General features: G+C 39.4%; 44 protein-coding genes and 1 tRNA gene (1 of these 45 running past the window's edge). 20 read left to right on the top strand and 25 right to left on the bottom strand.

The window, feature by feature from the left end; all coding sequences use genetic code 11:
* Together prfA and ACYVFA_RS22430 are read right to left on the bottom strand one after the other, a co-directional pair.
* Positions 1–846: the 5' portion of a peptide chain release factor 1 gene (gene prfA, locus ACYVFA_RS22435; protein ID WP_460474108.1), read on the bottom strand. 231 nt of this gene lie to the left of the window's left edge; the window shows 846 of its 1,077 coding nt (coding positions 1–846); the start codon lies at positions 844–846; its stop codon lies beyond the left edge, outside the window.
* Positions 847–918: 72 nt separating this feature from the next.
* Positions 919–1,764 carry a DUF2911 domain-containing protein gene (locus ACYVFA_RS22430; RefSeq protein ID WP_460474107.1) on the bottom strand — a complete coding sequence of 282 codons (846 nt, stop codon included), beginning with the start codon at positions 1,762–1,764 and terminating at the stop codon, positions 919–921.
* 226 nt (positions 1,765–1,990) lie between these two features.
* On the opposite strand from ACYVFA_RS22430, the gene ACYVFA_RS22425 reads away from it, so the two are divergent.
* Positions 1,991–3,541, top strand: coding sequence for a long-chain-fatty-acid--CoA ligase (locus ACYVFA_RS22425; RefSeq protein ID WP_460474106.1), 1,551 nt, complete (start codon positions 1,991–1,993; stop codon positions 3,539–3,541).
* A 348-nt stretch (positions 3,542–3,889) separates the two neighbouring features.
* Here ACYVFA_RS22425 and ACYVFA_RS22420 read toward each other — a convergent pair whose 3' ends face one another.
* From ACYVFA_RS22420 to ACYVFA_RS22400, 5 genes are all read right to left on the bottom strand, one after another.
* On the bottom strand, positions 3,890–5,224 hold the full coding sequence (locus ACYVFA_RS22420) for a Gfo/Idh/MocA family protein (protein WP_460474105.1): 1,335 nt from the start codon (positions 5,222–5,224) through the stop codon (positions 3,890–3,892).
* Between the two features lie 48 nt (positions 5,225–5,272).
* The gene (locus ACYVFA_RS22415; RefSeq protein WP_460474104.1) at positions 5,273–6,622 is read right to left on the bottom strand and encodes a 3-keto-disaccharide hydrolase; all 1,350 of its coding nucleotides are present in this window, start codon (positions 6,620–6,622) and stop codon (positions 5,273–5,275) included.
* A 114-nt stretch (positions 6,623–6,736) separates the two neighbouring features.
* Positions 6,737–7,630: a sugar phosphate isomerase/epimerase family protein gene (locus ACYVFA_RS22410; protein WP_460474103.1), complete on the bottom strand. Its 894-nt coding sequence runs from the start codon at positions 7,628–7,630 to the stop codon at positions 6,737–6,739.
* 285 nt (positions 7,631–7,915) lie between these two features.
* Positions 7,916–9,598, bottom strand: a complete 1,683-nt coding sequence (locus ACYVFA_RS22405) for a RagB/SusD family nutrient uptake outer membrane protein (protein WP_460474102.1) — start codon at positions 9,596–9,598, stop codon at positions 7,916–7,918.
* Between the two features lie 38 nt (positions 9,599–9,636).
* Positions 9,637–12,675 carry a SusC/RagA family TonB-linked outer membrane protein gene (locus tag ACYVFA_RS22400; protein WP_460474257.1) on the bottom strand — a complete coding sequence of 1,013 codons (3,039 nt, stop codon included), beginning with the start codon at positions 12,673–12,675 and terminating at the stop codon, positions 9,637–9,639.
* A 286-nt stretch (positions 12,676–12,961) separates the two neighbouring features.
* On the opposite strand from ACYVFA_RS22400, the gene ACYVFA_RS22395 reads away from it, so the two are divergent.
* A complete protein-coding gene (locus ACYVFA_RS22395) occupies positions 12,962–13,825 on the top strand; it encodes a helix-turn-helix domain-containing protein (protein ID WP_460474101.1) in 864 nt (287 codons plus the stop codon).
* Between the two features lies 1 nt (position 13,826).
* Here the strand turns inward: ACYVFA_RS22395 and ACYVFA_RS22390 are convergent, their stop codons facing one another.
* Together ACYVFA_RS22390 and ACYVFA_RS22385 are read right to left on the bottom strand one after the other, a co-directional pair.
* Positions 13,827–14,039, bottom strand: coding sequence for a hypothetical protein (locus ACYVFA_RS22390; RefSeq protein ID WP_460474100.1), 213 nt, complete (start codon positions 14,037–14,039; stop codon positions 13,827–13,829).
* 45 nt (positions 14,040–14,084) lie between these two features.
* Positions 14,085–14,378: a putative quinol monooxygenase gene (locus tag ACYVFA_RS22385; RefSeq protein WP_460474099.1), complete on the bottom strand. Its 294-nt coding sequence runs from the start codon at positions 14,376–14,378 to the stop codon at positions 14,085–14,087.
* Between the two features lie 418 nt (positions 14,379–14,796).
* On the opposite strand from ACYVFA_RS22385, the gene ACYVFA_RS22380 reads away from it, so the two are divergent.
* The 3 genes from ACYVFA_RS22380 to nagB all read left to right on the top strand — a co-directional run bounded on the left by ACYVFA_RS22380 (position 14,797) and on the right by nagB (position 18,396).
* Complete coding sequence (locus tag ACYVFA_RS22380; RefSeq protein WP_460474098.1) at positions 14,797–15,018, top strand: hypothetical protein; 222 nt, start codon at positions 14,797–14,799, stop codon at positions 15,016–15,018.
* A gap of 388 nt (positions 15,019–15,406) precedes the next feature.
* Positions 15,407–16,300: a PIG-L family deacetylase gene (locus tag ACYVFA_RS22375; RefSeq protein WP_460474097.1), complete on the top strand. Its 894-nt coding sequence runs from the start codon at positions 15,407–15,409 to the stop codon at positions 16,298–16,300.
* A gap of 173 nt (positions 16,301–16,473) precedes the next feature.
* Positions 16,474–18,396 carry a glucosamine-6-phosphate deaminase gene (nagB, locus tag ACYVFA_RS22370; RefSeq protein ID WP_460474096.1) on the top strand — a complete coding sequence of 641 codons (1,923 nt, stop codon included), beginning with the start codon at positions 16,474–16,476 and terminating at the stop codon, positions 18,394–18,396.
* Positions 18,397–18,473: 77 nt separating this feature from the next.
* On the opposite strand, the gene ACYVFA_RS22365 is transcribed toward nagB, so the two are convergent.
* From ACYVFA_RS22365 to ACYVFA_RS22355, 3 genes are read right to left on the bottom strand one after another with little or no spacing between them, the layout of a single operon-like run.
* On the bottom strand, positions 18,474–18,935 hold the full coding sequence (locus tag ACYVFA_RS22365) for a protein-disulfide reductase DsbD domain-containing protein (RefSeq protein WP_460474095.1): 462 nt from the start codon (positions 18,933–18,935) through the stop codon (positions 18,474–18,476).
* A gap of 20 nt (positions 18,936–18,955) precedes the next feature.
* The gene (locus ACYVFA_RS22360) at positions 18,956–19,690 is read right to left on the bottom strand and encodes a 3'-5' exonuclease family protein (protein ID WP_460474094.1); all 735 of its coding nucleotides are present in this window, start codon (positions 19,688–19,690) and stop codon (positions 18,956–18,958) included.
* Between the two features lie 35 nt (positions 19,691–19,725).
* Complete coding sequence (locus ACYVFA_RS22355) at positions 19,726–20,559, bottom strand: 1-acyl-sn-glycerol-3-phosphate acyltransferase (protein WP_460474093.1); 834 nt, start codon at positions 20,557–20,559, stop codon at positions 19,726–19,728.
* A gap of 459 nt (positions 20,560–21,018) precedes the next feature.
* Between ACYVFA_RS22355 and ACYVFA_RS22350 the strand changes: the two genes are divergently transcribed.
* The 3 genes from ACYVFA_RS22350 to fabD all read left to right on the top strand — a co-directional run bounded on the left by ACYVFA_RS22350 (position 21,019) and on the right by fabD (position 24,326).
* On the top strand, positions 21,019–22,647 hold the full coding sequence (locus ACYVFA_RS22350; RefSeq protein ID WP_460474092.1) for an NADP-dependent glyceraldehyde-3-phosphate dehydrogenase: 1,629 nt from the start codon (positions 21,019–21,021) through the stop codon (positions 22,645–22,647).
* 209 nt (positions 22,648–22,856) lie between these two features.
* Positions 22,857–23,402, top strand: coding sequence for an SPOR domain-containing protein (locus tag ACYVFA_RS22345; RefSeq protein ID WP_460474091.1), 546 nt, complete (start codon positions 22,857–22,859; stop codon positions 23,400–23,402).
* A gap of 30 nt (positions 23,403–23,432) precedes the next feature.
* Positions 23,433–24,326 carry an ACP S-malonyltransferase gene (gene fabD / locus ACYVFA_RS22340; protein ID WP_460474090.1) on the top strand — a complete coding sequence of 298 codons (894 nt, stop codon included), beginning with the start codon at positions 23,433–23,435 and terminating at the stop codon, positions 24,324–24,326.
* A gap of 223 nt (positions 24,327–24,549) precedes the next feature.
* Here the strand turns inward: fabD and ACYVFA_RS22335 are convergent, their stop codons facing one another.
* Positions 24,550–25,296 (bottom strand): lysophospholipid acyltransferase family protein, encoded by a 747-nt coding sequence (locus tag ACYVFA_RS22335; protein WP_460474089.1) that lies wholly within the window; start codon positions 25,294–25,296, stop codon positions 24,550–24,552.
* Between the two features lie 135 nt (positions 25,297–25,431).
* Here ACYVFA_RS22335 and ACYVFA_RS22330 point away from each other — a divergent pair, with 135 nt between their 5' ends.
* Positions 25,432–26,412 carry an acyl-ACP desaturase gene (locus tag ACYVFA_RS22330; RefSeq protein WP_460474088.1) on the top strand — a complete coding sequence of 327 codons (981 nt, stop codon included), beginning with the start codon at positions 25,432–25,434 and terminating at the stop codon, positions 26,410–26,412.
* A 92-nt stretch (positions 26,413–26,504) separates the two neighbouring features.
* Here ACYVFA_RS22330 and ACYVFA_RS22325 read toward each other — a convergent pair whose 3' ends face one another.
* The 5 genes from ACYVFA_RS22325 to ACYVFA_RS22305 all read right to left on the bottom strand — a co-directional run bounded on the left by ACYVFA_RS22325 (position 26,505) and on the right by ACYVFA_RS22305 (position 30,855).
* Positions 26,505–27,521 carry an energy transducer TonB gene (locus ACYVFA_RS22325; protein WP_460474087.1) on the bottom strand — a complete coding sequence of 339 codons (1,017 nt, stop codon included), beginning with the start codon at positions 27,519–27,521 and terminating at the stop codon, positions 26,505–26,507.
* Positions 27,522–27,604: 83 nt separating this feature from the next.
* On the bottom strand, positions 27,605–28,348 hold the full coding sequence (locus ACYVFA_RS22320) for a hypothetical protein (protein ID WP_460474086.1): 744 nt from the start codon (positions 28,346–28,348) through the stop codon (positions 27,605–27,607).
* 23 nt (positions 28,349–28,371) lie between these two features.
* Entirely contained in the window at positions 28,372–29,142 is a 771-nt protein-coding gene (locus ACYVFA_RS22315; protein WP_460474085.1) for a GNAT family N-acetyltransferase, read from the bottom strand.
* A gap of 167 nt (positions 29,143–29,309) precedes the next feature.
* Positions 29,310–30,542, bottom strand: a complete 1,233-nt coding sequence (locus tag ACYVFA_RS22310) for a tail fiber domain-containing protein (RefSeq protein WP_460474084.1) — start codon at positions 30,540–30,542, stop codon at positions 29,310–29,312.
* Between the two features lie 237 nt (positions 30,543–30,779).
* A tRNA-His gene (locus ACYVFA_RS22305) sits at positions 30,780–30,855 on the bottom strand.
* Positions 30,856–30,946: 91 nt separating this feature from the next.
* On the opposite strand from ACYVFA_RS22305, the gene recG reads away from it, so the two are divergent.
* From recG to ACYVFA_RS22255, 10 genes are all read left to right on the top strand, one after another.
* Entirely contained in the window at positions 30,947–33,052 is a 2,106-nt protein-coding gene (gene recG / locus ACYVFA_RS22300; RefSeq protein ID WP_460474083.1) for an ATP-dependent DNA helicase RecG, read from the top strand.
* Between the two features lie 175 nt (positions 33,053–33,227).
* Complete coding sequence (locus ACYVFA_RS22295) at positions 33,228–33,941, top strand: SprT-like domain-containing protein (RefSeq protein ID WP_460474082.1); 714 nt, start codon at positions 33,228–33,230, stop codon at positions 33,939–33,941.
* Positions 33,942–33,948: 7 nt separating this feature from the next.
* Complete coding sequence (porU, locus tag ACYVFA_RS22290; RefSeq protein WP_460474081.1) at positions 33,949–37,386, top strand: type IX secretion system sortase PorU; 3,438 nt, start codon at positions 33,949–33,951, stop codon at positions 37,384–37,386.
* 100 nt (positions 37,387–37,486) lie between these two features.
* Positions 37,487–38,680: a type IX secretion system outer membrane channel protein PorV gene (gene porV, locus ACYVFA_RS22285; protein WP_460474080.1), complete on the top strand. Its 1,194-nt coding sequence runs from the start codon at positions 37,487–37,489 to the stop codon at positions 38,678–38,680.
* Positions 38,681–38,797: 117 nt separating this feature from the next.
* Entirely contained in the window at positions 38,798–41,029 is a 2,232-nt protein-coding gene (locus ACYVFA_RS22280; RefSeq protein ID WP_460474079.1) for a DUF5916 domain-containing protein, read from the top strand.
* 226 nt (positions 41,030–41,255) lie between these two features.
* Positions 41,256–42,137 carry a PI-PLC domain-containing protein gene (locus ACYVFA_RS22275; RefSeq protein ID WP_460474078.1) on the top strand — a complete coding sequence of 294 codons (882 nt, stop codon included), beginning with the start codon at positions 41,256–41,258 and terminating at the stop codon, positions 42,135–42,137.
* A gap of 126 nt (positions 42,138–42,263) precedes the next feature.
* Positions 42,264–43,784 carry a GH3 auxin-responsive promoter family protein gene (locus ACYVFA_RS22270; protein ID WP_460474077.1) on the top strand — a complete coding sequence of 507 codons (1,521 nt, stop codon included), beginning with the start codon at positions 42,264–42,266 and terminating at the stop codon, positions 43,782–43,784.
* Positions 43,785–43,920: 136 nt separating this feature from the next.
* Positions 43,921–45,144, top strand: a complete 1,224-nt coding sequence (locus tag ACYVFA_RS22265) for a metallophosphoesterase family protein (RefSeq protein WP_460474076.1) — start codon at positions 43,921–43,923, stop codon at positions 45,142–45,144.
* Between the two features lie 21 nt (positions 45,145–45,165).
* Positions 45,166–47,811 carry a sbcc family protein gene (locus ACYVFA_RS22260; RefSeq protein WP_460474075.1) on the top strand — a complete coding sequence of 882 codons (2,646 nt, stop codon included), beginning with the start codon at positions 45,166–45,168 and terminating at the stop codon, positions 47,809–47,811.
* A 91-nt stretch (positions 47,812–47,902) separates the two neighbouring features.
* The gene (locus tag ACYVFA_RS22255) at positions 47,903–49,363 is read left to right on the top strand and encodes a S41 family peptidase (RefSeq protein WP_460474074.1); all 1,461 of its coding nucleotides are present in this window, start codon (positions 47,903–47,905) and stop codon (positions 49,361–49,363) included.
* 102 nt (positions 49,364–49,465) lie between these two features.
* Here the strand turns inward: ACYVFA_RS22255 and hemC are convergent, their stop codons facing one another.
* Genes hemC through ACYVFA_RS22240 form a run of 3 tightly spaced genes read right to left on the bottom strand, consistent with a single transcriptional unit; the run spans position 49,466 to position 52,808 of the window.
* Complete coding sequence (hemC, locus tag ACYVFA_RS22250; RefSeq protein WP_460474073.1) at positions 49,466–50,410, bottom strand: hydroxymethylbilane synthase; 945 nt, start codon at positions 50,408–50,410, stop codon at positions 49,466–49,468.
* Between the two features lie 7 nt (positions 50,411–50,417).
* Positions 50,418–51,524 (bottom strand): DNA polymerase III subunit, encoded by a 1,107-nt coding sequence (locus ACYVFA_RS22245; RefSeq protein WP_460474072.1) that lies wholly within the window; start codon positions 51,522–51,524, stop codon positions 50,418–50,420.
* Positions 51,525–51,548: 24 nt separating this feature from the next.
* On the bottom strand, positions 51,549–52,808 hold the full coding sequence (locus ACYVFA_RS22240) for a putative sugar nucleotidyl transferase (protein ID WP_460474071.1): 1,260 nt from the start codon (positions 52,806–52,808) through the stop codon (positions 51,549–51,551).
* Positions 52,809–52,863: 55 nt separating this feature from the next.
* On the opposite strand from ACYVFA_RS22240, the gene ACYVFA_RS22235 reads away from it, so the two are divergent.
* Positions 52,864–53,736, top strand: coding sequence for an SDR family oxidoreductase (locus ACYVFA_RS22235; RefSeq protein WP_460474070.1), 873 nt, complete (start codon positions 52,864–52,866; stop codon positions 53,734–53,736).
* Positions 53,737–53,853: 117 nt separating this feature from the next.
* On the opposite strand, the gene ACYVFA_RS22230 is transcribed toward ACYVFA_RS22235, so the two are convergent.
* From ACYVFA_RS22230 to ACYVFA_RS22215, 4 genes are all read right to left on the bottom strand, one after another.
* Entirely contained in the window at positions 53,854–55,047 is a 1,194-nt protein-coding gene (locus ACYVFA_RS22230) for a PQQ-dependent sugar dehydrogenase (protein ID WP_460474069.1), read from the bottom strand.
* 114 nt (positions 55,048–55,161) lie between these two features.
* Positions 55,162–55,866 (bottom strand): LytR/AlgR family response regulator transcription factor, encoded by a 705-nt coding sequence (locus ACYVFA_RS22225; RefSeq protein WP_460474068.1) that lies wholly within the window; start codon positions 55,864–55,866, stop codon positions 55,162–55,164.
* Positions 55,866–56,897 carry a sensor histidine kinase gene (locus tag ACYVFA_RS22220; RefSeq protein WP_460474067.1) on the bottom strand — a complete coding sequence of 344 codons (1,032 nt, stop codon included), beginning with the start codon at positions 56,895–56,897 and terminating at the stop codon, positions 55,866–55,868. The genes ACYVFA_RS22225 and ACYVFA_RS22220 overlap by 1 nt, the downstream gene beginning before the upstream one ends.
* Positions 56,898–57,058: 161 nt before the next feature.
* On the bottom strand, positions 57,059–57,671 hold a 613-nt coding region (locus tag ACYVFA_RS22215), incomplete at its 5' end, for a hypothetical protein (RefSeq protein WP_460474066.1).

The following is a 57,671-nucleotide window of genomic DNA, read 5'->3' as shown; positions in this document are numbered from 1 at the left end:
CATTTCCATATCATACAATCTTGAACGCAATACAGAAAGCGCTTTCTCCTTGTTTTTAATCTGTGAACGCTCATCCTGACAGGAAACTACCAACCCCGACGGCATATGTGTTAAACGAACGGCTGAATAAGTTGTATTAACCGACTGTCCACCCGCACCTGACGAGTTGAATGTATCTACTCTTATATCGTTCATATTTATTTGCACATCCACTTCATCGGCCTCGGGCATAGCGGCGACAGATGCCGCAGAAGTATGTACACGTCCTTGAGATTCGGTAGCTGGTACACGTTGTACACGATGCACGCCCGATTCAAACTTTAGTTTGCCATATACATCTTCCCCCTCAACCTGCACAATGATTTCCTTATATCCACCAGAGGTTCCTTCATTATGGTCTAAAAGCGTCATTGTCCAACCCTCTTGTCTTTCAATATAGCGCTGATACATTCTGAATAAGTCTCCGGCAAAGATAGAGGCTTCATCGCCACCTGTTCCCGCACGTATCTCCAGAATCACGTTTTTACTGTCGTTCGGGTCTTTTGGTATCAGCATCTCTTTCAATACAGCCTCAGCTTCTTCTTTCTGAGGTGTCAGAATATCCAATTCTTCTTTTGCCATCTCACGCATCTCCTCGTCTTTTTCATTGGCAATAATATCTTTGGCTCCTTCTAAATTAGACAGGATATTTTTGTAGGCATTGAGTTGGTTGACTATCTTTTCCAGGTCTTTATACTCTTTGCTTAATCGCTTAAATTTCGCCATGTCTGATACCACTTCGGGCATCGTAATTTGTTGAGAGACCTCTTCAAATCTTTCTCTGATGGCTTCTAACTGCTCTAACATACGTTTAACAAATTAAAAAAACTCCCAAGTTATTTACGTAATAAACTTGGGAGAATTGCCGGATAGGCTTGTTTATTTCTTACATTGTGCAAAAACAATCTGATTCAGCTTGATATAAGCGTCATCTCCTGCTTTCTTCGCCAATTCCATTGATTTCTCAGCATTTGGTAAAGCTACGGCGCAATTTCCTTGTTTAGCTGCTACACGGGCTACCAACTGATACGCCCAGTATTCTTTGTTTTGCTCAATTACTTTATTAGCCCAAACCAAAGCTTTATCTAAGTGAATACCCTTTTGGTAATAATAATCAGCAGCCGCGAAATAAGTATCGATTGTAGCATCTGCTTTTGATGTTTTCTCTTCAATCTCTGCCATGATTTTAGCATCAACCGGTTGCTCTACTCTAAATTTCGCTTCTGTGTTTTCCCATTTAATAGCTATGTCTGATGTAGTTGGGTTAATGCCCTCAATGTCAATCTCCATTTGTTCTACAAAAGCTTTAGTCTTCATCGGTTTCACTTTGAAACGATATACATCTTTCTTGTCATCGTATCCATAAGAACCCCATTGCTTATCGTCTGTATTCAGAATTACCGTCCACTCCGTAGCAGTTGGGATGGTATAAAGTCCATAGCTACCTGCTTTTACGGGTGTTCCGTTTATCACTACATCATCATCAAACTTGATTGAAGTGATTTTGTTTGCACCTGTTCTCCAGATTTTTCCGAAAGGCACTAAATCACCAAATATCTTACGTCCTTTCACTGACGGACGGCTATAATCGATCGTAATTTTTGTCAAACCAATGCCTTGTGTAACAGTAGCTGATGGGCTGGCAGCAGGCGTATTGATTTGGGCAAAACTAGAAATAGATATAAGTGTACAAGCAACAAATAGCTTTAGGTTTAAATGTTTCATTGGTTTTTGTCTCTGATATTAGTTTCAGATGCGAAGTTAAGATTTATCTTCCGTTGGCGTGTGCTTTTTGGCTAGTTTTTTAGTATTAGTATCGAAAAACCTTATAAACTATTCCCTTTTCATTGAAAAAAAGCACGAGTCCATATAAGCTAATTTACACAAAAAATGCCTTTTAATAGTACAACATAATCTTTAAATTGCACAAACAAAAAAACGCCTGTTAAAAATGTTCAATCTGTCAACCATTCTGGAGCACCATGCTCGCATCTCACCCGCCAAAGAAGCCCTTATTTTTGCTGATAAAAGAATTACATTCGGTCAATTCGATGCCGTTGCCAACCAGATTGCCAATGGCCTGAAATCTCTAGGTATTGGGCACGGCGATAAAGTTGCCCTTACTTGCCCCAATCTACCTTATTTCCCGATGATTTACTTCGGGATTCTGAAAACAGGTGCTACTGTTGTTCCTCTAAGCGTACTATTAAAACGCCACGAAATAGCCTTCCATCTTCAAGATTCAGATGCCAAAGCTTATTTCTGCTTTGTTGGTAGCCCTGAAATGCCAATGGGACAAGAAGGCCACGCTGGTTTTGAAATGACAGATACCTGCAAAGATTTCTTCATGATTACCCCTGCATTTACAGATGTCTCTCCTATAGAAGGTACTAAAACCCTGGGTATGTTCATGGCAGGGCAATCACCCACATTCCAAAGCCATTTTACCTCTCCTGACGACACCGCAGTTATTATTTATACTTCAGGTACCACAGGCCGACCAAAAGGTGCTGAACTCACTCATTCCAACTTATTCCTGAATGCCTGCCTGAGCAAAGATTTACAGGATTTAGGGCCAGACGATAAATCAATGCTGGTACTACCGTTATTCCATATTTTCGGACAAACTGTCTGTATGTTAGCCAGTATCTATAAAGGTGCAACATCTGTATTAGTCCCACGCTTTGATGCTGAAATGGTGCTTACGCTCATGCAAAACGAAAAAATCACCCATTTTGCAGGGGTGCCCACCATGTACTGGGGATTATTAAATTATCCTGATACCCATAAGTTTGATATGGTAGCCATCAAAAACAACCTCAAACTATGTATGTCAGGCGGAGCAGCATTACCCGTACAGGTTCTACACGATTTTGAGAAGAAATTTGAGGTAGAAATTCTGGAGGGATACGGTATGTCAGAGGGTTCTCCGGTTGTATCATTTAATCACAAAGGCCAATTGCGCAAACCAGGTTCAGTAGGCATTCCGGTATGGGGTGTTGAGATATGCATTATGGATGAAAACGGCAACCAACTAGGCAATAATGAAAAAGGAGAAATCTGTTATAGAGGCCACAATGTGATGAAAGGCTACTATAAACGCCCCGAAGCAACCGCAGAAAGCATCATTAATGGCTGGATGCACTCTGGTGATATAGGCATCAGAGATGACGATGGCTTTTACTTCATTGTTGACCGTACCAAAGATATGATTATCCGTGGCGGATACAATGTCTACCCACGTGAGATTGAAGAATTGATGATGCAACACCCTGCTGTCTCGATGGTAGCTGTAATTGGGATTCCATGTCAGGAATATGGCGAAGAAATAAAGGCTTGTGTGGTTCTGAAACCAAATGCCACTATCACAGATAAAGAACTCATTAACTGGACAAAGGAAAAGATAGCTTCTTATAAATATCCAAGGCAGATAGAATTTATGAGTAGCCTGCCAATGGGTGCATCTGGCAAGATATTGAAGCGGGAGTTGAGAGTGAAGTAATTTTTTAGAAAAGATACAATGTTGAGAAGAGGTATATTTTGGCTAAAGCCAATTTGATTTTGTTAATTTAGAATCTCCAGCTAAAGCTGGCGGCCGCCGCGCGGAGGCAATTGATTCAATAGCCCCCATTTTTAAATGGGGGTAACTGGAAAAACAATCATCCTTATTGGCTTTAGCCAAAACTAGGATTTGTGAGCTTGAATCTTAATCATTAAACTCTATCAAATTTTTAAAGACTATTTTTCTCCCTTATCCATTACATTATTAATAACTTGAGCCCCCATAAAACAAAACAAAAAGGTCTGAAAGAAACATCTTCCAGACCTTTTTATGTATCAATACAAGAAATTAATACTTAAACGGCTTGCCACCGGCTAATACCTCTTGTGTTTTCTCATCGAAAGTAACTTTTAAACCTGTACGGTAAGCAGCATTCGACATGATAGTAGCAATTGAGTGCGAGTAACCCGCTTCAATTGGTGCATGAGGCGTTTTACGGCTGCGTACACATTCCATCCAGTTCTTGATGTGAGCAAATGTCAACGGGTCTCCGCCTGTATTGGCTCCTGATTCTACTTTTGCACCTTCCAGTTTCACTGTTGGCAACAAGTTTGGTTGTAAGCCCATCGCTTTTGCTTCGCGCTCACGTAAACCTCCGGTTGGAGAAATTTCGTTCGTATCCAGGTTAATCATACCGCCATTTGAGTAGTATAATTCTTTCGTTTCACCTGCTGAGTTTGAGAAACGAGAAGTAAATTGTACCTGGAAGCCAGTTGACATATCGTTTAACGGGCCGTAATCAAATACTACGGTTAACGTATCGGCATTGGTTCTGCCATCTTTCCACTGATAGATACCACCATTGGCAACTACCGAACGTGGGTGTGGCAAACCAGAGAACCAGTGTACAGTATCAATCTGGTGGCTCATCCATTGGCCAGGAATACCAGACGAGAAAGGCCAGAATAAACGATACTCCAAATATTTACGAGGGTCAAACGCCGTCATCGGGCGGTTCATGATATAGCGTTTCCAGTCAACATCAGATTCTTTCAGATCTTTAGTTAATTCCGGTCTTCTCCAACGACCCGGCTGGTTTACGTTCCACATCAATTCAACCATTACAATCGGGCCGAATTTGCCTGATTTAATGAAATCTTCAGCCGCAAAGTAGTTTTCACCACTTCTGCGTTGTGAACCTATCTGAACAATTTTACCTGATTCTTTTACTGCTTTCAATACCGCACGGTTATCTTCCATGGTTTCAGCCAATGGTTTTTCTGTGTAAGTATCGCAACCAGCTTTTACCGCTTCAATTGTATGTAATGCATGTTGGAAGTCGGCAGTTGAAATGAAAACCGCATCTACCATTTTAGATGAATAAAGCTCTTCGTTGTTACGGAAAACTTTTACATCGCTACCTAATTGTTTATCTAAAAAGGCTTTTCCTTCTTCACGACGGCGATTCCACAAATCTGAAAGGGCAACCATTTCAAAGTTCATTTCTTTTTGCATGGCTTTGAACGGGCCTACGTGAGACGAACGGTGACGGTCAGAGAAACCAACACAGCCCACACGCACACGGTCGTTTGCTCCGATGATTTTGCCATAACTTTTTGCCGAAAAACCAGTAGCTGCTGTAGCCAACACTGATTTAATAATAAAATCTCTGCGGGTTGTCATAGTTTTATTTGGATTGAATATGATTGACAGATGTTAGTAATTGAATAATTATTTTAATTCCCGGATTTTCAGGTTTTTAAACGATACATTATTGCCATGATCTTGCAACAATATATTGCCTTTATCACCTGCTCCAAAGTTATTATACTTCGCATATTTACTTCGGGCTACTAGCGCATTAAAAATATTACTTTTTCTTTCATATTCTAATACTTTAAAGCCATTGAGCCAGTGTTGTACAATGTTATTAGGATATACTACCAGACGAGCCTGATTCCAGTCGCCAATCTTACGTTGGAATCGTTTATCCAGTTTGTAAGATGGTATCAAATCATATAAACTCGCCAATGTACGGTTGCCTACTACACCCATTTTTGCATCAGGGTGGCGTTCATCGTCTAATACCTGATATTCCAGGCCAATACCCGATTTTCCGCCCGAATCAAAATCTTCGTTTACAAAGTATTTCAAACCAGAGTTAGCTCCTTCGGTTAGTTTAAACTCAAAAGTCAATTCAAAAGCGCCAAATTGCTCGTCTGTTACAATATCATTTCCTGTTTCAGAACCGTCAGACGGACTCACGTTGATAGCACCATCCACCACGCTCCAGTGTTTCTCAGGCATTTTGGTTTGGTGAACACCTCTCCAACCAGTAAAATCCTTTCCATTGAAAAGCATCTTGAAACCCTGCGCTTTTTCTTGTGGTGATAAGTTATTCAACAACAAGTTCACAACAGGTGTATTATCAGTCGGGCTTGGTTTTAAATCAGTGGTCTGTATCTTGATGTTTCTCCAACGAATCTGTTTGCCCGGTGTATCGTTTTTGCCAATGGCATGCACTTGCAGGGCAATAAAGCCTTTAGGCGTTATATCATCAACCAGATACGCGACAGGCACACCATTTACCCAGGTACGGATGATATTTCCAATAGCCTCGATGCGGTATTTATTCCAGGCATCTTTCTTGAAAGCCTTTTTACCCTCCGGATTTGAGTTTGGAATGTACAACCAGTCGCGACGGGCTTCATCATAAATCCCACCCGACCATGCACGGTCTGACGGGTCAATTTCCATCTGGTAGCCATGCACACGTCCATCTTTGTAATCAGCTTTCGACAAACTACGGAATTGTATGCCTGAATTCATCGAGTTATCGACTTTCAGCTCTAATTCAAGGATGAAATCGCCATAATCCTGCTCAGTTGCCAGAAAAGAATTCGGAGTGTCCGAAACAGTAGTACCTACTATTTCTCCATTCTCAATGGTGTACTTCGCCTTACCATTCAGTTGCTTCCAACCTTTCAGGTCTTTTCCATTGAAAAGATTCGTCCATTTCTGCGCTGTAGCTGTGTAGACAAACGAGTTTACAGCCAGAAATACGATTAGTATTTTTTTCATTTAGGTATGAATAGGGATTGAATAATTTTTATTCAAAATTACACTTTATGTATATACCAGTCTAATACCTATTTGGCTAAAAATTCCTAAAATTTGATAAAGAATCTACTCTCATCAGGCAAATTTGATATTTATCGACTCTAAGTATTTCTTGCTGGTTTGTCCGCACTCAAGGGCTGTTCTTCCTTTTACAGGTACCGAATCCAGTTCTATTATATTCCAGCCATCAAATTTAACTTTATCTAATGCTTTGAAGATAGATGGGAAATCTACGCGTCCTTGTCCTAATTCCACAAACTGATAGCCTGATTTGCTTTCGACCGGCTTCGTATCTTTGATATGTGTAGCATACAGAATATCTTTATATTTGATAATAGCATCAGCTGGGGTTCCACCACCTTGAGTATAATGCGCTACATCGAGCTCTAGCTTAATGTATTTGGTATCCATTGCGTTGATCACAATATCTACTTCTTCAGGTGTTTCGCCTAACTGGTGCATGTGGTTGTGCCACGCTGGTTGAACACCTGTTTCTCCTAATATCTGTTTAGCGATTTCCGACATATTCTTCGCATATTTTTTCAACTCTTCCGTTGTCGGCATTCTGTCTTTCGGACGGGCGTTATTCGTAATTTGTAGTGATTTTCCTCCTAAGGCCTTTACGAAACGGGCATGGTTCATGTGCGTTTCCAGATCTTTCGAAATATCATCGTCTATCCCTACGTTTCCACTCGAAAACATAGCTAGTACGAGGCCATTCTTTTCTATAGTGTCTTTTAAGTCCTGTGGTTTATCTTTAAAAGGTGCATAGGTATTCGCTCTTAACTGTATTCCTTTGAAACCTAAAGCAGCAATATCTTTAATAGCCACGAGGTCGTTGCCGCCCCAGGTAATTGCCGAATAAGCCATTTTGTGTTTGCCGCCTTTAGCAGCAGCCAGGCTTTCAAGTGAAATCAGTGAAGATGCGGTCAGTAGCGACGCCTGAGTGAGGAAGTCTCTGCGGTTCATGGGGTTGATATTGTTTATTATGTAAAAAATGAATTTAAAAGAGCCTGTTTAAATATTATAATTCGACCTTCAAAGGTATCCGCGCGGCGTCCGCTTTTTCACTTATACTGCGTTGTATTTTTTCGTCGTAGCTGCTGGCTACGCCTGCAAAATACGCCTTGTCTAACTGAAAAATCTATCCTTTTCGGTCAGAAAGACAATATCTAAACAGGCTCAAAACCTAAAAAGAGAGGACTCCTTAAAACGAAGGAGCCTCTCCAATGAACTATGATGAAACAAAACTAATTAAAATCCTGGATTTTGTGCAAACTTACCGTTCGCAGATCGGTCAATTTGTGTCTGCGGTATAGGGCGCACATAGTGTTTATCTGTAATATTAACCGCTGCTTGTGGGTTATATAGTTTTACTCTTTCTACCAATAATCCCCAACGTTTCAAATCCAACCAACGCATTTGTTCACCAGCCAGCTCTCTTGCTCTTTCTTCGATAATCATCTCGAAATTCATTTGAGCATCCGTAATCAACATGGCATCTTTTTTACCAGGCCAGCCAGCTCTGTAGCGTACTGCATTTATTGCTGCTGTTGCCTCTGCTATGTTGCCTGTTTTTAACTGTGCTTCAGCCAACATCAGATAAATATCTGCCAGACGGAATACAAAGAAATCGCGGCTACCTGCTTCATACGTTAAGTCAGGGCGTTTAGTATCAAAGAATTTCGTCAGGGTTGGGAACAGAGCTTCGCTATAAGCACTTGGCACTAAAACCTGATATTTTTTCTTGGCACGTTCTTCCTGAGACATTTCATAACCAGGAATAAAGATAGCAGTATCTCCGGCTGCGAAATTAAGCTTGCTTTTAGAGTTATCAAAAGAAGCATTTAGATTACTACCTGGGTTATTGCTCAACCAGGTATCTCTGAAAGTCTTTTTATAACGAGAGTCATTGGTTCTGTCTGCGAAAACAGTATTCAATAAGTAGGCAGTAGGGCGCAGACGTTTGAATGGACGACCATAGAATACGTCACGTTTCATGCCCGGTTGTACGTCATATTGCATACCAAAGAACAAGTGCAGGTTATTACCACCATTTACAGCACCAGTATTGTTAGTCAAGTTAGTTAATGGGTCTGTTGTATATTGTACTGCATATACTACCTCACTGTTTTGCTGATTATTCTCATCATGCACCTGTGCATAATCATCCAACAATTTAAAGCCGTAATTTTTTATAATGTTATTGCAAAGTGTTGCCGCTTTTGAGAAATCATCAGCCGCTTTCTGAGCAGAATAAGCTTTTACTAAATAAACTTTCGCTAAAAGTGCTTCAGCTGAAGCCTTTGTAGCACGACCATAGTCAGAAGAATGACCCTTAGCTTCCAGATCAGCCACTGCATCGTTCAAATCATTAATGATTGCAGTATACATCTGCGCATCTGTTGCTCTTGAAGTTTCCTTAGTAGGCACCAATGTTTCGTTCAACCTTAAATCTACGCCACCCCATTGCATGAACAGAATATAATAGTAGTGCGCTCTCAAAAATTTGGCTTCTGCTACTCTTAGTTTTTTAGTAGCATCAGATACGGCTGCTTTTGGAGCTCTTTCAATAACGGCATTACAGGTATTTATACCACGATACAGTTCATCCCAGGTATTAATCAGATAATCTACTGTAGGCTGCATTTGCGTATCATAGAAGTGGAACCCTTTATAACCACCATCTGCACCGGTAGCATAAATATCAGTACCATATTCAGTTAATGTCAACCCTTGCTGAGTTCCGTAGAAATATCTGAGAGGGGAATAAGCTGACTTTACAGCATCTTCAAACCCTTTAGCAGTATTCATATAATCGTTACCGATACCTGATACTACTTTTTCATCCAATAAATCTTTACACGACTGAGTTGCCAAAAGCATTGACATTACTCCTAAGACTTTGATTGGTTTTAATATATTTTTTAGTTTCATTTTCTTAATAATTAAAAATACCTTTTAAATTTTTCCGACTAGAATCTCACATTCAAACCAAAGGTAGTAACCGATGTAGCAGGCACAACGTTTTCACTAACTGATGTTGTTCCGTTACCAGAAGAGGTAATAGTTGCCTCTGGGTCAATACCATTGTATTTATCGCGGTATACAGACCAGATTTTAGGCTGTTGGATACTTGTGTACAGGCGAAGTGACTCCATACCTAATTTCTTAGCAATTTTTGGAGAGAAAGTATAGCCGAAGTTGATATTTCTTAATTTAACAAAAGTACCATCGTAGTAAATCAAAGTAGTATTATAAACCGGGAACTCCTGATTGCTCTTAGGACGAGGGAATTCATTAGTCGGATTATTTGGTGTCCAGTAATCAACTTTGATTTGTTGGTAACGACCCGCTAACTGGTTTCTGTTCTGATGGAAACCACTCACAATCATGTTTCCGAAACGGCCAAACAAGAAAGCAGATAAGTCAAAGCCTTTGTATTCAAATCTGGTTGTGAATCCGGCGCTGAAATTAGGTATATCTGAACCAAGTAATACGCGGTCGGCAGATGTAATCTTGCCATCACCATTTGTATCCTGTACTTTAATCTGACCAACCTCACTACCAAAAGATTTTGCTAAGTCAGCCTCATTGCTTTGCCAGATACCTACTTTCTTGAAATCGAAATATGAATTCAATGGTTGTCCGATAAACCAACGGTTTCCTATGTCATCAACTTTACCATTGTATAGAGAGATGATAGCCTCAGTGTTTTTAGTAAATGTAAAGTCTGTTGTCCATTTGAAACCACTTGGAGAATTTACGTTTACAGTTGTAAAGCCCAACTCTACACCTCTATTACGTGTCTGTCCTACGTTTCTTGTCACAGATAAGAATCCGGTTGAGCCAGGTAACTGGTCAGATAATAACAGGTCAGTAGTATTGGTTTCATAAAACTCTAATGAACCTTGGATTCTTCCTCTCAGGAAGCTGAAATCTAAACCAATATTGGCAGTAGCCGAAGATTCCCATTTCAAATCAGGATTTCCGATAGTATTTGGTCTATAACCGAATGCCGCAACACTACCCCATGCGTAAGCTGTTCTTGTCAACAACCCTTGTGTTTGGTAAGGAGCCACCCCTTGGTTACCTACCACACCCCAACCTACTCTCAGTTTCAATAAGTCTACCCAGGTAATCTGCTTCATAAATTGCTCATTACTAATGTTCCATCCTAAAGCCACACCAGGGAAATTACCATACTTGGTATTAGTACCAAAACGGCTTGAACCATCACGGCGCAAAGTAGCCGTCAAAAGATACTTGTCATTGAAGTCGTAGTTTACACGAGCCATATAAGAGTTGATAGTCCACTGAGTCAATCCACTACCTACTAATAATACTGAACTGGCATTACCTAAGTTATAAAACTGTTGCGTTTCTGCCGGAACACCCTGAACCTCAGTTCTGAATACTTCAAAATTATCTCTTTGAATAGAGTGTAATAAAGTAACACCCAGATTATGCTTACCGTTAAATGTTTTATTATAGTTAATGATATTTTCAAGTGTCCAGTTAAAGCCATTGTTATTCTGAACAGAAGCCTGAGGGTCACCATATTTACGAGCATTGGTAGCGGCACCTATAAATCTACCCCATCTCTGAATAGTAAAATCCGGGCCGAAGTTTACACGGTATTTTAAACCTTCAATGATTTTCACCTCAGCGTAAAGGCTATTAAACAAGCGGTATTTTTTAGTTTCATCCACCTGTGCACCCGGAACAATCTCTGCTAAGGGGTTAGTCAACAAAGCATCATTGGTAGGTGAGAAAATAATGTTTCCTTTATCATCATACGGTACAGCCAACGGGTTTTGCTGAATAGTCATCCCATACGGGTTCAGGTTCTCTCCGTTTCTGATGCTATACATGGTATAAGAAGAGATACCCACTTTCAGACGGCTATTGATATTGTGATCAATATTAATTCTCAAAGACATACGAGTATAATCTAAACCCGCAGAAATCCCTTTGTCCTGAAAATAACCTCCTGAAATATAAAACTGGGTTTTATCATTTCCACCTTGTACACCCAACGAGTGGTTTTGCATTACGCCATTACGTAAAATCAAATCCTGCCAGTCGGTGTTTGTACCATTAGCAATACCTCTTGCTACAGCAGGGTCACCACCTAATACAGCTACTTTAGCATCAGCGGCAGGGTCGCCCACACCTGTTGGTACTGGGTTACCGTTCGCATCTTTATAATTATTTGTAGCTCTGTAAGCCTCTCTTACATACTCAAGGAATTCAGAACCACTAAATAATTTGATTTTATCTAATGGTGTTGAAACCCCGCCATAAGCATCATAGCTTACTGTGGTTTTTCCTTTAACCGCACCTCTTTTGGTAGTTACCAATACAACCCCATTGGCACCTCTGGCACCATAGATGGCTGTTGCAGTGGCATCTTTCAGAACCTCCATTGACTGAACATCGCTTGGGTTTAAATCTTCGTATCCTGCAGATAACGGAATACCGTCTACTACATATAATGGATCGTTTCCTGCATTGAATGACCGACGACCACGAATCAGGATTTTAGGTACCGAACCTGGTCTTGAGCCTGATTGAGAAACATCAACCCCGGCAACACGGCCTTGCATAGCCTGACCTAAACTGGTAATTGGCATCTCCTGAATTTGTTTCGCACTTACCGACGAAATCGCACCCGTTGTCTGGCTTTTCTTTTGAGAACCATAACCAACTACAACCACCTCGTTCAAAGCAGCTGCATCTTCTTCTAAAGCAACATCAACTGTTGTTTTAGTACCGATGCTTACCTCCATAGGTTTAAACCCAATGTAACTAAACACCAAAACCGCATTATTTGCGGCCTGAACTGAAAACTTACCTGAAGCATCTGTGATTGCACCTTGTGTAGTACCTTTCACCGTAACACTAACACCCGGAAGGGCGCCGCCACCTACATCAGAAACTTTTCCTGAGACAGTCCGGCTTTGGGCTTGTGCGAACTGCCAGCTGAGAAGCACAGCAAACACAAGCAACATTCTTTGTAGTAGTTGTTTCATACAAATAATTAAGGTTAATATAAAATTAGGCTTCCGCTAAAAAAATGAAAATTTATTATTGGAATAATTACAAAATTAGGAATAGATATAGGCTTTTACCACTAAAATTTAGTCATTTTCTAATATTTTTTTGACTAATAGTCTCAACATTTAGGAAATAAATCTAGCGTAAATGAATTTTGCTACTATATTTACATGATTTTTATCAGTAGCTATCAAAAGTGATAGAGCATAGACTGAACAGGCATTAATAGCGACCAAAGAAATGAAACCTCAATTACTTAAAATATCCAATCCGGCCGATTATTCATTTAATCTCTATGTGCAGGAATGCCCCTTTTTCCCTACTCCGTGGCACTATCATCCGGAGTATGAAATTGTACTAATCTTAGAAAGCACGGGTAAGAAGTTTATTGGTAGCAGCATTACAGATTATGGCCCGGGTGACTTGTGTATGATTGGCTCTTATCTGCCGCATTATTACCGGAACGATGAAGAATTTTATGTGAAAGACTCAGGTTTAAAAGCCCGTTCATTAGTTATTCATTTTCTGGAAGATTTTTTAGGAGATAAGTTTCTGGAGGTTCCTGAAAGTCAGGCTATCAAAGCTTTGCTTGAGCGCTCTAAACGTGGTTTAACATTTGGTGAAAACACAGTAAAAAAAGTTGAACCAAAATTCAAGAACCTGCCCAATCTGAAAGGCATGAGCCGTTTGTTGGAAATGATTTCGATTCTGACCATTCTGGCAGAAAGTGAAGATAAACAGGATTTAACAACTAACCCTATCTCACTGCGTAACGAAGTAGATTCGGCACGGATGAATAAGGTATTTGAATATGTGATGTTGAAATATCAGGAAGAAATTCAGCTAAGCGATGTAGCCGAACTGGCCAATATGAGTGAGTCGGCCTTTAGCCGTTATTTCAAGAAACGCACACGCCGTACCTTCTCGCAATTTCTTGCCGAAATACGTATCGAACACGCCTGTAAATTATTGATGGCTGATAAAATGAGTGTAGCCGAGATTTCGTTCGAAAGTGGCTTTAATAACCTTTCAAACTTTAACAGACAGTTTAAGGCTATCAAAAAGATAACTCCGCTGACGTATAGAACCAAGTTCCTGGAATAGATTAATGCTTAGGGCAATCGCATTGGTTTTTGCCTTTGAACAAGCCCCACATAAAGCCCTTTTTCTTTTTGTAAGCGCCACTTTTTTTTCTGCGGCCTTTGCCCAGTTCTTTTTTGACACTAACAGAAGTTTTAGTGTCGATGCTTGCTGCTTGCGAAAATTCAGGGGTGATAGCCAGTAGAGCTACGATACCAAGAATAGCTACTTTTTTCATTTGGTCAGTATGTTTTCAATTGGAACGTAAAATTTACAACAAAAATTACACCACCACAACACTTTCCACCGAAAAAGCCATTGGTTTATCGGCAAATAGAGGTTTTGTTTGCGCCCATACGGTCTTAAAAAGCGCCGAATCGCGATAGTTGTTCAAATCTTCTTCCGAAAGCCAGTGGCTATGGGTCATGAAAACAGCAGGCTGGTTAATATCCCGCATTAATTCAAGATACCGGCAACCTTGCATGGCTCTTATCTGTTCTCTCGAATTCTCAAAAACCTTTAAGAAATCTTCCACCTTATCTTCCTGAAAGGTCATTCTTACATAACGTATAAGCATAGGGAGCATTTTTTACAAATATAATACAAGGCTCTGTTCCAATTTTATCACCCTATCCATTAACTTTTGTAATACATATATTATGCGGTATATTCACGGCTATTATTCATACATTCCGAAAATTAAAATAACAACTAAAAATTGTAACCTTAAAACATCATTTTCTGTTTGAGTAAGATTAAAAACCGAGAGAGAGTTTGTGCTATAATAAGAGATATAATAGGTTTTTAATTGTACGAGTTTAAATGATGCCTGCTTTTTTGTTTACTTTTTTTCAGGTAAAAAAAGTAAAAGCCTTCCAAATAAGAAATACTGGGGAACTATAACTAAGCAGGTTTACAAAATTAATTGATAGTGAATGTAGCTTGAGATTTTGGTGTTAAATAATATTTTCTTAGAACTTAAAAGCAATTATTCGATGATTACAAAAACTATTGAATGGAATAGTGTCCAGGAAACATATCCTGATCCAGACCGCATTATTGTTATATCATTTGATACAGAAGAATTTGGTACAAGTAAACTACCCTGCTTCGCAAATTATTCTACCGAAGACGATTTATTTTATGATGAAGAATGGCGGGAATTAGAAACACAGCCGACTTTCTGGGCTTATTTACCTCAGCCATTCTCAGCTTAAATTCGAACAAGCCGATAAAAACCAAAACCTCCTGCGGCAAAGCTACAGGAGGTTTCCAAACCCCTAACCTAAACAAAATATGAGAATGAATATTTGTAATCTTACGCCTGTGATTTCTTGCGCCAAGTGAATGTTGTCAAATAATTATTGAGAATAAAGCTGCTGGTAAAGATTTTTGTAATTAGTTTTTATGGCTTTTAAAAAATATTTGGCTATACTTGATTGTTAATTGTTTGTGTTTGATGATTCAAAATTAGTTGTTCGCCACCGTCTTCAAAAGTCAGAATTGATTCGTGGACAGAAAGAATATAGATGTGGCAGGTTTTGACTCAAATACGGTTTCACAATTAATCAATAGTCTTTTCAACCAGATTTAACGTATTAACCTATGAAAAAAGCTACTCATGCCTTATGCTTTGCTCTTTCGCTTGTCTTTTTTTGCTACCAGACCTATAGTCAAGGCCCAAAAGTCTTAATCATAACCGCTCACCCGGATGATGAAACCATGTTTCCGGTAACAGTTTTTAAAGTAACGCATGAAATGAAAGGAACCGCCGATGTGGCTTTGATAACCGACGGATCAGGCGGATATAATGGTTTAGTGGCCTCAAGCTATTATGGAAAGAACATGACAGATTCGGCCACCGGAAGAACTTATCTGCCTTTAATCAGAAAAAAAGAATTGCTTTGTTCAGGTGAGGTAATGGGCATCAGAAATTTTTACTTCTTCGACCAGATAGATGATTTCTACCAGATGAACCCCGAACCTTTCTTATCAGGCGAGCGCTGGGATGTAGGCTATATTGAGAAAAAACTGGATAAAATATTAGAGCAAGGCAAATACGACTTTATTTTCTGTTTAGTACCTGATGCCGGCCAGCACGCCCATCATAAAACTGCCAGTATCATGGCATTACGGGCAGCTCAAAGATATAAAGGCGCCAATAAACCGATAGTCTTAGGTGGCAGATCGGCCGGTAAAGACTCTGATTATAAGTTTATGGGCCTGGATAATTATCCCGAAACCAATATTCTTGAAAAAGCACCTGTGTATTATTTCGACCGCTCTTATGGCTTTGGCGAAAACAACAAACATAGCTATATGATAGTAGCTGATTGGGTAAAGGCCTGCCATAAATCGCAGAGTGGAGATATGAACGCTGCCATGCACAAAGGTGAATTGGAGACATTCTGGTATTTTGAAATCAATGGGGCACAGAGCATTGAGAAGACCCGGGCTTTTTTTGAACAATTGAAGAGCAGCGGTTTCCCTACTAAATAGGTAGATTTGCTGATAGTAAACCGTTTTACTGAATAAGTGTCTGTTTTACATTTTTAAAAAAATTTAAAAATTAATCTCTTTGGCGCATAAAAAAGTGCAATGGTAAGCAGAAAAGCCTTAAATTTGCTAAAATTCTCCATGTTTAGTGCCGCTAAAACAAAACTACAATCATAATGGAACAGCAGATTATCACAAATGAACCTATTGCTTACGAGAAGATTCCAACCAAGATTTTCAAAGATTCAAAAGAAGCGTCAAAGGCAGTAGCCCAGGAAATTGCCGATTTGATTCGCGAAAAACAAAAACAAGGAAAACAATGTGTGTTGGGTTTAGCTACGGGCTCGTCTCCTAAATCAGTATATGCCGAATTAGTGCGTATGCACAAAGAAGAAAATCTGAGCTTTAAAAACGTAGTCTCTTTTAACCTTGACGAATACTTTCCGATGGAGCCTGACTCTTTGCAAAGTTATGTTCGTTTCATGAAAGAGCAACTTTTTGATAAGGTTGATATTCCGAAAGAAAACTATTTCATCCCCGATGGCACTGTTCCAGCCAGTAAGGTAAAAGATTTTAGTGATGAATATGAGAGAAAAATAGATGCCATGGGCGGTCTTGATTTTCAGTTGTTGGGTATCGGTGCCAATGGCCATATCGGTTTCAATGAGCCGGGTTCATTGATTAATTCAAGAACTCGTCTGATGATGCTCGACCACTCAACACGTGTGGCAGCAGCCTCAGATTTCGGCGGTAGTCTGGTAAAAGTTCCTAAAAAAGCCATTACCCTTGGAGTATCTAAAATTCTGAATGCGAAAAGAGTAGTGCTACTAGCCTGGGGTGAAAGAAAAGCACCGGTGATTGCAGAAGCCGTAGAGGGCAGAGTAACAGAATCGGTACCTGCTTCGTACTTACAGACACATCCGAATGCGATGTTTGTGATTGACGAAAGAGCAGCATCGGAGTTGACTCGTATGAAAGCGCCTTGGATGGTTGAAGATGTAGAGTGGACAAGCAAAATGGTGAAAAAGGCCGTTACTACGCTTTCGCTTTCATTAGGTATCCCTATCCTGAAATTAACGAATAAAGATTATAACGATAATGGTTTAAGTGATTTGTTGGCGCAACACGGACAAGCCTACGAAATCAACATTGATGTATTTAACCAACTACAACATACGATTTCGGGCTGGCCGGGTGGTAAACCAAATGCTGACGACACCAATCGTCCGGAAAGAGCTTTACCTGCCAAAAAACGTGTGATTATCTTTAGCCCTCACCCAGACGATGACATTATCTCAATGGGTGGCACATTCCAACGTCTGGTTGACCAGGGGCACGATGTACACATTGGCTACCAGACTTCGGGTAATATTGCCGTAGCTGACGACGAAGCTATCCGCTTTATTGATTTCGTGGTTGACTTTAACCATAAATTCGGCATCGAAAATAAAGAAACACAGGCTTTATTTAGTGAGGCACAAGAGTTCTTGAAAAACAAGAAAGACAGTGATGTTGATACCGCTGCCGTAAGATATGTAAAAGGCTTGATACGTAGAGGTGAGGCGAAAGCTACCTGCCGTTTTGTAGGTATTCCTGAGTCAAATGTACACTTCCTGGATATGCCTTTTTATGAAACAGGTCGTATTGAGAAAAAACCTTTAGGAGCAGACGATATTAAGGTAGTAGCTGAACTGATAGAAGAAGTAAAACCACATCAGCTATACGCTGCCGGAGACTTAGCCGATCCTCATGGCACACATAAAGTTTGTCTGGATGCTATTTTTGCCGCTATCGAAGGCTTGAAACACAAGAACTTTATGAAAGATTGTTGGGTATGGTTATACCGTGGTGCCTGGGCTGAGTGGGATATTCATGAAATCGAAATGGCAGTACCAATGTCGCCAGATCAGGTGCTCCAAAAACGTATGGGTATCTTCAAACACCAGTCACAAAAAGATGGTGTGGTATTCCAGGGAACTGATGCCCGCGAGTTCTGGCAACGTGCTGAAGAGCGCAACAGAGGTACAGCAGGCCTTTATAACAAATTAGGTCTTGCAGAATACGAAGCAATGGAAGCTTTTGTGAGATGGAAGTTTTAATTCTTAGTAGTATATCAATGAAAAATGCGCTTGATTTCACAATCAAGCGCATTTTTCATTGATATATTTGATTCAATTTAAATCGTTTTTACGTCAAACTTGAATTTATCTTTATTCGGCACACATTTGCCATCTTTGGTTGTACAAGTCTGGCATTCGATTTTGCCCTCAATTACCGGATTAGCCTTCATAACTTTAACTTTCTGAATAAATTTGGCTTCATGCTCAAAGTATTGCACTTTACCACCCCAGATATCATCAAATTTCTCTTTCGGTTTCACAGGCACCAATTTGCCAACCAAAGTATAAGTATCGTTTTTGGTAAAATTAGCAGTAGTTGGCAATGGCCCATCTACTTTTAGTTCAGACGAATACATATACCAGTTTTCGTCAATCTTTGCCGTAAAAACCAAATCAATAGTTTCGCCTACTTTAGCAGAAGTTTTTGATGGAGTAAATGTCCATTTAGCAGGTTTAAGAATCTGTGCCGAGGCTGCCAGTGAAGAGGCAAATAACAATATAAAAAGGGCTTTTTTCATGCGTTTAAAAAATATGGATACTATAAAATTACTTCTATGTTGTTTTCATTGATTAACGACCAATTATTCATTTTCATATATAGCTGGGCTAATACTTTAACATCATTTGCGCAATATCGTTCAATTCTGGCCATGTCTTTTTCTATATAATAAATCTGATTAATCTGGTCGCCACTTGCTTCATTTTCACTATCAGGAATATCAAAAATCAGGGCCAGTAAATCTAATGATACATAATGCTTGTAATCACCGAATTTCCAAAGGTCTAGGGTGTCAAGATGAGGTATTTCCCAGGGTTTCTTGCCTGATACCTGCAAAACCTTAGGCAATGCCATGCCATGAACCAGCATACGGCGGCAAATGTACGGGAAGTCAAACTCTTTGCCATTGTGCGCACAAAGCATCAGGTGAGAGCCTGCTTTATGTTTCTCAACAATCGTTTTGAATTGCTTTAAAATCTCAGCTTCTGATTCTCCACGAATCATCTTTACACGAAGCGTTGGCTCATCATTATCATCAAAATAAATGCCACCGATACCAATACAAATAATTTTACCAAACTCGGCGTAGATAGATGCACGTTTGAAATAGACATCTTCATCCGGAAGATTATCCGTATTCTGAAAATAACTTGCTTTCTTAAGCCACAACGGTTTTAACCGGGTATCCAGTGCATCGAAATGGGCTTCCTGAGATACTGTCTCAATATCTATAAATAGAATATTCTTAAGCTGTTTGACTATATTTTCTGTCATTAGATTGTGTGTATTTTCTAACAAATTTACACAATTTATAACACAAAATAAAGGATTAATGCCACTAAAATCCAGTAAACAGGCAAAACAAACATCACTATTCCACCAGTTATCGAATCAAAGAAAACCGAGCCACGGGTAACCTTTCTTGAAACCGACTCAGCCAGAAAATTAACCGGAAAATTAACAACCCGACCGATATAGTAGAAAGGATTTTTCCAGAAGCTAGCCTTTGGCAATGGCACTTCAATCAATTTGGTTAACTTCTCACTTAAGATGCGGTTGAACTCTTTCAGGAATAAGCCCTCAGACGCATCTTCCGGCAATTCTTCTTTTTGTAAAGGCTCACCGATATTTACTTTAACTATTTTACCAAATTTATTATAGTTATTGTAGGTAATTCCAACTGGAACCACAGTCACATCCATATTATCACCCCAGGCCTTTTGCGCCAATCTGCCTGTACCTTTTTTCAAGGGTAATAATTTGGTCTGGTTGGTACATAGCCCTTCCGAAAATATCAAGACAATCTCGCCATCTCTGAACAATTCAATACATTTTCTGAAAGTGTCGTCATTATCCCCCAGATATTCCTTTCCCTCCGATAACCTGTACATAGGCATCATATAAAGGCTATTCAATATTTTTTTTGCTAATGGTTTCTTAAATACATCCCCACGTGCCAGAGACCAGATTCTGCGCTCATAATGCCCGCAAAGCACTACTGCATCAAAGAATGAATTGAAGTGATTGGAAGCTAACATTACAGCTCCCTTTTTGGGTATATTTTCTAAACCAGTCCATTCAATACGTTTGATAAAGAACTTTAAAAGAAATGGAGAAAAGATTCTCAGAAAATCGTAAAACAATGTTTGAGTCTATTTAGGTAATACAACAGAATTATGTAAGCGTATTTTAGTAAGATTCGCAAAATAAATATTCTTTAGCAAACGCCCTATTTGGTTTGTAGAGACAGGGCAATGCCCTGTCTCTATGCATACCTATCTTTAGGTTTTTATTATAGCTACAAATAAAATGAGAGTTTATCTCGTGAATCTTCATAAAATCCTTCAAAATTCCGAAGAAATACGGTTATCTCCAAGTATTCAGGCAGATTAGTATTGGATTAACATAGACTAGTAGTATTTTGTCCAATATTTCATAAAAATTAAATTCTCTTTGGTTTTGTTATTGAGGGCTGTAATTTCGTCGCAGTTTTACAACAAAACTTCACCAGAGGATGTTTAGATAGTGTTTTTCTGACTGAAGATACCCTTACAAGCGTCGGATTCTATTATTTAAAACTACTCATAAGCCAAAGAAACAACATGAATAACCTACAAGAGAAAATCACGGCGATTTTTCCTACTGCCGACCAGATTCCGGAAGCTTATCAGATTGAACCAGTTCACCAGAGAGAGTATTTAGTCGGTGGTGAAATGCGCCAATGGACAGGTGCAACGCAGGATGTGTACTCACCTGTATATGTGAAAGGAGCAGACGGCCAATTCGAAAGCAAGTACATCGGTAGTTTTCCGATTGGTGATACCGCCGAAGCTATGGAAGCCCTGGACGCTGCCATTAAAGCGTTTGACAGTGGCCGTGGTGAATGGCCAACTATGAGTGTAGCTGAGCGCATTGCCTGCATGGAGAACTTCGTAAAGAAGATGTTGGAAAAGAAAACAGCCATCGTAAACCTGCTGATGTTCGAAATCGGAAAGTCTTTGGCTGATTCAATCAAAGAATTTGACCGAACTGTTGAATATATATACGATACCATCGATTGCCTGAAAGACATAGACCGTACCTCTTCAAGATTCAAGATTGAGCAGGGTATTATCGGACAAATCCGTCGTTCACCGTTTGGCGTAGTGCTTTGTATGGGTCCATTCAACTATCCATTAAACGAAACCTATACTACCCTTATTCCGGCTATTCTGATGGGCAATACCATTCTTTTCAAGCCACCAAAACATGGTACGCTTTTGCATTACCCGATGCTGCAGGCATTTAAAGAATGTTTCCCTAAAGGGGTGGTTAATACGATCTATGGTCGTGGGGCAAATGTAATCCCGCCCATTATGCAAAGTGGCAAAATCAATATTCTTACCCTGATTGGCTCAAGCAAAGTAGCGAATGACTTAAAGAAAATGCACCCTAAACTTAATCGTTTGAGAGCAGTTTTAGGCTTGGATGCTAAAAACGCAGGGATCGTATTAAAAAATGCCGATGTAGAATTAGCCGTTAAAGAATGTATCCTGGGCTCGTTATCATTCAATGGTCAACGTTGTACGGCTATCAAAATTATCTGGGTACACCGCTCTATCGCGAAGAAATTCCTGAACAGATTTACAGAAGAACTAGAGAAACTGAAATTTGGTATGCCCTGGGAAGCAGGCGTAAATCTTACTCCTTTACCAGAGCCTAACAAACCAGCTTATCTGACCGAATGTATTGCAGATGCCAAAGCCAATGGTGCTGATGTTATAAACGAAAGCGGTGGCACAGTAGTTAATTCATTCTTCTACCCTGCAGTTTTATATCCGGTTAATGATAAAATGAAAGTCTACTCAGAAGAACAATTTGGCCCGTTGATTCCGGTAGTACCGTTTGATGACGTAGAAGAGCCGATTCAGTATTTGATAAATTCTTCGCATGGCCAGCAAGTAAGTATCTTTGGCACACACTCAGACCAGATTGCCAATCTGATAGACCCTTTGGTAAATCAGGTAAGCCGTGTAAATATAAACGCCCAATGCCAGAGAGGGCCTGATACCTTCCCATTCACCGGACGAAAAGACTCGGCAGAAGGTACGCTTTCGGTAGAAGATGCACTAAGAGCATTCTCAATCAGAACAGTAGTAGCCACCAAAGAAACGGCTGAAAATAAAAAGATTTTCAACGAAATTGTAGAAGACCACAGTTCCCATTTCTTGTCTACAAAATATATTTTCTAATAAAAATGCCCCGCTGAAACGGGGCATTTTTTTATGCTTCTAGCCTCTGCCTGAAATATTAGTTCTTATCAGGCGTTTTTTAGCAAACAGAAATAAGTTTAAATGGGTTATATCTTGTAAAAAGAATATTTTTATAATTTTGACGAAATTTCTAGTAAAGCAGATTGATACATTCTCTTAAAATAAACCCCAATTAAAAACAAAAACCTATGAAGATTCTCACCAAAGTAGTATTTTGTCTTTTTCTGACGGGCGTTTTTTATTCTTGTAAAAGAGCTGCCACACCTACTAAAGGCGGCATAGTTGGCGAATACGAAGAAGATTTATCTGCCGTGCGCCTGACCTACGATAAAAAACCTGATATTGATAGCAAAGATGGCAAGATAAACCGAGACAATGTTTATAATGCCGTGAAAGACGAGATTCCGATGAATGTCAACAAACAAGTTGACAAGGCATTAGATTCTATGTCGGTGCATAATAAAAATATCCGCTATTCAGCCGGATACAGAATTCAGGTATATGTAGGCAATGAACGCCGAGAAGTAGATGAGGCCAAATCGTATATCTATCAGAACTTCCCTGATATGAATACATATCTTACATTCAGTCAGCCTACTTATCGATTGAAAGCAGGTGATTTCACGAGCCGGATGGATGCTGAAAGATACTACAATACTATTCGTCAACGCTATTCAATGGCGATGATTGTGCCCGAGCGGATTGATATTCGCAAGAGTATGCAGACAAAATAATAAACCAACAGACCATATATAAATCTTATTATGACAGCTTACGTTTTTCCGGGACAAGGCGCTCAATTCAGTGGAATGGGCAAAGACTTGTACGAAAATTTTCCTCAAGCCAAAGCGCTTTTCGATAAAGCCAACGAAATACTCGGTTTTGACATCACTAAAATCATGTTTGAGGGCTCAGACGAAGACCTGAAACAAACCAACGTTACACAACCGGCTGTCTTTCTTCACTCGGTTATCTTAGCCTTGAATCTCCCTGATTTCAAGCCTGATATGGTAGCGGGTCACTCTTTAGGAGAGTTTTCAGCTTTAGTTGCCGCAGGAGCTTTGTCTTTCGAAGATGGCTTAAGATTAGTAGCGCAAAGAGCCGATGCCATGCAACGTGCCTGTGAATTGAACCCATCAACAATGGCTGCTATTCTGAATTTAGACGATAAAGTAGTAGAAGATATTTGTGCCGCTATCACCGAAAAATCAGCAGATAATGTAGTGGTAGCCGCTAACTATAACTGTCCGGGACAATTGGTTATTTCAGGAAGTATTGAAGGAATCAATATTGCTTGCGAAGAACTAAAAGCTGCCGGAGCAAAAAGAGCCTTAGTTTTACAGGTTGGAGGAGCCTTCCATTCACCTTTAATGGAACCAGCTCGCGAAGAATTAGCAAAAGCCATTGAGAACACAACATTCTCAACCCCTACCTGCCCAATCTATCAGAATGTCAATGCATTGCCATCAACAGATATTGGTACAATCAAAGCGAATCTGATTGCTCAATTAACAGCACCTGTACGCTGGACACAATCTGTTAGAAACATGGTAGAAGATGGCGCCACCAAATTCGTAGAATGCGGCCCGGGCAAGGTTTTGCAAGGATTAGTAAAGAAAATTGCACCAGAGGTGGAGACTGCTGGGGCGGCGTTATAAATTGTAGCATAGAACCGACCAAAGTGCTCCAAATTAACAAAGGAATAATTATTATTGTAACATAATGCAGACTTGAGTCCGCATATGTAAGAAAAAATACCTTTGTTATCTTAGCCGGTGAATTTATTCACCGTCACAGGCAGGCGAGGTGGGAAACCATTTATAAATATAAAAGAGACGTAGGCTCCCTGCGTCTCTTTCTTTATAGCTTAACCCTTACAAACTACCCAATCTTCCCATCCAAAACGGCCTGTATCGCCGCTCGCGCCTCATCAGCTACTTCCTTAGTAGTCTTTCCTTTAGGTTCTATACTTTTCAAAGCTGTCCATGATAATCTTGAAAAAGAAGTTAATGGAAACATTCCATTAGTAGGATTAAACCTACGAGAACCTTGAATAGCTACAGGTACTACCAAAGCGTTAGGTGCCCTTTTTAACAAGGCTGAAATACCGCCTTCGGCAAACGCTTTCATTTCATCTGTTCTCGAACGGGTTCCTTCCGGGAAGATAACAGCCGAGAAATTATTCTCATGAATATACTTACTTAATCGTAGAATTTCAGACACTGCCTGCTTGCCATCTTTACGGTCAATAAGGGCGGCACCACTTTTGCGTAGGTTATAGGAGATAGCCGGAATCCCTCTGGCTAATTCTTGTTTAGATACAAAAATGGGTTGGTGTTTTCTGAGGTACCAGATAATGCCCGGAATGTCAAAAGTGCTTTGATGATTGGCTATAAAGATAATAGGTCGGTCGGTCGGATATTCTTCTAATTGTTTGAAATGAACAGTTGAACCCGTTAAATAATAACTCGTATTAAGCGCCAGATTAAAGATGTCAACTGATTTTTTATGGGCTTTCTTGCCAAAAACATTAAAAGCAATCACCTGAACCACATGAAAAATAACTAATAATAGTCCAAAATAGAGTAAATAAACAACACTCAATATGTAATCAAGAATCTTTTTCATGCAATTTTCTTTTTGTGCAAAAATAGGCAGAAAAAGGTTTCTATCACAAATTGACTCAATATTTTACTGTTTTTAGCTAAATAAGATTTAACTTGTGTCGTTTTTATAAATAACAGAGCTTTAAAAGATATTATCATGGAATTATCCAATTCAAGATTAGAGGTAATGAAGTTTGTCGGACAAAAAATTGACTATTTTTTTGACGAATTCCTGAAACCTATCGAGACTAATTGGCAGCCATCAGACTTTCTTCCTGACGCAACAAACGAAAACTTTTTTCAAGAAGTAAAACTGATACAAGAAAATGCCAGAGAATTGCCATACGACTATATAGCGGTATTAATCGGCGACACCATCACTGAAGAAGCCTTGCCAACCTACGAATCATGGTTAGTAGATGTAGTCGGAATTGATCAGGTAGATGAACCAAACGGTTGGGCAAAATGGGTGCGTGGATGGACAGCCGAAGAGAACCGCCATGGAGATTTATTGAATAAATTCTTGTACCTGTCAGGCCGGGTAAATATGCGCGCCATGGAAACCTCAACTCAATATCTGATTGCCGATGGCTTTGATATTGGCACAGGCCGTGACCCTTACCGTAACTTCGTTTATACGTCTTTTCAGGAATTAGCCACCAATATTTCGCACCGCCGTACGGCTACTTTAGCCAAAAAATACAGCAATAATTTATTGTCTAAAATGTGCGGAGTGATTGCTTCTGACGAGATGCGTCATGCCAAAGCCTATAAGACTTTTATCAGCAATATTTTTGAAGTAGATCCATCAGAAATGATGTTAGCCTTTGAAGATATGATGAAAAAGAAAATTGTAATGCCGGCGCACTTTTTGCGTGAATCAGGCGTAAAAATCGGGCAAACATTCTCGCACTTCTCTGATGCAGCGCAACGTCTGGGTGTTTATACCACGATGGACTATATCGAAATCATGGATTCTTTATTAGACGAATGGAAAATAGCCAGCATAAGCAGCCTGAATGATGCAGGCGAAAAAGCCAGAGATTATCTGATGGCTTTACCAGCCCGTTTAAGAAGAGTAGCAGAACGCACAAAAGTACCTACTTTAGAATACGAATTCAGCTGGATAGCCTCGTAAATATCATTGAGTGAATGAGCGATTTAGTGAATGAGTGATTAGTTTTTTATAACTCATTTTTCAATAACTAAATCACTCATTCGCTCAATCACTCATTTATTACAAAATTTATTCCATAACTCTGTGCCCTTGGCTTGTTGCAGGTTCTTTAATTGCAATAAGTCTTCACACATCTTTTTCGTATCTTTTTTCATGGCATAGGCACTGGCTCTGCCATAATAAGCATCAATATTTAAAGGATTTTTATCCAAGCTCCACGTATAGTTTTTGATGGCTTCATTATAATTCTTCAAAGTCAGATTATATTTCCCTTCTGCCAGAAACTCATTTGATTCCTGTATTTTTTCCTGTTCCGTTTCCTGTGTGGATGAAGAATTTTGCCCTGCCTGTTTTTCTGTCCATCCGAAATCAAAGCCCATCATTACCTCCACATTTACTGGTTTTCCTTCCCATATGGCAGGTTTCCATTTCCCCTCTGTTCGCTTAATGGCTGCAATCAGTTTATTATTATAGCGGTCATTGGTTGTTCTTAGAATCTCAATCCCTTTTACCTCTCCGACGGCAGTGATAATGAATCTTGTATAAAAATCACCCGTTCTGAATTCGGGAAAATCGAAGATTTCTGAAATGTATTGGCTGGCATTCATCTCCGCATCCATAAAGAAAGGCTCCAGATAATTAGGCTTATACACGTAGATAGTATCTCCACCTTTGGTGCGATATTTCTCTGGTACAAACCCGATATTATATAAATGCGCTGGCGTAAAAGTAATTTTTAAAGCACTTGCCGAATCAGAAGTGATTTGTTGTAAAACCAGTTTAATATCGCTGGCTTGCTCTACTTTATAGAAAGTATCATTGCCTACGATGAGCGTATCATGCTTTATCCGATAAGATCGGTCTCCGGCTTTTCCATCATATACTACGCGCGAAGTGCCGCTTTTATCAAAAATATAGCGCAGTTGAATATCCTTTACACTCTTATCTAAAATCGGACTTCCATCCCTTAATTGAATATTTTCTTTTATCCAATCTCCAATTACATTCTGCCTGATGTTTTGCGCAAAAGCCACCGACGACAAACAAACCAAAAACAAAGTCTTAAGCATACAGATAAATTTTGTAAACGAAATTAATAAAAACAGCAAAAAATCGGCATAAACAGGCTGATTTTTTTGTTTAAAACCATTCCTTATTGAGCCACCAGTTTATCATAAATAGGTTTTAGCTGTGAATCTCCAAAGCCATATACTCCCTCTTGCTCGCTAAACTGACTAAACACTTTATAGAAGTCCGTTTCTCCTTTTTGAAGAATATCAGTCAACACACGTTCCGGTCGGCTTAGGGCGCCATCTACTGCAAAACGCTCAATATGTGCCTGACAAGCCTCTAGTAAATGCGGAAAACAAATCGATTTTCTTTCTGAAAGTTTTGACAAAGTAAGCAAATCCTGATTCCTATAAGCTTGCCACAATTCTCTCGCTAATTGAAAATCTTCTTCCTCAAAACGAACTTTATTTGAAAAACTTACCCTTAAATCGTCAGCGTCAGCACGTCCAAATTCTTTCCAGATGTCGGCTTCCGCCAAAAAAGTCGGATAAACCATATATACCTCTTTCTGAATCTGTAAACTATCAATCAACGACAACACAAACCAGACATTGGCCTGACAAAACAAATCATATCCAAACCAAAGGTTGAATATTGAGCCATCTGGCGCATGCAATATTTTATTAAACTCGCTAACCGAATAAGATTGATATTCCGCTAAACTAACGCCCAAGCTATCAGCTCTGTTTTGCCAGAATTCAGCCAAAGTATCTCCTGCCAGGCTTCCATCAATTAAAGCCTCTCTTGTACTGACAATTTCGCCTGCAATGTCGGCCTCCCCGAAAGAATTTGCTAAGGCATCGCCGTTTAGAATGTTGTATGTCATAATCTATTGAGTGAATGAGCGATTTAGTGATTACTTTTATTATTTTCTTCTCTTTTTACCTCCCCAAGCAACATACAACCAGCTACTCTTAAACCGCCTTTCAATAAAGTTGCTTTAGAAGCTCTGTTCTGAATATTGCATCGGGCTGCCGGAATTCTGCCTGCCAGATAACATACTTTTTTTAATTCTTGTATCAGGTAGGAACCTAAGCCTTTGTTTCTGTGGCTTTCAGCTACTTCCATATACAAATCTGCAAAAGGTTTGTTATAATGCAATAGAAAATCTCCTGAACCTACAATAGTCCCCTCAGACTCCAATACATAGCCACTCCCATCTTCTACCTTTTTACCAAAGGTTGCTTCATACGCTTCTTTTGAACGAAAAACTACCCCAGGAACTGATAAAGAAGTGACTCTATCTTCTTCAAACAAAATCACATCAGCCCGTATATTGGTAGCAAATTCATAAAGCATCGTAGTAAGCAATAAGGCATTACTCTGCGGCTCGATATATTTCGCATGGGAAATTTCTAATAAAACAGAAAAAACACGGCTAGCCAGATGTTGATGTAAGGGAAGCAGGTAAAATTCAAAAATGGTATCTCTATCTGCAATCTCCTGTCCTTTTATAGAGCCATAGCCAATCACCGCTTCGTCCGCATACAAAAGATAAGAATCTGACCAGCCACGTTCATGGCAGGCATTATATCTGATTTGTCGGTTCATTTCCTGCAGATATAAATCGCGATAGGGCAGAATATCTTTTAAATGGACTTGGGTGGCTTTGAAGTGCATAATAGGTAGTAGCTAAAATTCAATAATTGAATCAAGCCCCTCTTTATTGTGTTTATGGCCTTACTTTTTTGTAGAGTAGAAGTGAATGCAGGAATCTTAGAGTTAAGAAAGCCTAATAGCATATATATAAAACGAGGCTATATTGCTATAACCCCGCCCCTATATCTTTATTTACTAGCACTGGTTTGTTTATCATTTTGTACTTGTAGAACCATTGCTTTGAGTTCGTCTAGTTGTTTTAATATACTAGCGTTTTGTTGCTCCAGTTTTTGATTCTGCTGTTTTAATTCTTTCACCGAATTAACCAATGGCATAATAAAATCCGAGTAAGCCAATGAATAAGTCCCCTCTTCTGTTTTCTTAAGTCCACTAAACGGCACTCCCAGGTCTTTCATTACTTGCTCAATATCCTGAGCAATAAATCCATCATGGCGCACCTTGGTTTTATCACTGATATACGAATATGAAACCGTTTTTAATCGTGAAATGAAATCAAGCCCCAATCGGTCAGTATAAACAATATTCTCTTTCAGACGTCTGTCTGATGGATAAGTATAAGCCACCTGCCCTTCTATTACTGTAACCGAGCTATTACCAATACGCACCTTGTTAGAAGCATCTACATTAGCCCCACTGCCTATGGCGGTGGAATTACTAACAGTGACAGAAGAATTGGCCTGATATCCAATAAATGTATTATAGTTTCCAGCCGTATTATTTGATCCGGCCGAATATCCTGATGCCGTATTACCAGCTCCTGTAGTATTATTATTTAATGCATAATAACCGGTACCTGTATTACTCCCGCCAGAAGTATTTTCATAGAGAGAGTAATACCCTACTGCTGTATTTAAGCTACTTATATTCTTAAAAAGAGCTCTTTCGCCAATGCCAGTATTATAACTGCCAATTTTATTGCTATATAATGCAAAAGTACCATTGGCTGTATTAGATACTCCTGTAGTATTATTATAAAGTGCCGCTGAACCAAGAGAGGTATTGAAGTATCCTTCAGAGGTATTTTCTAAGGCCCTTTCACCAATGGCTGTATTATAAATACCTGTTGTATTAAGCTTAAGAGCGCCAGCCCCATATGCACTGTTATGATGACCTGAAGTATTGTTTAAAAGCGTATTACTTCCAACAGCTGTATTCAAATATCCATCTAAATTGCCCGAAAGTGCCAATTCTCCTATAGCCACATTATAATAACCTATTGTATTAACTAAAAGAGCGTTATTTCCTACAGCAACATTCGAAGCCTCCGAAGCACTATTGGTTTTTCCACGCAAACCTTTAGGCGTAATAGTAATTGCTCCGTCGTTGGCTCCTTCTGTAAAAATTTGTGCATGAGTAATTGTACAGCTGATAAAGAATAGTAAAAAAGTATAATTTTTCATGTGTGTTTGCCTTCCAGTCTCCTTTAAGGAAGGACTTGCGTTTAGAAATGAGATGATTTATGCAGGAGTTCTGATTGCAAAAAACGAAAATAGCTAAATGCAAACCTTTGGACAAAGGGCAACTCAATTATTTACTAAACGGTAAGCAGAGAAAAGAATCCGACCTATTAAAGCTTATTTGAAGAGCAGATAAAAACAAAATCCCCTCAAAACCAAAGTTTCAAGGGGAATCATTAAGGGAGGAATATGGGGCTCGAACCCACGACCTTCGGAACCACAATCCGACGCTCTAACCGACTGAGCTAAGACCTCCGTCCTGTATTAAGACTGCAAATGTAAAGGCTTTTTTATGAAAAATCAAAAAAAATTTGCTCAATTTTGCCCTTACTACTAAATTAGGGATTATGAGCGAGCGAAGAACATCTTTTTTTGATACAAAAATCGAATTCCTGAAGGGTGTAGGTAGTGTAAAAGCCGAACTCCTCAACAAGGAACTGAATATCTTTACTTTTGGTGATTTAATAGAATATTACCCCTTCCGACACGAAGACCGCACAGAATTTCATCGCATCAGCGAACTCAACGAGGCCATGCCCGGCGCCCAGATTAAAGGCCGTTTACGCTCCTGGGAACGCATGGGCGAGGGCTCTAAAGAAAGATTAGTCGCCCAGTTTACGGATGGTACAGGAATTCTGGAACTGACCTGGTTTCAGGGTATTAATTTCCTGGAAAAAACCTTACACCTGCAAGGAGATTATATTGTTTATGGCAAGCCGACCAGTTTTAATGGCAGGTGGCAGATTGGTCACCCCGAAATGGATGTGCTGACACCAGAAAATGCACGAGGGGGCTATTTCCAACCGGTGTATTCTTTAACCGACAAAATCCGCAGACGATATGTAGACAGCAAGCAGATAAGCCGATGGATGAAAACCCTGTTGGAATCGGCAGTACAGCATATCCACGAAACACTACCGAAGTCTTTGATTCAGAAGTTTCGTCTGATCTCCAAGCAGGAGGCTATCTATCATATCCATATCCCATTAAATGCAGAAGCACTCAAGCAAGCTAAAAGACGGCTAAAATTTGAGGAATTATTCTACAACCAGTTTCGCCTCATTAAGCAAAAGCTGATTAGACGAGAGAATTATGCCGGACAGATATTTACCAAAACCCAACTACTTACCGAATTTTATCAGCATCACCTACCCTTTGATTTAACAGGGGCGCAAAAAAGGGTAATCCGTGAGATTTTTGAGGATTTGAAGTCAGGTAAGCAGATGAACCGCTTATTACAAGGAGACGTAGGAAGTGGGAAAACGATTGTAGCTTTTATTACCATGCTATTAGCGATTGATAATAATGCACAGGCTTGTTTAATGGCTCCAACCGAAATTCTATCCGACCAGCACTATACGAATCTCAAACGGTTTGCAGATCTGATAGGGATAAAAATTGCCGAACTGACAGGTTCTGTGGGCAAAAAAGCGAGACGAATCATTGCAGCGGGTTTAGAAGATGGTAGTATCAATATTCTGGTAGGCACACACGCTTTGTTAGAAGATTACGTACAATTCAAGAATCTGGGCTTGTGTATTATCGACGAACAACACCGTTTTGGTGTAGCACAAAGAGCCAAATTATGGGAGAAAAACCAGAATTTCAGACCGCATATTCTGGTAATGACAGCCACGCCAATCCCCCGGACTCTGGCAATGACACTCTACGGAGATTTAGATGTTTCGATGATTGATGAGCTGCCTGTGGGTCGCAAACCTATCCAAACCACTCATAGATATGATTCTGACCGTTTGCGGGTATTCGAATTCCTGAGAAGTGAAATCATCAAAGGCCGACAGGTTTACATTGTATATCCGCTCATTGAAGAATCTGAAACACTTTCTTTTAAGAACCTGATGGATGGCTATGAGAGTATCGCCAGAGCTTTCCCCGAATATATGCTGAGCATCGTACACGGCAAAATGGGTTGGAAAGAGAAAGATTACGAAATGCAGCGCTTTAAAAATAAAGAAACTCAGATATTGGTGGCCACTACGGTTATTGAAGTGGGTGTCGATGTACCCAATGCCTCAGTAATGGTGATTGAAAGTGCCAACCGTTTCGGCTTATCGCAGCTACATCAGTTAAGAGGACGTGTAGGCCGAGGTGCTGAGCAATCGTATTGTATTCTGATGACCGATTATAAAATAGCCAAAGAAACCCGTACCCGCATAGAAACCATGGTGCGCACCAATAATGGGTTTGAGATTTCGGAGGTTGATTTGTCATTGAGAGGGCCGGGTGATATGGCGGGCACCCAACAAAGTGGTATGTTAGATTTAAAAGTAGCCGACCTTGCCAAAGATGGCGAGATATTGAAATATGCCCGCGAAGCAGCGATGGAAATACTGGAACATGACCCCGACATTCAAAGTGTCGAAAATGCACCTATCAGGCATCATATACAAAACCTGCGTAGCAACGAAACCAACTGGAGCAGAATCAGCTAAATCGGATTAATTAACCGTAAAATCATATTTTAATAGCACTGATGAAATAATTATTGGCTTATTTTTGTTTCCTAAATAAGATAAACCTGAATACTAGAAATCTACTAGTTTTTGTTGTTAGACAAAAGAGTGAATTATAGATTTTATCTGCTAATTTTGATAAAAAGTGTTTTCCATGTCCCTTTCCCAGTTATTTAAGATAGTTAAAAAGAATTTTCAGGAACCAGCACCTCCGCCTGTTGCGGCAACTCCTCCGGTGAATACTTATACACCGCAGGTAGCTCAAAAAATGCACGAAATGCTCACCAGGCACGTACCTGCTCATGCGGTAGACTATTGTTTTACTTTGTGGAAAGAACAGCCTTTTTCGTTCAAGATTTCACGCTCACGCAGTACTTGTTTTGGTAATTATATATTTAAAGACGGTCAACATAAAATCACGGTTAATAACGACCTGAGCCAATATGCTTTTGTGATAACCTATGTTCACGAGATTGCCCATCAAAGGGCCTGGTTAGGTAAATCACGCCGGAAAATTCAGCCGCATGGCAAAGAATGGAAAAAAAATTTCCAGTTGCTGATGTCACCAATCCTCAATCCAAACGTTTTTCCTGAAACAGTATTAGTTCCTTTGACACATTATATGAGTAATCCTGCGGCATCGTCAGTGAGTTATGCACCATTGGCCAGAGCTTTGCAGGGTTTTGAATTAGCAGAAAAAAGCGGCATCTTATTGTCAGAAGTCGGCGATAATCAATGGTTTACTTTCCGAAACACAGTATTTCAAAGACTAGAAAAACGACGTACGCGTGTTTTGTGCATGGAGCGTAGCAGCAAACGAAGATATACTATTCTGGCCACCGCAAGGGTCGATTTAGTAGATATGTAATAAATGAATGAATCTTTACTACTTAAATAAGGTCACTTTCAGCATTTTATCCAACTCCCTAAAATATCGGAGATGGCTTTTTATTGGCTTTATTGGCTTGTTATCCCCTCAATTCATTCAGGCACAATCTTCGGTTTTAAGCAAGGGTAGTTGGTACAGAATTGCTACTACCCAAACAGGTGTTCATAAAATCAATGCTGCTTTTCTGAGAAAGGCAGGAATTGATGTCAGCAAAATCAATCCGCAGAATATCCGACTATATGGCAATGGGGGTGCCTTATTACCCCAGGCAAATAATCAACCCCGACCAAACGATTTAATAGAAAACGCTATTGAAGTAGTCGGTGAGACTGACGGCAAGTTTGATGATAACGATTATGTGCTTTTCTATGCCGAAAGCCCGCATACAGTATCTTATGATGCTAACGCACAACGATTAAGGCATCAGAACAACTATTACTCAGATTCAACCTTCTATTTTCTGACAATAGCCGATACAAAAGGATTAAGAGTAAAGAATGGTTCAACATTTCAGTCTACGCAAATCGTCACCACATTTGATGATTTCAGATTTCATGAAATCGACCAGAAAAACCTGATAAGCTCAGGGGCAAAAGAGTTGAGTGGCTCAGGTAGAGAATGGTATGGCGAAGCCTTTGGCATCAATACTGAATTATCTTTCGACCAGACAATTGAGGGTTTAGTGGCTGATTTGCCTATAAGAATTACCTCCTCTGCCGTCGGAACAGCTTATGTATCTACACAGATGGGTTTGAAACTGAATAATACTGCAATAGGAAATCAGGCATTTGACCCTATCAGAGCAGGACAATATGATGCAAAGGGTATTTATGACCTGAAAGGCACAGAAAACACTTCCTCTTTCACGACTAATGCCCCCAACTCAACTGCCCTTAAACTAACTTATACTTTCAACAAAGGGAATCAATCATCAGCGACAGCATATCTCAATTATTTTGAGATTCAGTCGAAGAGAAATTTGCAATTTTATGAGTCCCAAACCTTGATAAGGTCTTTAGAGAGTGTAAACAATGCCAGTACACAATTTAAAATAACGCAGGCAAATGTCCAATCTAAAATATGGGATATTACTAATACACAAGTACCTGATAATATAGCTTATACCTCAAATGGTTCGGAGGCCAGCTTTGGCGTAAATACACAAGGTATTTTAAAAACCTTTGTATTATTCTCGGATAAAAACGTAATAGAACCCCCTACGATTCAGGCAATAGCAAATCAGAATCTGCATGAGGTGGAAGTCCCCGATTTATTGATTATTACCTTGCCCGAATGGAAAGCACAGGCCGATAGACTAGCAGAATTCAGAAGAACAAATGATAAACTGTCGGTAATAGTAGTTACTATTGGCGAGGTCTATAATGAATTTGCTTCCGGCAAGCCTGATTTAAGTGCCATTCGTGATTTTGCCCGTTATTTATGGCTAAAAAATCCGGCTAAATTTAAGTATCTGCTTTTATTTGCCGATGCTACCTATGATTATAAAAACAATAACCAGTTTTCATACGTTAATCCGAACCTATACATTCCTACTTACGAAAGCCGGGAATCTTTGAATCCGATTTTCAGTTTTTCGTCGGATGATTATTTAGGATTTCTTGAAACCAATGAGGGCGAATGGATAGAGAATAACCAAGGGAACCATACCTTAGACATTAGTGTAGGCCGACTTCCGGCAAAATCGGTTGAAGATGCAAAAAACGTAGTCGATAAGCTGATTTATTATGCGAATAATGCCAAAACCATTGGCCGCTGGCGTGGAAAAATAAGTTTTGTGGCGGATGATGGCGACGGAAATATCCATCAGGAAGATGCAGATAGAATTGCGAATTTGATTGGCGTACAGGATCAGAATATCTTCCTCAATAAAATTTATGTAGATAATTTCAAGCAGATTTCCACATCCACAGGCACAATCGCACCTGATGCAAATAAATCATTGAATCAGGCAGTTAATGAGGGAAGTCTGATAATAAATTACAGCGGACATGGTGGTCCGGATGGGTGGACAGAAGAAAAAATCCTGACTACTGAACAGATAGAAACCTGGAGAAATTTAGGCAATATGCCTTTGTTTCTGACAGCTACCTGCTCTTTCGGACGCTTCGACGACCCATCGGTGGTATCTGGTGCTGAGATAGCCATGCTTAGCCCAAGGGGTGGAGCCATTGGCTTATTGACTACTACCCGACCGGTTTATTCTTATACAAATTTTTTGCTAAACAACGCATTTTACTCCGCTTTCGTCTTAGAGAAACAGAAGCTGAGCTGGCGGCTGGGAGATATTTTCAGAGATACGAAGAATAACTCGCTAAGCGGAGTCAATAACCGTAATTTTTCTTTGTTAGGCGACCCTTCTATGAAGTTAGCGTATCCGTCAGATAAAGTAACTATTACAAAAATCAATAACCAGAGCCCTGATAACCAGATACTGAAAGCCCTGGCAAAGGTAAATATTGAAGGAATTATACAAGAGGCAGGTACGGATAAACCAAAAACTGATTTTAATGGTTACGTAATTGTTTCTGTTTTCGATAAACCCTCAACAGTCACTACTTTAGGGCAAAAGACCGATAAATTCACTTACCAGATTTATCAGAATAAAATTTTCGAGGGTAAGGTAGCAGTTAAAAATGGAGCGTTCTCGGTCAATTTCATTGTTCCTAAAGACATTAATTATCAGATAGGACAAGGGAAAATCAATTGTTATGCGGTTTTAGCGGATAGTAGTAGTGATGCCATCGGGAGTTTTGAAAGGATATTTGTAGGTGGTAGTGAGACCATTACAAGTACCGATAATAAAGGCCCTGAAATTGAATTATTTGTAGATAGAAATAATGTACTGGAAGCTCGGATTTCTGACGAAAGCGGCATAAATTTGTCTCAGGCCGGAATCGGTCACGAAATGTTACTCACGCTCAACGACACTTTGCAAATTATTGTTAATCAATACTTTATGAGTGACGAGGATTATACGAAAGGCATACTGAAATACGCCTTTGGTAAGCTTCCGGCAGGGGTCTTTACCGTTAAATTAAAAATCTGGGACATCTATAATAATTCCTCGGAAGCATCGTTAGAGTTCATAGTAGAGAACCAGAAATTCAGGTTATTGCAAGCATATAATTACCCTAATCCTTTTCAGGGAGCAACCAGTTTTCTGATTGAACACAATGCTGAGGGGGAGGATATTGAGTTTGAAATCAAGGTTTTTGACAAATCGGGCAGAACAATTTTTGAGCAGTCAGAGTTATGTTATTCATGCCTTAGCACACTGAATATTGGCATGAATATTGACCCTCAGGATTGGGTTGTTGGTACTTATTTTTACCGAATTACTGCTAAATTATTAAACCATAGAATAAAAACTTACTCCTCCGGAAAATTAGTATTTTGGAAGTAAATGATAAAATCTGTTATATTTGATGCCTTAAATCAACAGAATCCAATACATACATTACATTTATTGTCCCATTTTTGGGTAGAATGAAAAAAACGCTCTCATGAAAAGCAAATTATTGGCCATTTTGGCAAGTTTAGTTTTAATCAATTCTCTTTCGGCACAAGCACAAGTAAATGCCTCTTCCGCAAAGAGAGTCATATCTACTGCTGTTCCGTTTCTTACTTTTTCACCCGATTCAAGAGGAGCAGCTTTAGGTGATGCTGGGGCAGCTTCTACACCCGACGCCAACTCTATGTATTGGAATTCAGCGAAATTACCATTCCTTGACCGTAGCCTTGGCTCAACCGTTTCATACACTCCATGGTTAAGAGATTTAGTAGATGATATGGGGCTTCTTCATGCAGCTCTTTTCAAGAAAGTTGCCAAAGATCAGGTTTTAGGTTTATCAATGACCTATTTTAATCAGGGTAAATTTGAATTTACCAATATGTTTGGCGAAACTACCGGTACTTTCCAGTCAAGAGACTTGAATATTACTGCCGGATATAGTCGCAAATTGAACAGAGATATGGGTATGGGTCTGAATATCAAATATATTCACTCTAATCTGATTGGCTCTCAGGTAATTAACAATGTGGCCAGTAAGCCAGGTAATACAGTAGCCGGTGACCTTTCGTTTTTCTATATGAATGACTCGCCAACTGTGAGAAACCGTGAGAAAGGTGCTGCATTCTCTTGGGGGGCCGTGATCCAGAATCTGGGTGGTAAAATCAACTATGGTAAAGAGCGTTATTTCTTACCTACCAATCTTAAATTAGGTGGTAATTTAAATTATAGAATAGACAGCTACAATCAGTTTAATTTTTTGGCTGATGTAAATAAATTATTAGTTCCTACACCTCCGTTGAGAGATACTAACGGAAACATCATCAAAGGTAAAAATCCGGCAGATGTAGGCTCTATTCAGGCTATATTTTCTTCATTTGCTGATGCTCCTGATGGTTTTAAAGAAGAATTAAGAGAATTCACAGCTTCACTAGGCGTAGAATACTGGTATCAGAATGTATTTGCTGTTCGTGGTGGATATTTCATGCAAAGCAATTTCAAAGGCGGTGATAAATATGTAACCACCGGCTTAGGCTTAAGATTAAAAAATAGTTATGGTATAGATTTCGCATATCTGATTCCGGTTTCACAAGGTAGCGCACTCGCTAATACATGGCGTATCTCCTTGATTTTCGATATGCAATCGAAGAAAGTAAGCGACCCATCAGAAGAAGGAGCTAACCAGTAAGACAAAAGATTTATACGATAATAATAAGTAAAAACCTCACAGTTTTAAAAAACTTGTGAGGTTTTTGTTTTTTAGCTTTGTAACTTTACTGTCTCAACCTTATAACTATAAAAAACTTTGAAACCTTTTTTTGATAAACCTTTTTATCTTACTCTATCTCTATGCCTTTTTGTTTTTCTCTCTCTTACGACCCATGCCCAAAAGAAAAACGACAAAATTGAGTACCGTATACACCCAGCTACCTCTCCTATCAAGGTAGATGGTATTCCTGACGAAAGAGCCTGGGCAGAAGCCCAACTAGCTACTGATTTTTTTCAGGTTTTGCCTATGGACACCAGCAAAGCCTTTGTAAAAACAGAAGTTAAAATGACTTACGACGACAAAAATCTCTATGTTCTTTTTATCAATTATGACTATGCGCCCGGCCCTTACATGGTTGAATCTCTGAAACGGGATTTTGCCTTTGGCAAAAACGACAACGACTTATTATTCATAGATACTTTTGACGACCAGACCAATGGATTTACCTTCGGGGCCAATGCTCATGGAGCTCAATGGGACGGTTTACTGTATAACGGAAGTGCCGCCAATCTGAGCTGGGAAAACAAGTGGACATCAGAAGTAAAATATGATGATGATAAATGGGTATGGGAAGCAGCCATTCCGTTTAAGACTCTCCGTTACAAAAAAGGTATTACCCGCTGGGGTGTAAACTTCAGCCGCCTCGATTTAAAGACTACTGAGAAATCAGCCTGGGCACCTGTTCCCCGCCAATTCCCGACGGCTTCATTGGCTTATGCGGCTTCACTGGTATGGGATCAACCACCCCCACAGGTAGGTGCTAATATTTCTATTATCCCTTATGCTTTAGGAGGAGTAAGGTCGAATCAGGAAATGAACTCACCTACTAAATTGAGAGGAGATATAGGTTTTGATGCAAAAGTAGGGCTTACCTCATCTTTGAACCTCGACTTAACAGTTAATCCGGATTTCTCGCAGGTAGACGTTGATCAGCAACTAACGAATCTCGACCGTTTTGAACTATTGTTTCCTGAAAAGAGACAATTCTTCTTAGAAAACGGAGATTTATTTTCCAACTTTGGTTATACCAATATCCGTCCGTTTTTCTCGCGTCGTATCGGTTTAAATGCGCCTATCAATTTCGGTGCAAGGCTAAGTGGTAAACTCAATAAAGACTGGCGAATTGGCTTTATGGATATGCAGACCGGGAAAAATGAAACGGGTATTCCGGCACAAAATTTCGGGGTAATTGCCTTACAACGCCGTATGTTTGCCCGTTCTAATATAGCCATCATGTTTGTCAATAAAGAAACATTAAATTATGGTGGCTTGTCTGATTCTTTAATCAGACTGAATAATCTTTCTCAATTCAATAGAAACATAGGTATTGAATATAATCTTGCTTCCAAGAAAAATGACTGGACGGGCAAGTTCTTATACCTCAACTCTTTCGGCCCTAGTACCAAATATAATGATGCCGTTTTTGCCGGCAATATTCTTTATACTTCAAAAAAATGGGTTACAGGTGTGCAAGTAGAACAAGTAGGCTATACCTATACAGCAGAAGTCGGTTATGTTCCCCGTATTAATTATGGTAAAATCAATCCACAGGTGGCTTATTTGTTTTTTCCAAAACCGGGTGGTGCAGTGTTAAGTCATGGGCCACAGGTAATGCTGACACATTATTTCACAAAAGATTTTTCAAAGGAAACTGAAAACGAAAAATTTATAGGCTACAAAGTTAATTTCCGTAAGACTAATACACTATTGCTATGGGCAGCACATAATTATGTAAAATTATTGAGTCCTTTCGACCCTACCAATTATGCCAAAGCACTTTTACCAGCAGGTAGTGAACATAAATGGAATTCTTTCGGCTTCGATTATACCTCTAAACCACAAGCCTTATTAACTTATCTGGTTTCGACACGCTACGGTGGTTATTATGCCAATGGCACACGCTTGCGCCTGAATGCCGACATTGGCTATCGCTTCCAGCCTTTTGTGGCCATTACCATGAGTGCCAACTATAATCGTCTGGCTTTTAAGGAAGATCCGATTCTGCCAAAAGAATTAATAAATAAACAATATAATTTATGGCTATTAGGGCCAAAAATCGATGTTACCTTTACAAATAAATTGTTTCTGACTAATTTCGTACAATTCAACAACCAGAACAACAACTTTAATATCAATACCCGTCTGCAATGGCGTTATAGTCCGGCATCAGATTTATTTCTGGTTTATACAGACAACTATTTTTCTGATACCTTTAAAGTTAGAAACCGTAGTCTGGTGTTGAAATTTACCTATTGGTGGAATGTCTAGAACTGGTTTAAATATTGTCTTTCTGACCGAAGAGGATAGATTTTTCAGATAGACAAGCGGACGCCGCGCGGGCGTATTTTGCAGACGTAGCCAGCAGCTACGGCGAAAAAATACAACGCAGGATAGCTGAAAAAGCGGACGCCGCGCGGATACCTTTGAAGGTCGAAATATAATATTTAAACAAGTTCTCATTTAAATTCTTTTTGTTATTCAACCATAATTACACATGAAAATCTTAGTATTGTTATTACTTCCGATCTTAACATTCGCTCAAACTATGCCATTTCAGATTGAGGGTCATCGTGGTGCACGTGGTCTGGTGCCAGAAAATACCATTCCGTCGTTCAAAAAAGCCATTGACTTGGGTGCCCATGTCATTGAGTTAGACGTCGTGATTTCAAAAGACAAAAAAGTAGTGGTTTCTCATGATACCTACTTTAATCCTGATATTACAACTGACCCTAAAGGCGAATTGGTTACCAAAGAAACACAAGGAAATCTTTATGAGCTGGATTATAAAGAGATAAAGAAATATGATGTAGGTATGCGTGGGAATAAGGGTTTTCCTGAACAGGAGAAAATGAAAGTCTATAAACCCTTATTTAAGGATATGATACGTGAGATTGAAAAGTATACTAAACAAAAAGGCTTGCCTCCGGTTAAATATAACGTAGAGATCAAGAGCAGCGAAAAGGAAATTGGCAAAACTCAGCCTGATTATCATGAGTTTTCAGATTTGGTTTATAACATCATCGTAAAAGAACTGCCTCTTGAGCGTGTAAATATGCAAAGTTTCGATTATAATGTACTAAAATACTGGTATGCACAAATGCAGGCAGGTAAGTATAAAAAAATAGAAATGGCTGTTTTGATTGAGCCAAGAGCCAACAATGATGTGCAGGTAAATATTGATAAACTGGGCTTTAAACCCGACATCTGGAGCCCATATTATACACAAGCCACTGCCGAACGTGTAAAGCAATTACATGATTTGGGGATCAGAGTGATTCCATGGACCGTAAATAAAAGAGAGGAAATGGAGAAAGTAAAGGCTACGGGTTGCGATGGCGTGATTACGGATTATCCTGACCGTGCAAAAGGGCTGTAATACAACGGGGCAATCGCTTCAATATCAATGCTTTGACTGCTGTTAGTGAAAACAAGCTTTTTGAAATAGTGTACGAATAAAGAAATTTATATAATTTAGGTAGTTTTTAAGCAGATTTTACTACGCGTGAGCATTTTAAACGACATACTTAGTTTTTTTCTTAAGAGACGTATTGAGCGTATCGAGGAGTTTTTGCAATATCCCATCGAGACGCAACACCGGATGTTCCATGAGCTGATTGAAAATGCCCGTTATACCGAATGGGGATTGAAATATGGCTATGGAAGCATAGAAACTATTAAAGATTTTCAGGAGAGAGTTCCTATTTCTACTTATGAAGAGCTATTTCCTTATATTGAAAGGGTCTTGAAAGGTGAGCAGAATATCCTCTGGTCTTCTGATATTAAGTGGTTCTCAAAATCATCAGGCACTACCAATTCCCGTAGTAAATTTCTTCCGGTGTCTGAAGAATCATTGGAAGATTGCCATTACAGAGGCGGTAAAGATATGATGACCTTATATCTCAACAACCGCCCCGAGGCCAAGCTTTATGAGGGTAAAGGACTGTCAATTGGTGGTACCTTACATAAAAACCCTTATAACCCTAATACTCAGGCAGGAGATATATCGGCAGTTATTACAAAAAACTTACCCGCTTGGGCAGATTTCATCCGTACCCCTCCTGTTGAGGTAGCCCTGATGGAAAGCTGGGAGGATAAAATGGAGCAGATGATTGAAATTTGCTCGCAGGAAAATGTCACGAGTATCTTAGGCGTACCAACCTGGACAGTCGTTTTATTGGAGAATATTCTGGAACGAACAGGGAAGAAAAATATGTTGGAAGTATGGGAGAATTTCGAGGTCTTTGTGCATGGAGCCGTAGCCTTCCAGCCTTATCGTGAATTATTCCGTACGAAATTCTTTCCGTCAGATAAGGTAGCTTATCTTGAAACTTACAATGCATCAGAGGGCTTCTTTGCTATTCAGGATGAATTAGGGCGTGTAGGCGAAATGTTATTGATGCTGGATTATGGTGTTTTCTACGAATTCATTCCGATGGAAGAATGGGAAAAAGATCATCCTAAAACCCTGTTGCTCGACGAAGTTGAATTAGATAAGAACTATGCCTTAGTCATTTCGACCAATGCAGGTTTGTGGAGATATAAAATCGGCGATACCGTTAAGTTTACTTCCAAATATCCGTTCAGAATCAAAGTAAGCGGGCGTACCAAGCATTTTATTAATGCTTTTGGTGAAGAAGTAGTGATTGAAAATGCCGATGTAGCTATCACAGAAGCTTGTAAGGCTACCGGAGCCACTATGGTAGATTATACCGCCGGGCCTGTTTATATGAGTGAAGGCAATAAAGGTGGACACGAGTGGGTTATAGAGTTTTCGAATAAACCAGATGATGAAGAGGTATTCACCAAGGTTTTAGATGATACATTACGCAAAGTCAATTCAGATTACGATGCCAAGCGGTTCAAAAACATGGCCTTGCTGGAACCGAAAATACATTTTATGGAGAATGGCACCTTCTATCAGTGGATGTCGAAACGTGGCAAGTTAGGTGGGCAAAACAAAGTACCCCGCCTGAGCAATTCGCGCGAGTATTTAGATGATATTTTAGAGATGGTGAAAAACTGATGCCTGCTTTTTTTGATAGTATTTCCATAAGCCACTCATTTTCAGAAATTGGTGGCTTTTGTTTTTGAATAAGCTAATTTACTGTAATCGATAGTAAGTAGACGAACTGGGGTTCGTCTCACAAATAACAAGTGCAATGAAAATCTTACATACTGCTGACTGGCATTTAGGAAAAAGGCTCGATAATTACCATCGGATGGAAGAACAGAAAGAAGTTCTTGAAGAAATCTGTGAGATTGCTGAGCGTGAGGAAGTAGATGCAGTAATAGTAGCCGGAGATTTATTCGATAATTTCAATCCTTCATCAGAAGCGATGGAATTATTATATACTACCTTACATCGGCTTTCTGCCAATGGTAGTCGCGCCGTTGTAGCCATTGCTGGCAATCATGATTCTCCCGAACGTATCGAAGTTCCTGATGCCCTTGCCCGCGCCTGTGGCATTGTCTTCGCAGGTTTCCCGAATTTTATTGTAAAGCCTATCAAAACCAAAGCAGGTCTAGAGGTGACAAGCGTTGATGTAGGCTTCATAGAAATAAAAATACCGGGCTGTGCTTTCCCGTTACGTATTTTATTGACACCCTATGCCAACGAGCAACGGCTAAAGACCTTCCTGGGTATTGAAGAAACAGACGATGCCTTGCGGGTGCATCTACAAAACCATTGGCAAGGTCTAGCTGACTTATATCTCGACAATAATGGCTTTAATCTGCTGAGTGCTCATCTCTTTTTCATGAAAAAAGGTGGTGAAATGCCCGAAGAACCAGAAGATGAACGCCCAATTCTGCATATCGGTGGGGCATCGGTCATTTATTCAGAAAACATTCCTTCACAGATACATTATACTGCTTTAGGTCATCTGCATCGTTATCAGGTAATAGATAAGGTGCCCTGTCCGGTTATTTATTCAAGCAGCCCATTGGCTTATAGTTTTTCAGAAGCTAATCAGACCAAATATGTGGTGCTGATAGAAGCCGAAGCAGGCCGGCTGGTTGATTATAAACCAATTGCCCTGACCAAAGGAAAAGTATTATTGAAAAAGAAATTTGATAATATTGATGACGCCTTAGTCTGGCTTGCTGAAAACCCCAATGCATTGATTCAGTTAACTATTGTTTCGGATAAATACCTGGAAGCTAGTGAGAAAAAACGTTTGTTAGATGCGCATGATGGCTTGATTCAGATTATTCCTGAAATCAAAAACCTGAATGGTGTAGATAGCGAAGGCATGGCCATAGATCTATCGATGGGGGTTGAAAAACTCTTTGAAGAGTATTTCAAAAACAAAAAAGGGCAGGAAGTGTCTGACGAAATCATGCTATTGCTGAAAGAAGTGCTGGCTGAAGGGAATGAACAATAAGTGCTTAAAATTAATCCAACGATGATTCCTCAACATTTGACTATAAAAGGGCTTTATTCTTACAAAACCCAACAGGTAATTGACTTCAACAACCTGACGAGCGCTTCTCTATTCGGCATCTTCGGCTCGGTAGGAAGTGGCAAGTCTTCTGTGTTAGAAGCCATCATGTTTGCACTTTATGGGGATACCGAACGGCTGAATAAATCAGGCGATGAGCGGTATTATAATATGACTAATCTCAGCTCTGACGAATTATATATTGAATTCATTTGTCTGGCCGGAAAAGAAGATAATAAGTATAGATTCACCGTCAAAGGCAAAAGGAATCGCAGGAATTTCAAAGAAGTAAATATGGAGCGCAGGGCTTATCAGTGGATGGAAGATAACTGGATCCCGATCGCAACAGATGGTGTAGCAGAAAAAGTAATTGGCTTAAGCTATGAGAATTTCCGTCGGACGGTAATTATTCCGCAAGGTAATTTCCAGGAGTTTATTGAACTGAAAGGGAAAGAGCGTTCAGAGATGATGAAAGTGCTTTTTGGGCTTGAAAAGTTTGATTTATTCGAAAAAAACAAACGACTAATCGAGCGGAATACCTCAGAACTAAACATCGTAGATGGACAACTACTAAGTCTGGGAGAAGAAACACCAGAGGACATTGAGCAGAAAGAACATGATTTAAAACTTAAAAGAGAATTCAGCAAAAGTATAGACATAGAGCTGCAACAACAACGGAAAGAAGAAAAACAACAGGAGGAACTACTAAAGCTCTTTGCCAATCTCAGTAATACCACACACAAATTAGAAACACTACAAGAGCAGGAAAAATGGTTTACGCAAAGAGACGAGCGGCTAAAACTTTACGAAAAATGTGTAATCAATTTCAAATCTTTATTTGAGCAAAAAGCGGCTAAAGAGATAGATTATAAAAGAGATAAAGCAGAAGTAGAGAAGAATCAAGCCATATTATCTCAAAACCAACTTCGCTTGCAAAGTATTCTTCATGAGTTAAATACCATCAAATCTGAGTATGATAAGCGCGAGGAATATCAGGCAAAAGCAAAAGAACTCCATGTACTGAAAAGTTTAAAGAATCTGGAGAAAGAAAAAAGTAATCTGCAAGGTAGAATTACCAAGGGGTCGGAGATGCTAAGAGAGAAAGAGGTATTGATTCAAAAGCGGACTGATGAGAAAACTATAATAGAGGAGAATTTTGAAAAACGGAAATCAGAGTTAAGAGAACAAAAAACTGAGTTTAAAATTGATGAAGAGTTACTGCATCTGAGAGTGCAGAAATCTCTGCAACAATTTGCCGATGCGCTAAAGGATAGCGAGCCTTGTCCGCTCTGTGGGTCTGTACATCATCCTGATGTTTTAAGTTCAAATGAAGATTTTGAAACCAAAATCAAGCAGTTAGCTACGCAAAAGGAAAATTTAAGAAAAGAACTGGAATCAGCCGAAGATACCATCAAAAAATTAGGTTTAGAGATTCAGAGAGAAACTGCTGAGAAAACTGATAAGTTCGAAAGAGGTCTGAATTTATTGACCGAACAATTGGCAGGCTTTGAAGGACAACGAACCTCCCTTTTAAACCAGTTAATGCTCTTTAACTGGAATGATTTTGAAGGAAAGACGCTTGAAGAAATAGAAGCCCAACGCTTGCAAACAGAAACACAAAATAAAAAGATTGTTGATACTTTCAATCGTTTAGATGCTGAACATCGTACGATAGATGGAAGTATCAAAGGTATTGAGGGTAGCCAGAAAACACTTCAGGCAAACCTTCAAAATCATGTTACTGCCTTAGAATTGATTCAGAAAAACATAGTTGCACAATTAAAAGCCGATGATTTTGAGTCGGAAGAAGAAGTAACAGCTATTTTAAGGCAAAATCTACCGATTGATAGAGAACGAAAAGAAATACAGGCATTCCAGACTGATTTGCAGGCTACTCAACAAGCTTTGGAACAATTGACTAAAGATGCTGATGGCAAGCAATATGAGCCGGAAAAACATGAGTTAACAAAAGAGGCTATCAAGACCAATGAAGCCAGATTTAATGAATTAAAAAAAGAAGAAGGAAGTCTGGAAAAAGAAATTGAAAGCGGAAAAGAGAATCTGAAAAATAAACAAAGACTATTAACGGAAAAGAAAAGACTGGAAATAAGAAAAGAGAACCTGGATACGCTCTATAAGCTTTTTAAAGCCAATGGTTTCGTAGATTTCGTTTCCAGTATCTATCTTAAAAACCTTTCGCACGCCGCTAATGAGCGTTTCCATCGGATGACTCGCCACCAATTACATCTGGAAGTAAATGCCGATAATGATTTTGAAGTACGCGATTTGCTGAATGGTGGCAAAACCCGGTTGCTTAAAACTTTATCTGGCGGCCAGAAGTTTCAGGCAGCTTTGTCTTTGGCTTTGGCCTTAGCCGATAATATCCATAACCGGGTACAATCCAGACATAATTTCTTCTTTCTGGATGAGGGTTTCGGCTCACTCGACCGGGAATCCTTGCTGATTGTTTTCGAGACTTTAAAATCGCTCCGCAAAGAAAACCGCATTGTAGGGATCATTTCGCACGTAGATGAACTGCAACAGGAAATACAGACTTTCCTAAAAATTGAGAACACAGAAGAGGGTAGCAAAGTATTTCCGAGTTGGTAATCATTTTTAGGCACGATTTTAGCAAAGATGAATATTGTATCAATAACCCATTTTAAAGGCATAAAAACGTGCTTTTATCTTGCTAGAATCAATGAAGAAACAATTACTGTTAGCCTTTTTTGTGCTACTGAGTAGTCATGCAGTTTTTGCTCAGCAAACCTGCCTATGCACTCAGAACTTCGATTTTGCCTATCAGAAATTAAAAGATAATTATGCCGGTTGGTCTGATAAAGTAAGACCTGATAACCAGGCTGCTTTCGACCAGCTATCTACCGAAATCAAAGAAAAATCAAAAAGCATTACCAACGATCGTGAATGTTTTTTTCTACTGAAAAAATGGTTTGACTTCTTTCAGGATGGTCATGTATTTATTACCCCCATCACTCCGTATACTATTGACGACAGCCCCGAAGTAGTGGCAACCCGCGCCAGCAAAGTTCCGGTACTATCTTTCAACGAAATAAGTTTTACGCAATACCTGAAAGAAAATAATGGTAAACTGGACAATGTAGAAGGTATCTGGGAAAGTGACGATAAGGCATATAAAGTGGGAATTTTAAAGGATAAAAAAGACCCAAAGAAATACACAGGTTTTTTATTAGCCGATAGAGATGCTACCTGGAAAACAGGAAAAGTAAAGTTTGAAATGACTCAGGTTTCACCCCTGCGCTTTGTAACTAAATACTATTATGCTGATTTTTCGACAGAAACGAGTTTCACGAGAGAGGTGAAGAATTTCCTGATTATGGAAAACCTCTACAAATTTGCCAGGATATTTCCGATTCCGAAAGAAGAAGTAAGTGAGGAGGATATCAAGCAAAGAATCATGGATTTCAGAATTGAGCAATTAGATAATGAAACTGCCTTGTTTGTACTTCCACCCTTTACGCTGGTAAATGGTCCTGAATACATCAAGGAAATGATTAGCAATAGCAAGCAGATTTTAGATAACTCTCCGAATCTGATTATTGACCTTCGTAATAATCCCGGTGGTGACGATGCAGCCTATGAATCATTATTTCCCTATATCAATACCAGTAGTATTGTCAGAAAAGGTGGCGTTTTCAGAGCAACTTTCGAAAATACGGTTTCGGTAAGACATGAATTAGAGGCCATTCAGAGTTATCCTGCCTATAAAGAGCGTCTTTCGCCTAAATTACAACAGGTATTAACATTGATGCAAGCCAATAGTGGCAGATTTGTGAATGGCCCGGATAAAGAATTTCCGTTGGCAAGCGTAGCGCCTAATCCTAAAAAAGTGGCTTTTCTTATCAATAAGAATACAGCCAGTACGGCAGAACAATTTATATTAGAAGCCAAACAGAGTAAGAAAACCATAGTTTTCGGCGAAAACACGAAAGGTTTAGCCGATTATATAGAAGTAAGAGACTGGGGGATGCCTTGTTATGGTTGGCGGGTAGCTTTTGCCCTGGCAAAAAGTGCACGTTTGCCACAAAATCCTATCGATAACGTAGGTATTGCACCCGATGTTAAAATCAGTGAAAAAGAAGCCGATTGGGTTGAATTTGTCAGGAACTATTTGAAGAAGTGACCCCATCCCTGACCCTTCCCCAACAATGGAGAAGGCAACAAAAGTCCCTCTCCCCCATTGTTGGGGCGGTCCGCCGCGCGGAGAGGGACTTAGGGTGAGGGGTTAATTCGCCAGTCCTTCCCGAATATTTTTCAGAATCTCCGTCCCTCCGTTAGCCAATACATTTTCGGCTACTTTAACACCCAGTTCTTCCGGATTATCTACGGAACTATGTTCTATTACTTTAATCAGTTTTTGCCCATCCAGACTAATCAATCCGGCTGTCATTTTCAGATGTAACCCTCCGTCCTCGTTTTCTTCCAACGTAGCTTTACCAAAAGATGGTATCGAACAACCGCCTTGTAGTTTTTTCAGATAAGCTCTTTCGGCCAACAAACATTTTTCTGTCTGTGCATCATTAATTAAGAGTTTTATCATCAGTTTCTTTTCCTCTTCCAGATTTTTAGCCGCCTCAATCGCTACGCAACCCTGCCCTACGGGTGGTACAAACTCACCCAATGAAAGTTGTTCTACTATCAGATCATCATAATGCATACGGTGTACACCTGCATAAGCCAATAGCAAAGCATCACATTGTTTTTCTTCCAGTTTGCGCAGACGTGTCTGCAAATTACCACGCATATCCACTATCTGAATGTGTGGATAATAATGCTTCAACATAGCCACCCGACGGGTTGAAGAAGTACCCACCACAAAGCTTTCACCGCTTTGCAGAGACAAGTCTTTATTATAACTCACCATGACATCATTCACCTGCTCACGCTCGGTAAAAGCAATGATCTCAAGGTCTGAAGCCAATTCAGACTGCAAATCTTTAGCCGAATGCACCGCTATATCAATCTCACCTGTGCGCAACTGATCTTCCAGTTCTTCTGTAAAAACCCCTTTGCTACCGATTTTAGATAAAGAGCGATCCAGTATTTTATCGCCTTTGGTTTCGATAATCACAATCTCCGTATCTACTCCCTTGGCTTTTAGTTTATCTTCTACGTAATAAGCCTGCCACAAAGCTAGTTTACTCCCACGAGTTCCGATTTTTATTTTCATATCCTATTTATCCTTTCATCATTAATCGTGCAATGATTAACGAGATGTCCAAAAACACTATTTTAGCTCTGGCGTTTCGCTCAATATGGAAATGCGATTCGCTGAACACTTCTGTAATCTGTTCTAAGTTATTGAGGTTGATAGCCGCCGAGAATTTCTGCACAAAAACCAGTTCATCATTCTCTAATCTGATAAGCGATTGCCCTCCGTTTCGATACAAGAAAATCTCTCTGAAAATACTTAAGCCATATTCCAGCATTCCTTTTTGCTGCTCTTTGCTTTTGGCATCAAATTCATCGGCCATCGGCACCAGTTTTTGCAGATTCAAGGCATAGCACATCCGCATCCAGTTGGCAAACCAGGCATGGTCGTCGTCTTCTGATTTATCAACAATTTCTAAAGCCCGATGCATATTGCCTTCCGACAAAAAAGCCACCTGCTTCGCTCTTTCCTGAGAAAAATCCTGATATCTAGACAAAAAACTAATAATTTCCGACTCCGAAAACTTTCTGATAGCTACTCTCTGTGTACGCGAAATGATAGTAGTCAACAAACGTTCCATGCTATTTACCACGAGCAGAAATAAGGTCTGTTCCGGTGGTTCTTCCAGAATTTTCAATAGCGCATTAGCTGTGGTATTATGCAAATATTCTGCCTGCCAGATAATCACAATCTTATAGCCTCCTTCGTATGATTTCAAAGAAAGTTTCTGAATCAATTGTCGGGCTTCTTCGGCCGGAATATTTCCTTGTTTTACCCCAATTTTCTCGAGCCAGTCAGACAAATTACCAAAGGGTGTTTGTTTTACAAAATCACGCCATTGCGGCATAAAATTTTCTGATAACACACTCTTCCCTCCTGCTGTCGGGAATAGATAATTTACATCAGGATGCGCCAGTTTGCTCATTTTTATACAGCTCGGGCATCTGCCACAGGCATCGTCCGGCTGTTTATCTTCGCAATTAACATAGGTTGCATAAGCCAGGGCCAATGCCAGATTAGCAGTCCCTTCACGTCCATGAAACAACTGGGCATGCGCCACATGGTTATTGGCAACTGTACCAATAAGCGATTCTTTAATATCGGGAAGACCTGTGATTTCACGAAAAAGCATGATGCAAAGTTACGACATTCGCGTTTAAATAGAAGATTCTGTATCGTGAATGTATCGAAGAATTTGCAGGTCAGTTTCAGTTAAGTGTTTATCTCTCCGCTTCATGGTTTCGTTGATTACCTGCATGGCTTTATCGAAACGGTAAGGTTCATAAGCGGTATCAGTACCTCCCCATTTAAAAGAAGGAATGTGCTTATCCTGAAAACCTGCGCCGAAAATATTAGAACATACACCCGTTACCGTACCTGTATTAAACATAGTGCTGATACCTGCCTTGGTATAATCACCCATGAAAAGGCCGCAGAATAATTCACCGCTTTTCTCCAGATTATTGGTGACATAACTATAAAGTTTTACATCAGAATAATCGTTTTTCAGGTTCGAATTATTCGTATTTGCGCCCAGATTACACCATTCTCCTATAACCGAATTCCCCAAGAAGCCGTCGTGTGCTTTATTACTGTAAGCCGAAAGAATAGAGTTGCCAACCTCTCCGCCAGCCCTACAAAAAGGCCCAATTGTGGTATTTGCGCGCATTTTACTTCCCCACGCCACAATGCTACCCTCATCGGCAGAGAAAGGGCCAATGATAATAGCTCCCTCCTGAATAGTGGCATTTTTGCCGATATATACAGGGCCATTTTCAGCATTGATAATAGCAGCCCTGATACTGGCACCTGCTTCTACAAAAACATTCCCGGGTGCATAAATACGTGTAAAAGGGTCAGTAACCGCTTGTGATTCTCTGCCTTTAGTAATTAATGGAAAATCAGCTTTTATCTGATCGCCATTTTTTAAGTAAATATCCGGTAAGCGTTGGATAATGGTAGGCGGAGTACCCGTTAATTCTTTAGAACTGAATTGACTATAATCTATAGGGAAGCTTAATGCCTGAGCCGTTTTAATGGCTAGAACAATTGTTCCACTTATTAATTTTTCTTCGTCTTTTAATTGTTGAATTTCTGCTAAAATGTGGGCATCAGGGCAGACACTTCCGTTAATATATAGATTAGTTTCTGTGCTGATTTGTTCGAATTTTTCTTGTAAGTAGGTTTCTGTCAGATAAGAGATAGTAGTACCTAAGGTTTTTTCCCATTTCTGGCCTATGGTTAGTATTCCACATCTGATTCCGGCTACGGGTTTGGTAAAAGTAAAAGGCTTTAATTGATTTCTTAGCTGAGCGTCATCAAAAGCAATGTAGTTCATCTTATTTTCTTTAGTTTTTCCTGCGGTAAAGATAAATAAAGTTTTCCCTTCGTCTAAATTTTGTTTGTCATGAGACATGAAATATAATACCTTTGAAATCAGTTGACTACCCTTCATTTTAGCTGATACATATATGAAAAAGATAGTAGTTTTTGGCTCGACCGGCCTACTAGGCAAACCTGTGACCAAAGCATTAATCGAGGCGGGTTTTGACGTGACAGTCATGGTAAGAAACGCAGCCCTTGCTCAAAAACTCTTCCCTAAAGCTACTATTATCAAAGGAGATTTACAGAATGCAACCGATATAGAAAAAGCCATTCAAGGCCAGTGGGGTATTTTTCTAAGCCTCTCAATTATTCAAACCGAGAAAGAAAATGAATTTCATACCGAGCAGGAAGGATTAGATACTATTATAAAAATTGCTAAGCAAGAAGGTATTGAACGAATAGCTTATCTTTCTTCTTTAGTGCATTTGTATCAGGGCATGAATGGTTTTGATTGGTGGATATTCAGAATCAAGCAGGAAGCCGTCAGGAAAATTAAGGAATCGGGCATACCTTATACTATCTTTTACCCATCTACTTTTATGGAAAGTATTGCTTACCAATCAAGACAGGGGATCATGATTGCCATCGGTGGAAAATCAGAATATCCGTTATACTATATAGCCGCTGAAGATTATGCCCTTCAGGTAGCCAATTCTTTTAAGATTCTACACAATGAAAATAAAGAGTATGTAGTACAAGGCCCGGAAGCCTTTACACAAGACAAAGCCGCTAAATTTTTTACCAGACACTATACAAAAGAGAAATTATTTGTGATGTGGGCTCCGATGTTCATGATGAAAATAATGGGGCTCTTTAGCCAGAAGTTTGATTATGGCTATCACATTGTAACTGCGCTGAATAAATATCCTGAAAAATTTGAGGCTAAACAAACCTGGGAGGAATTGGGAAAACCTACTATTACATTGAAAGAGTTTGCAGAAAAGATTAGAAAAAGTTGAAAGGAATACTGAGAAGGAAAAAATGAGTCGTATATGATAGTATATAAATAGAAAATCCCCTAATGATAAGGGGATTTCTACTTTAATTACAATTTATTTTACTTAACTAAAAAAAACTCATTTTTTTGCGATTCTATATAATCTCCCCTGGTCTGTGATGGCGTATAGCGCACCATCTTTACCCTGTGTTACATCACGGAAACGTTGGAACTCTTCCGAAAGTAAACGCTCTTCACCTACTACTTTATCATTTTCAATTACCAGACGCGCAATGTGCATTCCGCTCAAACAGCCAACGAAAAGGTTATTTTTCCACTCAGGAATCATATTCCCACTATAAAAAGTCATGCCGCTTGGTGATACAGACGGATCCCAGTAATAAACTGGTTGCTCCATTCCTTCTTTTTGTTGAATCACATCGCCGATAGCTTTGCCACTATACTCAATGCCATAAGTAATGGTTGGCCAGCCATAATTTTTACCTGCACGCACATGGTTTATTTCATCACCACCTCTAGGGCCGAATTCATTTGAATAAAGCTCACCAGTAGTCGGGTGAAATGCTAAACCCTGCACGTTTCTGTGGCCATAAGAATATAACTCAGGTTTTGCATTAGCGTTACCTTCAAACGGATTGCCAGCAACAGGTTTGCCATCAGTTGTAATATGAATCACTTTTCCTAGGCTCGAATTAAGTGCCTGTGCCTGCGGACGAGTAACCATATCTGAACGCTCGCCTGTGCTAATGAACAAATTACCACTCTTATCAAATACTATACGTCCGCCATAGTGTAATGTACCCTTGTGAGCGGGTGTTGCACGATAAATAATTGTAGCACCTTCAATTTTTGACTCATCAGCCGAAAGTTTTCCTTTACCTACCGAAGTATGTGTTCCACCTTCTACGTTCTCAGAGAAAGTCCAGTAAACCATACGATTTTTCTCAAAAGCCGGGTCAATTGTAATACCCAATAAACCACCTTGTCCTTCTGAGTTTACAGCAGGTAAGCCTGTGATAGCCTTGCTTAATTCTCCGGTTGCTTTAACAATACGTAGATTTCCTGCTTTTTCAGTAATAATCAATCTGCCATCAGGCAAGCTTTTTACACCCCACGGAGAAGTTAATTTATCAGTAAGTACCTTGAATCCATAAGGAGTTTTGGTTTTTATACCGTTGGCTCTGGTTTGCCCCGCAAAAGCCGGTTTGTATGTAGCATTGGGTGCTTTTGTTTCAACAGGAGCTGACTCTTGTGCATATGAAACAGAAGTGATTGAAGCCAATACTAATGAAACTAAGACTGTTTTTTTCATATAAATATTTAAAATTAAAAATGCTTATTTTTAGGAACAAGGAGAATGGAAAATGGTGAAAGGAAATCGAAAAATCTTTTCCTTTTCCGTTTTCCTTGTTCCTTTCTCCAAACCCTAAGTTCCCATTTTATTCAGAAACACCTGCTTATACATTCGGCCAACAGGTATTTCCTGTTGTTGTATTTTCAGAGAATCATTATTATAGGTACTGATTTTATCCAGCGCTACAATAAACGATTTATGTACTCTGATAAACTTCGACTCAGGCAATTTGGCTTCCATATACCCTAATCGCTCATAGACCACATATAAACCCTCGTTGGTAAAAACCTTGATATAATCCTTGAGCCCTTCTATATATAAAATATCATTCAGAAATACCTTTACCTGGTCTTTATCTACTTTTAAGAACAGATAAGCATTATTGAACGCATTCGACTCAGGGTTAATCGCCTTCGTTATTTCCTGAAAATGCAGGAACTTGGAAATAGCTTTTAAAAAACGATCCTGACTAATGGGTTTCACCAGATAATCGAATATCTCCAGATCAAATGCCTCGACTGCATATTCCCGAAAGGCAGTTGTCAGAATCACCTTAGGCTTTTTGTGTAAAGCCTTCAATAATTCAAAGCCTGACATTCTGGGCATTTGTATATCTAAAAACAATAAATCAGCTTCGTTGCTTTGCAGATAAATAAATCCATCAATGGCATTATCAAACAAGCCAACTACCTCGAAATCGGGCAGAACTTCCAGATAAGCCTTAATCAATTCTCGTGCAGGCGGTTCATCGTCAATAATCAAACAACGATATGCCATTATTCAAATATCAGTTTTAATACGACCAAAAAACTATTAACTTCACTATATGTCTTGAAATCGTGTTTATCAGGGTACAATAACCCTAATCGGCGCTCAACGTTATTTAGTCCTAAACCTCCGTTATGCAGCTTCTGACTTTGTGCCTCGGGCTCTATACTATTCTCTACTTTTACTATCAATTCATTGCCATTTACAGAAATATCTATTCTCAACCACGAGGCTTTAATCGAATTATTTACCCCATGTTTAAAGCAATTCTCAATAATGGGCAAAAGTAATAAAGGAGGAATCAGAATGTGTTTTATGTTATCGTAAATATTGAACGATACGTCTACTTTTTCACCGATTCTTATCTTTTGTAAGTCAACATAGTTCCGGATATACTCTAATTCGTTCTCTAAAGCCACTTTTTCCTTCTTAGAATCATAGAGCGTATACTCAATCAGATTCGATAATTTAATTATCTGCTCTGCTGTCTCAGGGCTTTTCTTAAAAGCTTCGGCGTAGATACTATTCAGTGTATTGAAGATAAAGTGAGGCTGCACCTGCGACTTCAACAACTCTAATTCTGCTGCGGTTTTCTCTTGTTTCAGGTCGTTTATGTCTTTCTGTTGCTTATACCAGCCTCGCATAAAATAGAACATACTATACAGAAATACGATAAAATATAAATTAATAAACTCATATAGCAATTTAGGCAGGTATACAAATGGCCCCGGATAAGGATGAGCCTCTACATGCGGATAAATATAGAAATAGTTAATAGCCCGTTTAACAAAAACAAAAACGATTGTGGCAGAAATCAAACCTATCCAAAAAATAGTCTTTTGGTCAGTCAAGAAATATTTCCTGAATAAAATATGAATCGAAATATAAGAAACCAGAAAGGCCGTTGGCATATACAGACAGGCTTTCACAAAAGAGGCATGGTAGTTTTCGGTCATGGCGCCTCCACCCAGCCACTCATAATAGAAATAGAGTGACCAGAATATCAGATTAAAGCGGATAGAGGTCTTTTTGTCAATCATTATACCCTGCGGCAGCGTTTCAGGGTGTAAATATATCGGCTAATTTTTGTTTATGACTGGTATTAGGTTTGAATTTAGACAAAGACGTTTTTCTTGCGACCAACGCCGTTGGTGGTGTGGTTAAAGTGAATAATTGAAATAACTATAAAATGAATGTTGACTTAAAATACCCTCCAAAACTGATATTCATTTCCCCCTGCAAGCCTAACTGCCTCAATTTTAAATGGCTCTTCAATTATTAACATCTCTTCAAAACTTTTACGGGGAGTCTCGGCTAATAGCTTATTAAATTTTAATCTTTCTACAAGGGCATCTAAAAACTTGTAAGAATCTTCAGCTATAAGATAAATATTCTCAAAATCAGGAATATCACCATCACCATACAAAAATTCATCAATCTGTTCATAGCCTATCAGATAAATTTTATTAGACAAGAGATTAATTCCAATATAATCAGCTTCGGCTTGCGCTACTATCTGAAATCCTTCAACTATAAAAGTTTCTATAAAATAAATATGCCCTGTACTAAACTTATTGATTACACAGTTTTTTATTATCCAGATAATTGGATTTGACTCATCAATTATCATATCCTTTAGGGTCAAAAAATTAGTCAGACTTTCTTTAATTAATACCTCCATTGTTCCCACTATGCGCATATTTTCTTCATTCGGAACCAATTCTTGTGTTTTATAGACAAATGTTTTTGCGTCCATTTTTGGTTGTAGATTCAAATGTATGATGAGTTGAATAAATAAAACAAGGGAGCGAACT

Source organism: Emticicia fontis (genome assembly GCF_054779675.1).
Note: the sequence above shows the minus strand (reverse complement) of the source record. Positions and strands in the feature narration are given on the sequence as shown.

What these genes read in the sequence shown, in the direction of transcription:
- ACYVFA_RS22430 (WP_460474107.1), bottom strand. Translation starts at nt 1,764, where the DNA reads ATGAAACATTTAAACCTAAAGCTATTTGTTGCTTGTACACTTATATCT.
- ACYVFA_RS22425 (WP_460474106.1), top strand. Translation starts at nt 1,991, where the DNA reads ATGTTCAATCTGTCAACCATTCTGGAGCACCATGCTCGCATCTCACCC.
- ACYVFA_RS22420 (WP_460474105.1), bottom strand. Translation starts at nt 5,224, where the DNA reads ATGACAACCCGCAGAGATTTTATTATTAAATCAGTGTTGGCTACAGCA.
- ACYVFA_RS22415 (WP_460474104.1), bottom strand. Translation starts at nt 6,622, where the DNA reads ATGAAAAAAATACTAATCGTATTTCTGGCTGTAAACTCGTTTGTCTAC.
- ACYVFA_RS22410 (WP_460474103.1), bottom strand. Translation starts at nt 7,630, where the DNA reads ATGAACCGCAGAGACTTCCTCACTCAGGCGTCGCTACTGACCGCATCT.
- ACYVFA_RS22405 (WP_460474102.1), bottom strand. Translation starts at nt 9,598, where the DNA reads ATGAAACTAAAAAATATATTAAAACCAATCAAAGTCTTAGGAGTAATG.
- ACYVFA_RS22400 (WP_460474257.1), bottom strand. Translation starts at nt 12,675, where the DNA reads ATGTTGCTTGTGTTTGCTGTGCTTCTCAGCTGGCAGTTCGCACAAGCC.
- ACYVFA_RS22395 (WP_460474101.1), top strand. Translation starts at nt 12,962, where the DNA reads ATGAAACCTCAATTACTTAAAATATCCAATCCGGCCGATTATTCATTT.
- ACYVFA_RS22390 (WP_460474100.1), bottom strand. Translation starts at nt 14,039, where the DNA reads ATGAAAAAAGTAGCTATTCTTGGTATCGTAGCTCTACTGGCTATCACC.
- ACYVFA_RS22385 (WP_460474099.1), bottom strand. Translation starts at nt 14,378, where the DNA reads ATGCTTATACGTTATGTAAGAATGACCTTTCAGGAAGATAAGGTGGAA.
- ACYVFA_RS22380 (WP_460474098.1), top strand. Translation starts at nt 14,797, where the DNA reads ATGATTACAAAAACTATTGAATGGAATAGTGTCCAGGAAACATATCCT.
- ACYVFA_RS22375 (WP_460474097.1), top strand. Translation starts at nt 15,407, where the DNA reads ATGAAAAAAGCTACTCATGCCTTATGCTTTGCTCTTTCGCTTGTCTTT.
- nagB (WP_460474096.1), top strand. Translation starts at nt 16,474, where the DNA reads ATGGAACAGCAGATTATCACAAATGAACCTATTGCTTACGAGAAGATT.
- ACYVFA_RS22365 (WP_460474095.1), bottom strand. Translation starts at nt 18,935, where the DNA reads ATGAAAAAAGCCCTTTTTATATTGTTATTTGCCTCTTCACTGGCAGCC.
- ACYVFA_RS22360 (WP_460474094.1), bottom strand. Translation starts at nt 19,690, where the DNA reads ATGACAGAAAATATAGTCAAACAGCTTAAGAATATTCTATTTATAGAT.
- ACYVFA_RS22350 (WP_460474092.1), top strand. Translation starts at nt 21,019, where the DNA reads ATGAATAACCTACAAGAGAAAATCACGGCGATTTTTCCTACTGCCGAC.
- ACYVFA_RS22345 (WP_460474091.1), top strand. Translation starts at nt 22,857, where the DNA reads ATGAAGATTCTCACCAAAGTAGTATTTTGTCTTTTTCTGACGGGCGTT.
- fabD (WP_460474090.1), top strand. Translation starts at nt 23,433, where the DNA reads ATGACAGCTTACGTTTTTCCGGGACAAGGCGCTCAATTCAGTGGAATG.
- ACYVFA_RS22335 (WP_460474089.1), bottom strand. Translation starts at nt 25,296, where the DNA reads ATGAAAAAGATTCTTGATTACATATTGAGTGTTGTTTATTTACTCTAT.
- ACYVFA_RS22330 (WP_460474088.1), top strand. Translation starts at nt 25,432, where the DNA reads ATGGAATTATCCAATTCAAGATTAGAGGTAATGAAGTTTGTCGGACAA.
- ACYVFA_RS22325 (WP_460474087.1), bottom strand. Translation starts at nt 27,521, where the DNA reads ATGCTTAAGACTTTGTTTTTGGTTTGTTTGTCGTCGGTGGCTTTTGCG.
- ACYVFA_RS22320 (WP_460474086.1), bottom strand. Translation starts at nt 28,348, where the DNA reads ATGACATACAACATTCTAAACGGCGATGCCTTAGCAAATTCTTTCGGG.
- ACYVFA_RS22315 (WP_460474085.1), bottom strand. Translation starts at nt 29,142, where the DNA reads ATGCACTTCAAAGCCACCCAAGTCCATTTAAAAGATATTCTGCCCTAT.
- ACYVFA_RS22310 (WP_460474084.1), bottom strand. Translation starts at nt 30,542, where the DNA reads ATGAAAAATTATACTTTTTTACTATTCTTTATCAGCTGTACAATTACT.
- recG (WP_460474083.1), top strand. Translation starts at nt 30,947, where the DNA reads ATGAGCGAGCGAAGAACATCTTTTTTTGATACAAAAATCGAATTCCTG.
- ACYVFA_RS22295 (WP_460474082.1), top strand. Translation starts at nt 33,228, where the DNA reads ATGTCCCTTTCCCAGTTATTTAAGATAGTTAAAAAGAATTTTCAGGAA.
- porU (WP_460474081.1), top strand. Translation starts at nt 33,949, where the DNA reads ATGAATCTTTACTACTTAAATAAGGTCACTTTCAGCATTTTATCCAAC.
- porV (WP_460474080.1), top strand. Translation starts at nt 37,487, where the DNA reads ATGAAAAGCAAATTATTGGCCATTTTGGCAAGTTTAGTTTTAATCAAT.
- ACYVFA_RS22275 (WP_460474078.1), top strand. Translation starts at nt 41,256, where the DNA reads ATGAAAATCTTAGTATTGTTATTACTTCCGATCTTAACATTCGCTCAA.
- ACYVFA_RS22265 (WP_460474076.1), top strand. Translation starts at nt 43,921, where the DNA reads ATGAAAATCTTACATACTGCTGACTGGCATTTAGGAAAAAGGCTCGAT.
- ACYVFA_RS22260 (WP_460474075.1), top strand. Translation starts at nt 45,166, where the DNA reads ATGATTCCTCAACATTTGACTATAAAAGGGCTTTATTCTTACAAAACC.
- ACYVFA_RS22255 (WP_460474074.1), top strand. Translation starts at nt 47,903, where the DNA reads ATGAAGAAACAATTACTGTTAGCCTTTTTTGTGCTACTGAGTAGTCAT.
- hemC (WP_460474073.1), bottom strand. Translation starts at nt 50,410, where the DNA reads ATGAAAATAAAAATCGGAACTCGTGGGAGTAAACTAGCTTTGTGGCAG.
- ACYVFA_RS22245 (WP_460474072.1), bottom strand. Translation starts at nt 51,524, where the DNA reads ATGCTTTTTCGTGAAATCACAGGTCTTCCCGATATTAAAGAATCGCTT.
- ACYVFA_RS22240 (WP_460474071.1), bottom strand. Translation starts at nt 52,808, where the DNA reads ATGTCTCATGACAAACAAAATTTAGACGAAGGGAAAACTTTATTTATC.
- ACYVFA_RS22235 (WP_460474070.1), top strand. Translation starts at nt 52,864, where the DNA reads ATGAAAAAGATAGTAGTTTTTGGCTCGACCGGCCTACTAGGCAAACCT.
- ACYVFA_RS22230 (WP_460474069.1), bottom strand. Translation starts at nt 55,047, where the DNA reads ATGAAAAAAACAGTCTTAGTTTCATTAGTATTGGCTTCAATCACTTCT.
- ACYVFA_RS22225 (WP_460474068.1), bottom strand. Translation starts at nt 55,866, where the DNA reads ATGGCATATCGTTGTTTGATTATTGACGATGAACCGCCTGCACGAGAA.
- ACYVFA_RS22220 (WP_460474067.1), bottom strand. Translation starts at nt 56,897, where the DNA reads ATGATTGACAAAAAGACCTCTATCCGCTTTAATCTGATATTCTGGTCA.